The following is a 57,671-nucleotide window of genomic DNA, read 5'->3' on the forward strand; positions in this document are numbered from 1 at the left end:
GCCGTGATGGCCCTGCAGGGCGACTTCCGCATGGTGGCCAGCGGCACGCCGCTGGAAAACCACCTGGGCGAATTGTGGAACCTGTTCCGCTTCATCAACCCCGGCTTGCTGGGGACCCTCGACCAGTTTAATTTGCGCTTCGCCGGTCCCATTGAGAAAGATCAGGACAAGCGGGCGGCGGCCGGCGCGCGCTTGCGCTTGCGCCGCCTGATCGCGCCATTCATCTTGCGCCGTACGAAGACGCAAGTGCTGTCGGAATTGCCATCGCGCACGGAAATTGTGCTGGAAGTGGAATTGTCGCCGCAGGAAACAGCGCTGTACGAATCCTTGCGCCGTGAAGCGCTGGAAAAGCTGGCCATGGTGGAAGGGCCGGCATCAAAGAAAGCCATCCAGATCCTGGCGGAAATCATGAAACTGCGCCGCGCCTGCTGCAATCCGCAACTGGTGGCGCCCGAGCTGGGCCTGGCCAGCAGCAAGCTGGCGGCCTTTGCCCAATTGCTGTCGGGCTTGCTGGAAAACCGCCATAAGGTGCTCGTCTTCAGCCAGTTCGTCGACCATTTGACCCTGATCCGCCAGCACCTGGAGCAGCATGGCGTGCGCTACCAGTATCTCGATGGCAGCACGCCCATGCAGGAGCGCAAGCGCCGGGTCGATGCCTTCCAGGCGGGTGAGGGCGACGTTTTCCTCATCAGCCTGAAGGCGGGCGGCATGGGCATCAATTTGACGGCGGCCGATTACGTGATCCACATGGACCCGTGGTGGAACCCGGCCGTGGAAGACCAGGCGTCGGACCGCGCCCACCGCATGGGGCAATTGCGCCCCGTCACCATTTACCGCCTGGTGGCGAAACACACGATCGAGGAAGGCATCGTCGAATTGCACCAGCACAAGCGCGACCTGGCCGACAGCTTGCTGGAAGGCAGCGATGCGGCCGCGCGCATGTCGGCCAATGACATGCTGGGCATGCTGCAGGAAGGGTTGAAGCAATGAGATTGAAAAAATGAGCGGCGCCACCGCGTTCCATGCGATGATCGTTTTTCCCTGTTGCCCTCCCATGCCATGACCGACTATATCGCCACCAGCGCCGGCCAGCGCGCCACCTTTTTATGCGGCAAATCCTGGACCGCCTACGTCAGCACCTTCCTGATTGCCGTGCTTCTATTCTTTGCCGCCCTGCCGCTGGCCTTCAAGTACAACGCGCGCGCCGCCTTCGTGGTGCTGATCGGTTCGGCCCTGATCGTCGGCTACCGCCTGCTGACCATCCGCAGCTACCAGCTGTACTACGATGAAGCGGGCGTCTGGCTGGCGTCCGGCATCTTGCCTTGGAAAAAGAAACTCGCTGGCGTGAAATGGCGCGACATGGATGAAGCCGTCTATGAAACGAACTTCTGGAGCTGGCTGTTCCAGTCCTATACGGTGCGCGTCAGCCAACGCTACACGCAGGAAACGGAAATCCACGCCACCGGCATGGCGCGCGGCAAGGATGCCGTGGCGGCCCTGAATGCGCGCCATCAGGAGATGCTGCGAGGCAGCGCCATCGTCGTCTAGCGCCCCGCGCTCCCGGCGCAAAAAACTGCGCAGCGGCGGCAATTAATGCTAATCTTTGGGCCGCCCAGGCAAGCAAGGCCAACCTTTCAATAGTTGTTTGTTACTTATATTATCAGTTTATTATTTTCTGATGAGGACAAACAGCAAAATATTCAAGAGATAAACTATGCTGATAAAAAATAAAGTTGCGCTCGCCGCATTGATGATGGCCTTTACCCTGGCACCGGCCAGCGCCGCCAAGAAGCCGCAGAAGCAAGGCAAGGCAACGAGCAGCAGCAGCAAGAAAAAAACCGTCGCCAAGAAAGTGGCCGTCGTCAGCGCCGCCACGGCAGCCACGGTAGCGGCCGTGGCCAGCGAGAACAGCAGCGACCGTTCCATGAATAACCTGAGCGGCCAGTTCCTCACAGCCCTGTGGCGCCTGGATCCGGAAAGCGCGATTTCGGTCGGCAAGTACGATGGCGCAGCCAACCTGAGCATTCCTGACGCGGCCAGCCGCCAGAAGCAACTGGCCTTCATCGAAGAATGGCTGGGCAAGTTCGGCAAGCTGAATGCCGGCAAAATGTCGGACAAGCAACGTACCGACCTGGCCTTGCTGACGAATAAACTGCAAGCGGACCGCTGGTATCTGACCACCTTCCGCGAATTCGAATGGAATCCCGCCCAGTACAACGTGGCCGGCTCCATCGACTTCATCCTGAACACGGAATACGCGGCCCAGCCGCAGCGCCTGCGCACCTTGCTCAAGCGCATCGCCAGCGTGCCGCAATACTATGCGGCCGCGCGCGCCAGCATCGTCAATCCCACGCGCGAACACACGCAGCTGGCCATCGCCCAGAGCGCCGGCGTGCTCAGCGTGCTTGATGATCTGAACAAGACGGCGCAGGGTTCCATCCTGACGCCGGCGGAAAAACAGCTGTACAACGCGCGCATCGCCGCGGCCCGCACGGCCGTGCAAGGCTACGCGGCCTGGCTGACGGAACAGGATGCCGCGCTGGCGCAGAACGGCAACGCGCGCTCCTTCCGCATCGGCAAGGAACTGTATGAGCAGAAATTCGCCTACGATATCCAGGCCAGCGTGAGCGCCGAGCAGATGTACCAGAAAGCCCTGGCCGCGCGCGAAAAGCTGCTCGAGCATATGGATAGCCTGTCCGACGAGCTGTGGGTGAAAACCATGGGCAATACGGCCAAGCCGGCGGACCGCACGGCAAAGATCGGCATGGTGATCGACAAGCTGTCCAGCAACCACGTGGCGGCCGCCGATTTCGTGCCGGAAATCCGCCGCCAGATCCCGCAATTGCAGGAATGGGTGACCAGCCACAACCTGCTGACGATGGATCCGAAAAAGCCCCTGGTCGTGCGTGAAACCCCGGCCTACCAGCGTGGCGTGGCTGGCGCCAGCATCGAGGCGCCCGGCCCGTACCGCCCGCAAGACCGCACCTACTACAATGTGACGCCGCTCGATGGCGAAACACCGGAGCAGGCGGAAAGCAGCTTGCGCGAATACAACCACTGGATCTTGCAGATCCTGAATATCCACGAAGCCATCCCCGGCCACTACACGCAGCTCGTGTACGCCAACAAGTCGCCGTCGCTGGTCAAGTCCATCTTCGGCAACGGTGCCATGATCGAAGGCTGGGCCGTGTATGGCGAACGCATGATGCTCGAATCGGGCTATGGCAATAACGCGCCGGAAATGTGGCTGATGTATTCGAAGTGGAACTTGCGCAGCGTCACCAATACCATCCTCGACTACAGCGTGCACGTGCTGGGCATGACGGAAGCGCAAGCGCTCGACCTGCTGACGCGCCAGGCTTTCCAGACCAAGCGTGAAGCAACAGAGAAATGGCGCCGCGTGCAGCTGAGCTCGGTACAACTGACCAGCTATTTCAGCGGCTACAGCGAAATCATGGACTTGCGCGAACAGCGCAAGCAAGCGCTGGGCAACAAATTCGTACTGAAGGATTTCCATGAGCAATTCCTCAGCTACGGCAGCGCGCCCGTGAAAGTCATCAAGGAACTGATGAATTAACGCGCACGCATCATGACCTTGCAAAGGGCGCTGCGGCGCCCTTTTTGCATGGGTTTGCGCTATCGCAAACCACCGGCTGCCCTGTCCATTAAGCTGACGGGAAGGCAGGCGCCACCGTACTCCTCACTGGCAATTGCCGATTTTCCTGCTAGGCTGGATATCAGGAGCGTCCATGCATATGCCCATCCAGTTCGACACCCTCGATTACGCCAAACGCCTCGCCTCGGCCGGCGTGCCCACCCAGCAGGCGGAAGCGCATGCGACGGCGCTGGGCGAAGTGCTGGGTTCTGCCGTGGTCGTGCATGGCGAACTGGCGGCGCTGGAGCGCAATCTGCTGGGGGAAATCAAGCTGGTGGCGCAAAAGGTCGATACCAGAGTGGATGCGCTGGAACTGAAGTTCGATACCCGAATAGATGCACTGGAGCAAAAATTCGACGCCCGCCTGGAACGCCTGGACTTGCGCCATGGCGCCGACATGAAACACGTGTACTGGATGATGAGCACCCTGATCCTGCTCAACCTGGGCATCCTCAGCAAACTGATGCTGCAGTAAGCACCCACCAACTTTCTTGGCGATAAAAAAGCCGCGGCTCACGAGGGAGGCCAGCGGCTCGTATCGGCACGCGTTGCGGGCCGTCTAGGACGCTTCTTCCGGCGCCTGGGTTGCCTTGACGAAGATGGGCGCCACCAGCAAGCCCAGCTCGAACAGCAGGCACATCGGGATGGCCAGCGAGAACTGGCTGACGACGTCCGGCGGCGTGACGATGGCGGCAATCACGAAGGCGCCAACGATGATGTAGGGACGCACTTCCTTGAGTTTCGCGATGGACACAAGTCCCATGCGCACGAGGATCACCACCACCACGGGCACTTCGAAGGTAGCGCCAAAGGCCAGGCACATCGACATGACGAAATCGAGGTAGTTTTCGATATCGGGAGTCACCGCGATCGACGATGGCGAAAAGTCGCTGATGAAGTGGAAGACGCGGCCAAACACGAAGAAATAGCAGAAGGCCACGCCAGCGATGAACAGCAGCGACGACGAGATGACCAGCGGCGCGATCAGGCGCTTTTCATGCGTGTACAGACCGGGGGCGATGAAGGCCCACATCTGGTACAGCACCCAGGGCAAGGCGACGATGAAGGCGATCACCAGCGTCACTTTCATCGGCACGAGGAACGGCGAAATGACGCCGGTGGCGATCATTTTCGAGCCGGCCGGCAGCGAGGCGATCATCGGCTCCGCAATAAAATCGTAGATTTGCGAAGGGCCGGGCCAGTAGAACAGCACGGCACAGACGACGGCGATGCCGATCGAGGCCTTGACCAGGCGGTTGCGCAGCTCGACCAGATGCGAGATAAAAGTTTCTTCCACCGGAGATTTGCTACTCATGAGTAAAAGGAGGAGGAACTGGCGCGCGGACGGAAGCGCGCCACGCGGGCGGCCGCCGACTGCACGTGCAGCTTGCCGCCATGGCGCTGCTTGTACCAGCCAGGGATGGCGGAATTGCGCACCAGCTTCTTGCGGCGGAATTCGCGCGCCTTGCGGGCCAGGTCATCGTTGGTGGCGCGCAGCATGGCTTCGTGGGCATCGTGATGCCCCTCATACGAGCTGGAATCGCCGCGCCAGGCGTTTTCCACCTCGGCCAGGTTGCCGGAGATCGAGTTTTCCACGCCATGCATGGATTTCTCCACGCTTTGCTTGACGGAATGGGCCGCATCCTGCACTTCCTTCTGCAGGTTTTTCAGCTCTTCCATCTCAATTTCGCGCGACACTTCGGATTTCACCTGGTTCAGATAGCGTTGCGCGCGGCCATACAGGGTACCGGCCATGCGCGCCACTCTCGGCAACTTTTCAGGGCCGATGACTATCAACGCAACCACGCCGATGATGGCGATTTTAGAGAGACCGAGATCGATCATAAGCGGACAAGGGCTGTTACCGGACGAGGCAAGCGCCCCGCCACGCTATCAGAACTTGCTTTTCTCTTTCGTCTCGACGTCGATGGTGCTTTTGTCGGCCACTTGCGATGGCGCAGCAGGAGGGGTGTTGGCTGCCGGAGCGTCATCTTCGCCCTTGACGCCATCCTTGAAGCCTTTGACGGCCTTGCCGATATCACCGCCGATATTGCCCAGTTTCTTGGTGCCGAAGACCAGCATCACAATGACCAGAACGATCACCCAGTGCCAAATACTCAATGAACCCATCACATTCTCCTTGCGGGACGGTGCCCGAATAGCGTCAACCAATGCCGGTAGTATACACGTGAACCCGGCGCACGGCGAAATCAGTGCTGGCCGCGCCAGGGACGGGGGCCGCCGTACACGTGCATGTGCAGGTGATACACCTCTTGCCCGCCGTTCGGGCCGCTGTTGATCATGGTTTTGAAGCCGCCGGCGGGCGTGCCATCGGCGTCATAACTGACGGCGCAGCCAAACTCGGCAGCGAGTTTTGGCGCCAGGCGCAGCAGCTTGCCCAGCATTTCCGTGTGGCTATCGTCACAATCGGACAGACTGGCCACGTGGCGCTTCGGGATCAACAGCAAATGCACGGGGGCGGCCGGGTTGATGTCCTTGAAGGCCAGCAAGTCCTCGTCTTCATACACGATGGTCGAGGGAATTTGTTTTGCAGCAATCTTGCAAAAAATGCAGTTATCCACGCACGCTCCAATCAGGTCAGTGTTTGTCTGTTTCGCCGGCGTCGCGCAGCTCATCCTTGCGTGCCGCCTTTTCTTCCAGGCCGGACAGGCCTTCGCGGCGCGCCAGCTCGTCGAGCACCTGCTGCGGCGTCAGGTCGAACTGCGCCAGCATCACCAGCGAGTGGAACCACAGGTCGGCGCATTCGTACAAGACCTTTGACGAGTCGTTGTCGCGGCGCGCATCCTTGGCGGCCATCACGGTTTCCGTCGCCTCTTCGCCGATTTTTTTCAGGATGGCGTCATCGCCCTTGGCAAACAGGCGCGCGACATACGACGTGGCGGGGTCGCCGCCGTTGGCCAGCTTGCGCGATTCGATCACGGCGGCCAGGCGTTTTAACGTTTCACTCATTTGCTCTTGCTTTCCGCGTAAATCGTCTCGGGGTCTTTCAGGACGGGGTCGGTGACTTGCCATTCGCCCGTTTTTTCGTCGCCTTCGAACTTCTGGAAGAAGCACGAATGGCGGCCCGTATGGCAGGCGATGCCGCCCGCTTGCTCGATTTTCAGCAAGACCACGTCTTCGTCGCAATCGAGGCGGATTTCCAGCACCTTTTGCGTGTGGCCCGATTCTTCGCCCTTGTGCCACAGTTTCTTGCGCGAACGGCTCCAGTACACGGCCTCGCCCAGTTCCACCGTGCGCGCCAGCGCGTCGCGGTTCATCCAGGCGAACATCAGCACGTCATTGCTGCCCGCTTCCTGCGCGATCACGGGCACCAGGCCGTGCTCGTCCCATTTGACCTTTTTCAGCCACTTGGCATTGCTTGCTACGATGGTTCCGTTTTGCATGTTCTTCTATCCTGCCTGTATTTACTGCTGATCTTTACGCCAGGCGCATGGGAATGCCCTGCTGCGCCATGAAACGCTTGGCTTCCTGTACCGTGTGCTGGCCATAGTGGAAGATGCTGGCGGCCAGCACGGCGTCCGCGCGGCCCACCTTGATGCCATCGACCAGATCCTGCAAGCCGCCCACGCCGCCCGAGGCGATGACAGGGATGCTGACGGCGTCGGACACGCCGCGCGTCAGGCCCAGGTCGAAGCCGACCTTGGTGCCATCGCGGTCCATGCTGGTGAGCAAGATTTCGCCGGCGCCCAGGCTTTCCATTTTACGCGCCCACTCGAACGCGTCCAGGCCCGTGGCAGTGCGTCCGCCATGGGTAAACACTTCCCACTTGCCGGGCGACACCTGCTTGGCATCGATGGCGACGACGATGCATTGCGAGCCGTGCTTTTGCGAAGCTTCGTACACCAGTTGGGGATTCGTCACGGCCGAGGTGTTGATGCTGACCTTGTCGGCGCCCGCGTTGAGCAGCCGGCGCACGTCTTCCACCACGCGCACGCCGCCGCCCACGGTCAGCGGAATGAACACTTGCGACGCCACGGCTTCGATGATGTCGAAGATCAGGCCGCGGTTGTCGCTGGACGCGGTAATGTCGAGGAAAGTGATTTCATCGGCGCCCTGCTCGTCATAACGGCGGGCAATTTCCACCGGGTCGCCGGCGTCGCGCAATTCCGTGAAATTGACGCCTTTGACAACGCGGCCATTCGTCACGTCGAGGCAGGGGATGATACGTTTTGCAAGCATGATGGTATCCAGATTGTCGCCAGGCCAGGGCATGCACGCGCACGCCCCGGCCAGGCAGGCTTAAACGGCGGCGTCGGTCAGTTCGTCGGCGCGTTCCTGCGCCTGCGCCAGATCGATCGTGCCTTCATAGATGGAACGGCCGCAGATCACGCCTTCGATGCCTTCGGCCTGGACCGCGCACAGCGCTTCCACGTCGCCGATATTGTGCAGGCCGCCCGAGGCGATGACGGGGATCTTGACGGCTTGCGCCAGCTTGACGGTGGCGTCGATATTGATGCCGCCCATCATGCCGTCGCGGCCGATGTCCGTATAGATGATCGATTCGACGCCGTAGGCTTCGAATTTTTTCGCCAGGTCGATCACTTCGTGGCCCGACATCTTGCTCCAGCCATCCGTTGCCACTTTACCATCCTTGGCATCGAGACCGACGATGATGTGGCCCGGGAAGGCGCTGCAGGCATCGTGCAGGAAACCGGGGCTTTTCACGGCCGCCGTGCCGATGATGATGTAGGTGATGCCGGCGTCGAGGTAGCGCTCGATGGTGTCGAGGTCGCGGATGCCGCCGCCCAGCTGCACGGGGATTTCCTCGATGTCGTTTTCCACGGCGAAATCCTGCACGGCTTTCAGGATGGCCTTGACGGCGCCTTCGTTCTTCGGCTTGCCGGCAAAGGCACCGTTCAAGTCGACCAGGTGCAGCCGGCGCGCGCCTTGCATCAGCCAATGGCGGGCCATGTCGGCCGGGTCTTCGGAAAATACGGTGGCGAGTTCCATATCGCCTTGTTTCAGGCGTACGCAGTGACCGTCTTTCAGGTCGATGGCGGGAATTAGCAGCATGGTCAGTGTGGTATCAGAGTGAGTGAAAAGCGAAGCCGGTAGGCCACGAAGGTGCATCAATAGGGTACGTCAGGGTTGCCAGTGAACAAAGTTCTTGTACAGCTGCAAGCCAGCGGCAGCACTTTTTTCAGGGTGAAACTGTGTCGCGAAAATATTATCACGAGCGACGGCACAAGCGAACGGCGCACCATAGACAGTCTCGCCCACCGTGTGCGCCGCCTCTTGAGGTTGAGCAAAATAGCTGTGCACGAAGTAAAAATACGCGTTGTCGGCAATGCCATCCCACATGACATGGGACGCCGTCTGCCGCACTTGGTTCCAGCCCATTTGCGGCACCTTGAAGCGCGAGCCATCTTCCTGCACCTGGCCGTCGAGCTGAAAGCGCACGACTTTGCCTGGCAACAAGCCCAGACCGGCCGCATTGCCCTCTTCACTGCCGTCGAACAACATTTGCTCGCCGATGCATACGCCCAGCACGGGCTTGCTGTCGGCGGCGCGCAGCAGCGCTTCGAGCACGCCCGATTCGCGCAGGCTGCGCATGCAGTCAGGCATGGCGCCCTGGCCCGGCAAGACGATGCGGTCGGCGCTGTCGATGTCTTCCACCGCGCCGGAAATGCGTACGTCGGCTTCCGGCGCCACGGCGCGCAGCGCTTGCGCTACCGAGCGCAAATTGCCCATGCCGTAATCCACCACCACAATTTTATTCATGTTTGATCCCGGAATCTACAATATAGCGAGAGCGGCGCTTACAGGCTGCCCTTGGTCGATGGAATGATGCCGGCCGCGCGCTCGTCGAGCTCGGCAGCCATGCGCAGCGCGCGGCCAAAGGCCTTGAACACGGTTTCGCATTGATGGTGGGCATTCGTGCCGCGCAGGTTGTCGATATGCAATGTCACGCCCGCATGGTTGACGAAGCCGCGGAAAAATTCCAGGGTCAGGTCGACGTCGAAGCCGGCGATCATGGCGCGCGTAAACGGGATGTGGTATTCGATGCCCGGGCGGCCCGAGAAATCGAGCACCACGCGCGACAGCGCCTCGTCCAGCGGCACATACGCGTGGCCGTAGCGGCGGATGCCCTTCTTGTCGCCGATGGCCTTGGCCACGGCCATGCCCAGGGTGATGCCCACGTCTTCCACCGTATGGTGGTTATCGATATGCACGTCGCCCGTCGCTTCGATATCCAGGTCGATCAAGCCGTGGCGGGCGATCTGGTCCAGCATATGGTCGAGGAAGGGCACGCCCGTATTGAGCTTTTGCTGGCCCGTGCCGTCCAGGTTGAGGGCGACGCGAACTTGCGTCTCATTGGTGTTGCGCGTGATTTCTGCGGTGCGGTTCATGGGAGGCTCTGGCGATAGGCTAAACGAGGGATGCCTTGACGGCATCGTAAAAAAGGGAATTTTCTTCCGGGGTGCTGACGCTGATGCGCAGGCAATTGGCCAGCGCAACATGCATTTTACTCATATTTTTAATTAAAACCCTGCGGGCAAGCAGTTTTGCGCAAACATCGTCGGAATCAGCCACACGAATCAGAAGAAAATTTGCCTTCGAGGGAAACACGGTCACGCCGGGCAGTTCCGCCAGGCGCAGCGCCAGGTCGTCGCGCGCGCTGTTGAGCAGGGCCGCCTGGGCATTGAGCACGTCGAGATGATCGAGCGCGAATTCGGCCGCCGCCTGCGTCAGCACATTCACGTTATACGGCGGGCGCACTTTTTCAAATTGCGCCAGCAGGGCCGGCGCGGCCGACATGTAGCCGAGGCGGATGCCGGCCAGTCCCAGTTTCGACACGGTGCGCATCACCACCAGGTTTTCGAACTCGGGCAAACGGCCCATGAAGCTGTGCTGCGCGAACGGCTCGTACGCTTCGTCGACGACGGCGATGCCCGTGTCGCCCAGGGCCGCCAGGATGCGTTCGATATCGGCAGCGGCAAACAGGTTGCCCGTCGGATTGTTCGGATAGGCGAAGAAGACCAGCGCCGGGCGGTGCTCTTCGATCGCCGCCAGCATGGCGTCCATGTCCAGGCTGAAGTCCGGATTCAACGGCACGCCGACGAAATCCATGCCGGCAAACTGCGCCGAGCGCGCATACATGACGAAGGCGGGCACGGGCGCCAGCAGCACGGCGCGCTTGCCCGGCTCCTGGCGGGCGCATGCCATGGCCAGGATGGAAATGAGTTCATCGGAGCCGTTGCCCAGCATGACGTCAAAGCCGGCGGGCACGCCCAGCTTGGCGCAGATGGCCGCCTGCAGGCTGGCGTACGACGGTGGATAGCGGTTCAGCGCCACGCCGGCCAGGCGCGCGCCCAGCTCCTCGCGCAGATGCTGCGGCAGCGGATACGGGTTTTCCATCGCATCGAGTTTGATGTAACCGCTGGCATCGGCTACCTGGTAGCTTTTGACGGCCCGCACATCGGAGCGCACGGTGTTGCTGATTAACTGATCGAGGAAAGACATGCTGCAAACACTCCTGATGGAATTAAATGGAGACTAAATGACGACGTCTTCCGGCACGGCGGCGCTGCGCGCCTTGCGGGCCGGCGCTTTTTTCACGGCGGGCGGTTTCTTCACGGCGGCCGTTTTTTTGGCCGCTGCCGGTTTCTTCGCTGCCGCCTTGGCGGGCTTGGTCGCGGCCGGCGCGGCCAGTTCCTGCGTCAACGCCGCCAGCCGCTGTTCGATGATGGCGCAGTAGTCGGGGTTCAGTTCAAAGCCGACGAAATCGCGCCCGCAGCGCTTCGCCGCCAGGGCCGTGGTGCCGCTGCCCATGAACAGGTCGAGCACCACGCCGCCGGGCGGGCACGACGCCTTGAGCATGCGCTCGATGATCTCGAGCGGCTTTTGCGTCGGGTGGTCGGCCCGTTCCGGGTGTTCCTTGTGCAGGCGCGACACACTCCACAAGTCTTTCGGGTTGTAGCCCACTTCCAGCCATTTGGCGCCGATGAAGATCGAGCGCGAACGGGCTTTCTTGGTGGCCGCGTCGTAGGCGATGCGCACCGCGTCAAGGTCGAAGTAGTAATCCTTGCGCTTGACGAAGAAGCCGATGGTGTCGTGCACCGATGAAAAGCTGCGCACGCTGCCGCCCATGGACGGCACGCGGCGGTCCCAGATGATTTCATTCATCATCGCCATGCGCTGTTTCAGCATGACGAAGATCTCTGGCGAATAGCGCCAGGTGAGGAAGATATACAGGCTGCCGTTGGCTTTCAGCTTGGGCAGCGCCGCATCGATCCATTCCTCCGTCCAGCGCAGGTAATCGGCCACCGACTGCTGGTCCGAGGCATTGCCGTAATCCTTGCCCAGGTTGTACGGCGGATCCGTCAGGATCAGGTCCACCGAGCCATCGGGAATGCGCGCCAGCCCTGCCAGCGCATCTTCGCAATAGACCCGGTTGACCCAGTCCGGCTGCTCCGCCATATTCGTCATGGCTGCGGCTTCAGACGCAGTTCGGCGCTGCGTGCGTGCGCTTGCAAGCCTTCGCCATACGCCAGCGTGGCGGCGACGCGGCCCAGGGTTTGCGCGCCCGCTTCACTGACGTGAATGATGGACGAGCGCTTCTGGAAATCGTACACGCCCAGCGGCGACGAAAAGCGCGCCGTGCGCGAAGTCGGCAGCACGTGATTGGGACCGCAGCAATAGTCGCCCAGCGATTCGGACGAGAAGCGGCCCAGGAACATGGCGCCCGCATGGCGGATCTGTTCGGCCCACTGCTGCGGGTTTTCCGCCGAGATTTCCAGGTGTTCCGCCGCGATGCTGTTGGCGATCTCGCACGCTTCCTCCATGCTGCGCACCTTGATCAGCGCCCCCCTGTCCTGCAGCGAGGTGCTGATGGTGGCCTGGCGCGGCATCGTCGGCAGCAGCTTGGCGATGCTCTCTTCGACTTGGGCGATGTAATCGGCGTCAGGGCACAGCAGAATCGCCTGCGCCAGTTCGTCGTGCTCGGCCTGCGAAAACAGATCCATCGCGACCCAGTCCGGGTCCGTCGTGCCGTCGCACAGCACCAGGATTTCCGATGGCCCGGCGATCATGTCGATGCCGACGATGCCGAACACGCGGCGCTTGGCGGCGGCCACATAGGCGTTGCCAGGGCCGACGATTTTATCCACGGCGGCAATCGTCTGCGTGCCGTAGGCCAGCGCGCCAACGGCCTGCGCGCCGCCGATGGTGATCACGCGCGTCACGCCGGCAATCGCCGCGGCGGCCAGCACCATCTGGTTTTTCACGCCATCCGGCGTCGGCACCACCATGATGATTTCGCCCACGCCCGCCACGTGCGCGGGAATGGCGTTCATCAGCACGGACGACGGGTAGGCGGCCTTGCCGCCCGGGACGTAGATGCCGACCCGGTCGAGCGGCGTGATCTTCTGGCCCAGCACCGTGCCATCGGGCTCGGTATAGGTAAAACCGCGCAATTCCTCGCGCTGGCGTTCGTGGAACGCGCGGATGCGCTGCGCGGCGATCTGCAGCGCCTCGCGCTGTGCCGACGGCAAGCCGTTCAGGGCCGCCTGCAATTCGGCTTGCGAAATATCAAAGGCCGCCATTTCCGCCGCGCCGCCATGCGGGATGCGGTCGAAACGGTTGGTATATTCCAGTACGGCGGCATCGCCGCGCGTTTTCACATCGGCCAGGATTTTCGCGACCGACATTTCAATCGCTGCATCGGTGCCCGCCTCGAACGCCAGCAGCGTGTCGAGCGATTGTTGGAAACCATCCTGGCTTGAATCGAGCTTGCGTATCTGTATCGGCATAATCGGCTTTCTGCTACTGAATGTGTCTAGGCTTGCGAGGCGCGTTCAAACGCCTCGATAATCGGCTGCAAGCGCTCGCGCTTGAGCTTGAGCGCAGCCTGGTTGACCACCAGGCGCGACGAGATTTCCATGATGTGCTCGACCTCGACGAGGTTATTCGCGCGCAAGGTGCTGCCCGTGCTGACCAGGTCGACGATGGCATCGGACAGGCCGACCAAAGGCGCCAGCTCCATCGAGCCATACAGCTTGATCAGGTCGACGTGCACGCCCTTGGCGGCGAAGTGCTCGCGCGCCGTGTGCACGAACTTGGTGGCCACGCGCAGGCGCGCGCCTTGGTGCACGGCCTTTTCGTAATCAAAACCGGCCTGCACCGCCACCGACATGCGGCAGGCGGCGATATTCAGGTCGATCGGCTGGTACAGGCCTTCGCCGCCGTGTTCGAGCAGGACATCCTTGCCCGCCACGCCGAAATCGGCCGCGCCGTACTGCACGTAGGTCGGCACGTCGCTGGCGCGCACGATGATGACGCGCACGTTCGGATCGTTGGTGGCCAAAATCAGCTTGCGCGAGGTCTCCGGGTTTTCCAGCACCCGGATGCCGGCCGCTTCCAGCAGCGGCATGGTGTCCTCAAAAATGCGGCCTTTCGAGAGCGCCAGTATCAGCTGCGAATTGTCGCCCGTGTTCGATCCGTTCATGCTCGTTCCTTGTTATTTGATGCGTACGATGTTCGCGCCGACGGCGGAGAGCTTCACTTCCATGCGGTCGTAGCCGCGGTCGAGGTGATAGATGCGGTCGATCAGCGTTTCGCCGTCGGCGGCCAGGGCCGCGATCACCAGCGACGCCGAGGCGCGCAGGTCGGTCGCCATCACGGGCGCACCGCGCAGCTGCTTGACGCCGGCGATGATGGCCGTGTTGCCCTCGATGGTGATGTCGGCGCCCAGGCGGTTCATTTCCTGCACGTGCATGAAGCGGTTCTCGAAAATCGTCTCGGTGACGCGGCTGGCGCCATTGGCGATCGTGTTCACGGCCATGAACTGCGCCTGCATGTCAGTCGGGAAGCCCGGGTATTCCGTCGTGCGGAAGCTGACGGGATTCGGACGGGCCGACATTTCGGCGCGGATCCAGTCGGCGCCGAAGGTCATCGTCAGGCCCATGGCGCGCAGCTTGTCGAGCGCCGCGTCGAGGATATCGGTGCGCACATTGCGCAGGGTGATGTCGCCGCCGGTGGCCGCCACGGCGCACAGGAAGGTGCCCGTTTCGATACGGTCGGCGATCACCGCGTGGGAAGCGCCGTGCAAGGCGTCCACGCCCTGGATCACCAGGCGGCTGGTGCCGATGCCGTCGATCTTCGCGCCCATGGCCACCAGCAGGTGCGCCAGGTCGGTCACTTCCGGTTCGCAGGCGGCGTTTTCCAGGATGGTCTCGCCTTCGGCCAGGGTCGCGGCCATCAGCAGGTTCTCGGTGCCGGTGACGGTGATCATGTCGGTGACGATGCGCGCGCCTTTCAGCTTGGCGCACTTGGCGTAGATGTAGCCCGCCTCGATGCGGATCTCGGCGCCCAGCGCTTCCAGGCCCTTGATGTGCTGGTCGACGGGGCGCGAACCGATGGCGCAGCCGCCCGGCAGCGAGACCTTGGCTTCGCCGAAGCGCGCCAGCATGGGGCCCAGCACGAGGATCGAGGCGCGCATGGTTTTCACCAGTTCATACGGCGCTTCCAGGGTGTCGATGGCGCTGCCGTTGAGGACCACGCGGTCGCCGTCCTGCCGCACTTTCAAGCCCGTCTGGCCCAGCAGTTTCAACATGGTGGCCACGTCGTGCAAATGCGGCACGTTGGTCAGGTCCAGGTCGCCCGCGGTCAGCAGACCGGCGCACAGGATGGGCAGGGCGGCGTTTTTCGCGCCGGAGATGGCGATGTCGCCGTTCAGGCGGTTGCCGCCGTTGATGAGGAGCTTGTCCATGTGCTTATCCTTGGAATTCTTCAGGTGTCAGGGTTTTCATCGACAGCGCGTGGATTTCTTCGCGCATGCGGTCGCCCAGCGCCGCGTAGACAATCTGGTGGCGCTGGATCAAACGCTTGCCGGCAAACGCGGGCGAGACGATCACGGCCTGGAAGTGCTGGCCATCGCCCTCCACTTCGAGGTGCGTGCATTCGAGGCCGGCCGACAGATAGCCGTGGATCAGTTCTGGAGTGGTGGTCACGATAAGTCCTTGATATTGAATAATGTAGTGATGGGGTGTGCCGCAATTAGTGGCGTAATCGGTAACCGCTTTTCAGCAGGCGGATCGACGCCAGCGCCAGGATCACGAGGAAGCCGGCGACGATGGACAGGCTGAGCCACGGGCTGACGTCGGACACGCCGAAGAAGCCGTAGCGGAAGCCGTCGATCATGTAGAAGAAGGGGTTCAGGTGCGACACCGTCTGCCAGAATGGCGGCAGCGAATGAATCGAATAGAACACGCCCGACAAGAAGGTGGCCGGCATGATCAGGAAGTTCTGGAAGGCGGCCAGCTGGTCGAATTTCTCGGCCCAGATGCCGGCGATCAGGCCCATGGTGCCCAGCATCGCGGCGCCAAGAAACGCGAAGACGACGATCCACAGCGGCGCGACATACGACAGGTCGGCGAACCAGCAAGTGATGGCAAACACGCCAAAGCCCACGGCCAGGCCGCGCGCGACGGAAGCGAGTACATACGCCGAGAAGATTTCCCAGTGCGACAGGGGCGTCAGCAGCACGAACACCAGGTTGCCCGTGATCTTCGACTGGATCAGCGAGGACGAGGAATTGGCAAACGCGTTTTGCAGCACGCTCATCATCACCAGGCCGGGGATCAAAAAGGCGGTGTAGCTGACGCCGGGACTCGGCTCCACGCGGCCATCGAGCACATGGCCGAATACCAGCAGGTACAGCATCGACGTGAGCACGGGCGCGGCCACGGTTTGCGTCGCCACTTTCCAGAAGCGCAGCGTCTCTTTGTAGACGAGGGTGCGAAATCCTGTCGAAATCATACGGTACCTTTATCCATGATCTGCAAGAAGATATCTTCCAGGTCGGCTTGTTGCAATTGCATTTCATCGATCTCGGTGCCCGCTTCGCGCAGGCGGGCGAGGATTTTTTCGACTTCGCTGTATTCGTTGACGCGCAGGCTGAACTTGTTCGGCGCCTGCTGTTCTTCCGGGTGCAGCACCAGGTGCTGCAGGTCGGCCGGCAAGGCGCCGTGTTTCAGGTGCACCTGCAGCTGCGAGCCGGCGATGCGGCGGATCAGGGCCGACATGGTGTCGAGCGCCACCACCTTGCCCGTCTTCAGCATGGCCACGCGCTGGCACATGGCTTGCGCCTCTTCCAGGTAGTGGGTGGTCAAGACGACCGTGTGGCCGCCTTCGCGGTTCAGGCGCGAGATGAACTTCCACAGGGTCTGGCGCAGTTCCACGTCGACGCCGGCAGTCGGCTCATCGAGCACGATCACGGGCGGCTTGTGCACCAGCGCCTGGGCCACCAGCACGCGGCGCTTCATGCCGCCGGACAGGGCGCGCATATTCGTGTCGGCCTTGCCGGTGAGGTCGAGGTTTTCCATGACCTCGTCGATCCACTTGTCGTTGTTCGGCAGGCCGAAGTAACCGGATTGCAAACGCAGGGTTTCGCGCACGGTGAAGAACGGGTCGAACACCAGTTCCTGCGGCACCACGCCCAGGTTGCGGCGCGCATTGCGGAAGTCCGTGACGACATCGTGGCCGTGGATCTTGACGGTACCCGCGTCGGGGCGTATCAGGCCGGCGATGATGGAAATGAGGGTCGTCTTGCCGGCGCCATTCGGGCCGAGCAGGCCGAAAAATTCGCCTTCCTCGATGGCCAGTGACACGCCGCCCAGCGCCTTGAGCGATTTATAGCTCTTTTCTACATTCGTTATTTGAATTGCGGTCATGTGCTTGTTTCAAGTGTAATGCGTCTGGTGTGATGCGCCAGTTGCCGGAGACATCCAGGCCGGCAGGCCGGTGCAGGGCGCCGCCTTCAGGCGAGGACGGCGCAACAGTCAATTATAGTTGGAAAATTCGTGGAACACTTGGAGATCAATCCGGCGGCGCTGCTGGCCTGCCGGCTTGAAAGCTACTGCTGATGCGGGGAGTGGGACAGGATCAATGATGATGCAGGTCGGACGGGCTGCGTTCGGCGTGGCCGCCGGCGCTGGCGCAGTCGTCGGCGCTCAGGGTGCTCGAGACGAGCGAGCAGACGCCATACAGCTTGGTGAGGTTTTTCAGGTTGTTCGGCAGGTTTTTCAGCTCCAGCACGCCGCCGGCATCCTGCGCGGCGCGTTGCCACGTCAGCATGACGGAGACGGCTGCCGAATCGACGGCCTTGACGTTGCGCAAGTCAAACTTCGTCTGCCCCGAGCGGATGGCGTCCAGACCCTGCTCCAATGCCGAAGTGGCATTGTGCACGGTCAGGGAAGTCAGGGACTGCAAGGTGTCGAGAGAGTCTGGCATGGCGTCGGGCTGCGCTGGTCTGGAGCTGGGTCAGGAGCTATATGATAGCCGATTATTTGGCTTTGGCAGCGGGACGGCTGGCCAGGGCCTTGTTTTTTGCCTGCAAGGTCTTGATCAGGCCATCGATGCCGCCCTTGCTGATCTCGCTGGCGAAGCTGCTTTTGTACGTTTCCACCAGCCACGCGCCCAGCACGTTGATGTCATAGATCTTCCAGCCGGACGGGGTTTTCGCCACGCGGTAGTTCAGGGGCACGGGTTCGCCGCGCGCCATGTTCACCTGCGAGCGCACTTCCACATCCGTATCGGCCGGGTCGGCGCGCAGCGGCTTGAATTCCACGGTTTCGTTCTTGATCTGCGACAGGGCGCCCGAATACGTGTAGATCAGCAGGGTGCGGAATTCGCTGGACAGCTGCTTTTGCTGGTCCGGCGTGGCGTCGCGCCAGAAGCGGCCGGCGGCCAGGGCGGTCATGCGCTGGAAGTCCACGTACGGCAAGATTTTGCTTTCCACCAATTCGGTGACGCGCTTGATATCGCCAGCCTGGATGGCCTTGTCGTTCTTGGCCGTGTCGATCACGTCCTGGCTGATGCGTTTGACCAGGACATCCGGCGCTTCGACAGCGGGCGCGGCCTGGGCGGCGGTGGCAAAGGCGATGGTCGCCATCGCGAGCAGTTGTTTCATCAATTTCATGGTTTACCTTTCATGGTGTTGCTATGCACCGGCTGGCGTCGGTCGCAGCCGTGGTGTTCTTGCGTCCAGTTTACTCTTGCGGCTTGGCTTCGGATGCAACGGTATTGCTACCAGATGTTACGAGGTCGGCCGGGACCACGTCGGCCGCTGCCGTGGCAGGCGGCGTTTCCGCTGGGGCAGGCTGCGGTTTCGCATCGTACTCCGGCTCATAATCGCTGGTGTCGTTTTTTGGCACTTTGCGGTCGCGGCGGTCCGTATCGCCATCGAAAACCTTGCTTTCGCGCGCCTGCAGGAAGCCGTCGCGGATGAATTCATAACGGTCCAGCGCGGCCGCTTCCATCAGGTTGGTCGCGTCGAGCAGCGCGGCGCGCTTGTCGACCACGCGCGTCACCGTGCCGATATTGCGCACATTGACCGGATCCTTGTAGCGCCATGGGTCGCCCGCGATATCGAGCGGCAGGGCCGCCGTGTCGCGCACGGTCGATGGGCCCAGCAGCGGCAGCATCACGTACGGACCAGACTGGACGCCATACCAGCCCAGGGTCTGGCCAAAGTCTTCGCTATGCTTAGGGATGCCCGCCTGCGAGGCGATATCGATCAGGCCAAGGATACCGAAAGTCGAGTTCATGCTGACGCGCACGACGTCTTGCAAGCCCGCTTCACCCTTGCCTTGCAATAAGTTGTTTACGGCGCTCCACACGTCGGACAAGTTGCCGAAGAAGTTGCCCACGCCCGTTTGCACGAACGATGGCGTGACTTTCTTGTAAGCCGTGGCGACCGGTTTCAGGGCCACCTGGTCAACGGTGTCGTTGAACTTGAACATGGCGCGGTTATACCCTTCCAGCGGGTCGCGCGGGTTGGTGCCGGTGGCGCAAGCGCTCACGCTGGCGGCGATGGCCATGGCCAGGCCGATACGTACCAGGCTGCCTTGGGATTGCTTGGTCGACTCGCTCATTTGCTGTCCTTTCCTTCCGCTGCCTTGCTGTAGATGAACTGATTGATCAGGTCTTCCAGCACTGTGGCCGATTGAGTACGGGCGATCTTGTCGCCCTCTGCCAGGTTCGCCAAATCGCCGCCTGCTTCCAGGCCGATATATTGCTCACCCAGCAAACCGGCCGTCAAAATCTTGGCCGAGCTGTCTTTCGGAAATTTGTAGCCATCTTCGATGTCGAGTTTCACCAGCGCCTGGTAGGTCTTGTCGTCAAAGACGATTTCCGAGACCCGGCCCACGACCACGCCGGCACCCTTGACGGGCGCCTGCGGCTTGAGGCCGCCAATATTGTCGAACTTGGCGCTAATGGTATACGTCTTGCTGAAAGACAGCGAGCTCATATTGCCGGCCTTAAGCGCCAGAAACATCAATGCCGCCACACCCAGCAAGACGAACAAGCCGACCCAGACATCCAAAGATTTACGTTGCATAAACAATCCTAAATAATTTTTACTTGCTGCCGCCTGCGCAACATCTTGCCCAGGCCCGCTGTTTGTAGCTGATCGGCAATTACTTGCTAAACATCAACGCCGTCATCATGAAATCGAGCCACCACACCATCAACGATGAAATGACCACCGTGCGCGTGGTGGCGCCGGACACGTCTTCCGGCGTCGGCTGTGCCTGGTAACCCTGGAACAGCGCGATGAAGGTCACGGCAATACCAAACACCAGGCTCTTGATGGTGCCATTGCCCACTTCTTTCCAGACATCCACGCCGCCTTGCATCTGCGACCAGAACGAGCCTTCATCGACGCCGATCAGCACCACGCCGACCAGATAGCTGCCGATGATGCCGACGGCCGTAAAGATGGCGCCCAGGATCGGCATGGCGATCACGCCGGCCCAGAAACGGGGCGCCAGCACGCGCTGGATCGGGTTTACGGCCATCATTTCCATGGCCGACAATTGCTCGCCCGCCTTCATCAGGCCGATTTCCGCCGTCAGCGACGTGCCGGCGCGGCCCGCGAACAGCAGTGCCGTGACGACCGGGCCCAGTTCGCGCGTCAGGGACAACGCCACCAGCAAGCCCAGCGACTGTTCGGCGCCGTACGTGGTCAAGGTGTAATACCCTTGCAAGCCCAGCACCATGCCGACAAACAGGCCGGAGACGGCGGTAATCACCAGAGAGCGGTTACCGATAAAAAACAGTTGCTCAATCACCAGACGCGGACGGCGCCACAGCCCGCCCGACGAGGCGATGATGATAAAAAACGAACGCACGGCAAAGCCGAGGTCTTGTACCGAATTGCGCAACCATGCACCGATCGCCGCCAGGAAACGCGCGATCATCGGCCGCCCCCCGTCTGCAGACCCAGGTCGTCGGCCAGCGACTTGCCCGGATAATGGAACGGTACGGGGCCATCGGCCTCGGCATTGACGAACTGCTTGACGTACGGATGCGTCGACACGGCCATCTCGGCCGGCGTGCCGTGCGCCACGATCTTGCCCGATGACAGAAAATAGACATAATCAGCGATGGCGAAACACTCCTTCACATCGTGCGATACCAGGATAGACGTGGAGCCCAGCGCATCGTTCAGATTGCGGATCAAATTCGCCGTCACGCCCATGGAAATCGGGTCCAGGCCGGCGAACGGCTCGTCATACATGATCAGTTCGGGGTCGAGCGCGATGGCGCGCGCCAGCGCGACGCGGCGGCCCATGCCGCCCGAGATCTCGGCCGGCTTCAATTGCGCCGCATTGCGCAGTCCCACGGCGTGCAGCTTCATCAGTACCAGGGTGCGGATCAGCTCTTCATTCAAGTCCGTATGTTCGCGCAGGGGAAACGCCACGTTCTCGAACGCCGTCAAGTCCGTAAACAGGGCGCCGTGCTGGAACAGCATGCCCATCTTGCGGCGCAGCTGGTATAACTCGTCGGTCCCCAGCGTATGCACGATCTGCCCGTCGACATTCACGGAACCGGAACTGGGACGCAGCTGCCCGCCGATCAGGCGCAATACGGTCGTCTTGCCACTGCCGGAGCCACCCATGACGGCCACAACTTTTCCACGTGGGAAATCCATTTGAAGGCCCGATAAAATCGAACGTTCTCCATAGGCAAAGTGTAAATCACGGATCTCAACAAGATTTGGCACGACGAAGCTCACTATTTTAATGGCGTATTGTAGTGCAGAAACGCCAACCTCTGCTGAGACACCCCTTGGGACAGCCCCGTAAAGGGGAAGAATACAACACTAATGAATCGAAAGTCAGATATTGTAGTGGAAATTCGGCCGCCACATCGCGTCCCTGCCCGATGGCATGCATGGCTGTTGACTTGACAAGTAAAAAGAACAAAGGCCACGTCGCGATCCGCGCCGTGGCCCTGGCAAAAAACGAACAATTGCTCGTTTTTTAGCGCGGCAGCAGGGATGCGCCCATCAGGAACTCATCGACGGCGCGCGCGCACTGGCGCCCTTCGCGGATGGCCCAGACCACCAGCGACTGGCCACGGCGCATGTCGCCTGCCGCAAACACCTTGGCCACCGACGTCTGGTAGCAGCCGGCGCCATCCGTTGTCGCCTTGACATTGCCGCGCGCATCCGTATCGACGCCGAACGCTTCCAGCACTTGTTGCACGGGGGAAACAAATCCCATGGCCAGGAAGACCAGGTCCGCCTTCATCTCGAATTCCGAGTTCGGCACTTCGCTCATCTTGCCGTCTTTCCATTCGACGCGGCAGGCGATCAGCTTTTCCACCTTGCCGCCCTTGCCTTCGAAGCGCTTGGTGGCCACGGCCCAGTCGCGCTCGCAGCCTTCCTCGTGCGAGGACGAGGTGCGCAGCTTGGTCGGCCAGTAAGGCCAGACCAGCGGCTTGTTTTCCTGTTCCGGCGGCTGCGGCATCAGTTCGAACTGGGCCACCGAGGCGGCGCCATGGCGGTTCGAGGTGCCGACGCAGTCGGAACCCGTGTCGCCGCCGCCGATCACCACCACATGCTTGCCCGTCGCCTTGATCTGGTCCTTGAGCTTGTCGCCCGCGTTGACCTTGTTTTGCAACGGCAGGAAATCCATGGCGAAATGCACGCCTTTCAGCTCGCGGCCCGGCACGGGCAGGTCGCGCGGCTGCTCGGCGCCGCCGGCCATGATGACGGCGTCGAATTCTTTTTCCAGGTCTTCCGGGAAAATGGTTTCCTTGGCCCAGTTGTTGACGTGGGCAGGGAAATCCTTGCCGACCAGCACGCTGGTGCGGAAGACCACGCCTTCGGCTTCCATCTGTTTCACGCGCAGGTCGATGTGCGATTTTTCCATCTTGAAGTCAGGGATGCCGTAACGCAGCAAGCCACCGACCCGGTCGCTCTTTTCAAAAACGGTGACGGCATGGCCGGCGCGCGCCAGCTGCTGCGCCGCCGCCAGGCCCGCAGGGCCGGAACCGACGATGGCCACTTTCTTGCCGGTGCTGAATCCCGCCGGCTGCGGCGTGACCCAGCCGTGTTCCCAGCCCATGTCGATGATTTTATGTTCGATCGACTTGATGCCGACCGGATCTTCATGGATGCCCAGGGTACAGGCCGATTCGCACGGCGCCGGGCAGATGCGACCCGTGAATTCCGGGAAGTTATTCGTCGAATGCAAGATGTCGAGCGCTTCGCGGTAGGCGCCGCGGTACACCAGGTCATTCCAGTCAGGAATGATGTTATTCACGGGGCAACCCGTGGTACAGAAGGGAATGCCGCAATCCATGCAGCGCGCGCCTTGCACGGTCGCTTGCGCGTCCGACAGGTGCAGCACGAATTCCTTGTAGTTCTTCAGACGCGCGGCAGGCTCCAGATAGTGTTCGTCCTGGCGCTTGAATTCCATGAAGCCGGTAATTTTACCCACGATGTTTCCTTTGTATTTGCTGGCTGGGAGCGGCTTGGCCGCTCCCTGTCATTGCTCTATGCGATTGATCTTGGCTGGCTCAGGCGGCGACGGCTTGGACTTCCATGGCGGCATCGGCAGCCATCTCAATCAGCGCGCGCTTGTATTCGTTCGGGAAGACTTTCACGAACTTGCCGCGCGCCGCGGCCCAGTCGTCCAGCAGGACACGGGCGCGGGTGCTGCCCGTGTGCTTGAAGTGACGCTCGATCAGGCGCTTGAGGATGACCTCGTCGGCTTCCGGCACGCCGTCGCGGTGCTGCGTATGCCAGGCATCGCGGTCGAGATGCTGTTCCGCTGCGGACACGACCTTGTCCAGGCTGACCATGGCAGTGTTGCACTTGCTGGCAAAGTCGCCGGCCGGGTCATACACATAGGCGATGCCGCCCGACATGCCGGCCGCGAAGTTGCGTCCCGTGTTGCCCAGCACCACCACCGTGCCGCCCGTCATGTATTCGCAGCCATGGTCGCCCAGGCCCTCGACCACCGTGGTGGCGCCCGAGTTGCGCACGGCAAAGCGTTCGCCCGCCACGCCATTGAAGAAGGCTTCGCCGGCGATGGCGCCGTACAGCACCGTGTTGCCGATGATGATGTTATCCACGGCCCAGCCACGGAATTCCGTATTCGGCCGCACGATGATGCGCCCGCCCGACAGGCCCTTGCCCACGTAATCGTTGCCCTCGCCCACCAGGTCGATGGTGATGCCGTGCGCCAGGAAGGCGCAGGCCGACTGGCCCGCCGTGCCTTGCAGTTGGATGTGGATGGTGTCGTCCGGCAAGCCGGCATGGCCGTATTTCTTCGCCACTTCACCGGACAGCATGGTACCCACCGTGCGGTTCAGGTTGCGCACGGGCGAGATGAAGGAGACGCGCTCGCCCTTCTCCAGCGCCGCGCGCGCTTGCGCGATCAGCTTGTGGTCGAGCGCTTTTTCCAGCGCATGGTCCTGGAATTCCACGTGGCGGCAGGCTTGGCCATCCGGCGTTTCCGGCTTGTGGAAGATGGCCGAGAAGTCCAGGCCCTGCGCCTTCCAGTGCGAAATCGCCTTCGACTTGTCCAGCAAGTCCACACGGCCGATCAGTTCGTCATACGTGCGGATGCCCAGCTGCGCCATCAGTTGACGGGCTTCTTCGGCAACGAAGAAGAAGTAATTGACGACATACTCGGGCTTGCCCGAGAACTTGGCGCGCAGCACAGGATCTTGCGTGGCAACGCCTACCGGGCACGTATTCAAGTGGCATTTGCGCATCATGATGCAGCCTTCGACCACCAGCGGCGCCGTGGCGAAGCCGATCTCGTCGGCGCCCAGCAGGGCGGCGATGACCACGTCGCGGCCCGTCTTCATCTGGCCGTCGGCTTGCACGCGGATGCGGCTGCGCAAGCCGTTCAGCACCAGCGTTTGTTGCGTTTCTGCCAGACCCAGCTCCCACGGCGTGCCCGCATGTTTCACGGACGACAATGGAGAAGCGCCCGTGCCGCCGTCGTGGCCGGCGACGACCACGTGGTCGGCTTTCGCCTTGGTCACGCCGGCAGCCACCGTGCCGATGCCCACTTCCGACACCAGTTTCACGGAAATCGAAGCGCGCGGATTGGCGTTCTTCAAGTCATGGATCAGCTGCGCCAGATCTTCGATCGAATAGATGTCGTGGTGCGGCGGCGGCGAAATCAAGCCCACGCCCGGCACGGAAAAGCGCAGGCTGGCAATGTATTCGGACACCTTATGGCCCGGCAACTGGCCGCCTTCGCCCGGTTTCGCGCCCTGCGCCATCTTGATCTGGATCTGGTCGGCCGAGTTCAGGTAGGCGGCCGTGACGCCGAAACGTCCCGACGCCACCTGCTTGATGCGCGAACGCATGGAATCGCCTTCCTGCAGCGGAATGTCGACGACGATCTGCTCGGCGCCTACGACGGAAGCCATGGTGTCGCCCTGGCGGATCGGGATGCCCTTCAATTCCTGCGTGTAGCGGTTCGGATCTTCGCCGCCTTCGCCCGTGTTCGACTTGCCGCCGATGCGGTTCATGGCCACAGCCAGCGTCGCGTGCGCTTCCGTGCTGATCGAGCCGAGCGACATGGCGCCCGTGGCAAAGCGCTTGACGATTTCCTTGGCCGGTTCCACTTCATCGAGCGGGATGGCCTTGGTCGGGTCGAGCTTGAACTCGAACAGGCCGCGCAGGGTCAGGTGACGACGGCTCTGGTCGTTGATGATTTGCGCGTACTCTTTATAGCTGGAGAAATTGTTGCTGCGCGTGGAATGCTGCAGCTTGGCAATCGCGTCCGGCGTCCACATGTGGTCTTCGCCGCGCACGCGGAATGCATATTCGCCACCCGCGTCGAGCTTGTCGGCCAGCACGGGATCGTTGCCGAAGGCCAGCGCGTGCAGGCGCAGCGCTTCTTCCGCCACTTCAAACACGCCGATGCCTTCCACGTTCGAGGCCGTGCCCTTGAAGTATTTGTCGACCAGCGATTTATTCAAGCCGATGGCTTCGAAGATTTGCGCGCCGCAGTACGACATGTACGTCGAAATGCCCATCTTCGACATGACCTTCATCAAGCCTTTGCCCACCGCCTTGGTGTAGTTGTAGATGGCCTTGTCGCCCGACAAGTCGCCTGGCAAGCCGTGCGCCATCTCGACCAGGGTTTCCATGGCCAGATACGGGTGGACGGCTTCCGCGCCGTAGCCGGCGAGCAAAGCGAAGTGGTGGGTTTCGCGGGCCGAGCCCGTTTCCACGACGAGGCCGGTGGAGGCGCGCAAGCCCTTGCTCACCAGGTGCTGATGCACGGTGGAGGTGGCCAGCAGCGCGGGGATCGCCACCTGGTCGGCGCAAATGGCGCGGTCCGAGACGATCAGGATGTTGTGGCCCGACTTGACGGCGTCGACGGCTTCCGCGCACAGCGAGGCCAGGCACGCTTCCACGCCTTCCTTGCCCCAGGCCAGCGGGTAGCAGATGTCCAGTTCGTACGACTTGAACTTGCCGCCCGTGTGGGCGCTGATGTTGCGCAAGCGGGCCATGTCGTCAAAGCCCAGCACGGGCTGCGCCACTTCCAGGCGCATCGGCGGATTGACGTTGTTCGTATCGAGCAAGTTCGGTTTCGGGCCGATGAAGGACACGAGCGACATCACCATCGCTTCGCGGATCGGGTCGATCGGCGGATTCGTCACTTGCGCGAACAGTTGCTTGAAGTAGTTATACAGCGGCTTGAGCTTGTTCGACATGACGGCCAGCGGCGAGTCATTGCCCATCGAGCCCGTCGCCTCTTCGCCGGCCACGGCCATAGGCGCCATGAGGAACTTCAAGTCTTCCTGCGTATAGCCGAACGCCTGCTGACGGTCCAGCAACGATGGCTGCTCTTTTTCGCCCTGGGCACGGTCCTGTTTCGCTTGTCCTTCGGCCAGCTTGATCTCGTCGAGCTTGATACGCACCGAATTGATCCAGGCTTTATATGGCTTGGCGTTGGCGTAGGTGTTCTTCAGTTCCTGGTCGTCGATGATGCGGCCCGCTTCCAAGTCGATCAGGAACATCTTACCAGGCTGCAAGCGCCATTTCTGGATGATCTTCGATTCCGGGATCGGCAGCACGCCCGATTCCGACGCCATCACCACCAGATCGTCGTCCGTGACGATGTAGCGTGCAGGACGCAAACCGTTGCGGTCCAGCGTGCCGCCGATGTGGCGGCCATCCGTGAACGCCATGGCGGCGGGGCCGTCCCACGGTTCCATCATGGCCGCGTGGTATTCATAGAAGGCGCGGCGGTTGTCGTCCATCGTCGTGTGGTTTTCCCACGCTTCCGGAATCATCATCATCATCGCCTGGGCGATCGGGTAGCCGGCCATCAACAGCAGTTCCAGCGCATTATCGAAGCACGCCGTGTCGGACTGGCCTTCATAGATCAGGGGGAACAGTTTTTGCAGATCGTCGCCCAGCACGGCCGACTTCATCACGCCTTCGCGCGCGCGCATCCAGTTGAAGTTGCCTTTGACGGTGTTGATCTCGCCGTTATGCGCGATCAGACGGTACGGGTGGGCCAGCGGCCATTCGGGGAAAGTATTCGTCGAGAAACGCTGGTGCACGAGGGCCAGGGCCGAGATGCAGCGCGCATCCTGCAAGTCCTTGTAATACACGCCCACCTGGTCGGCCAGCAGCAAGCCCTTGTAAACGATGGTGCGCGCCGACATCGACGGCACGAAGAATTCCTTGCCGTGCAGCAGTTTCAAGGCCTGGATGGCGTGGCCCGACGATTTGCGGATCACATACAGTTTGCGCTCGAGCGCGTCGGTGACCATGATGTCCGGGCCGCGGCCGATGAAAATCTGGCGGATGACCGGTTCCTTGGCGCGCACGGTAGGCGACATCGGCATGTCCGTATCGATGGGCACGTTGCGCCAGCCCAGCACGACTTGTCCCTCGATGCGCACGGCGCGTTCGATTTCCTGTTCGCACGCGATGCGCGAGGCGTGTTCCTTCGGCAGGAAGACCATGCCCACGCCGTATTCGCCAGGCGGCGGCAATTCCACGCCCTGCTTGGCCATTTCTTCGCGGTAGTACTGGTCGGGAATCTGGATCAGGATGCCGGCGCCATCACCCATCAGCGCATCCGCGCCCACGGCGCCCCGGTGATCGAGGTTTTTCAGAATCAGCAAACCCTGTTCGACGATCGAATGGGTCTTGTTGCCCTTGATATGGGCGACGAAACCGACGCCGCAGGCATCGTGTTCATTGGCTGGGTCGTACAGGCCTTGCGCTTTCATGGGCTTCTCCGCTGCATATGACTATCGAAAAACTAGAGTAGTGCAACGCAACAAAAAACTCAACCACAAAAATTAGGGTCGGAGTCGAATTAAATTCGATTCCGTCGCCCTAAAAATTTAATAGGGACATAGTCAAAGCAATTTCAATAAAACGTGAGAAAGAAACCATTTTTTGTTTTAAATGCGAATGCTTTTCAATTGGCGCCCACTTCGGCCACGATTTTGCGGGGACGACCCCGCTTGGCCGGCAGCACTTGCCGCTGCATTTTGTGCTCCAGCGCCTGCTTGAAAGCGTCGGCACCCAGCGGCCAGCCCTTCAATACAGCCTCTTCCACCACCTTGACCTGGCTGCGGCCCAGGCCTTGCTCGAACAGGCGCAGATAGGCCGCCTCGCGGTCGAACGGCGTATTGCCGAGCGCCCAGTACAGCGCATGGTCGGTGATGACGGGATCGGGACGCACGCCCGCATGGTGCGCATAGCTGGACCAGCTATAGTCCAGCGCCTGGCCCGCCAAACCCGTTTGCACGGGTACGCATTCGAGGTAGCGGCAGCAAGTGAGGAAGAAATTGTCGGGATCGATGACGGAAGTTTTGTAGCGTCCCTGCCACAGTGCCCCCTCGCGGCCGTATTTCTGGTTGAAATACGGCACGTAATAGCGTCCCAGCCACTGCATCAGCTGCCCCAGACCCGTCGCATCGCTGGGCGTGGCCAGAAAATGTAGCTGATCAGGCAATAAAACGTAGGCATGGATGGCCACCTTGAACATTTTTGCCCCGGTTTTCAGCCAGGAAAGGAATTGCGCGTAGTCGGCCGCATCCTGGAACACGCTCTCGCGGTTGCTGCCGCGCTGGATCACGTAATGGGGTAGTGCTGGAATGATGAGGCGGGGCAAGCGGGCCATGGCAGAATCGGTAAAAAGAAGGCTAAGACCTTGATTTTACACACTTGTGCGCGCAAGGCGCGACTCTGACCCTGTTTTATTTGAAATGCTGGAAAAGGCGGTTGACTCTGTCCCTTAATTTCGCGACAGGGCGTTCATGCGCCTTCGCAAACAGCCTGTGGGTAATTCCAGCGGCCGCCCTTGACGAGGCAGCTGTCGATTTTCCATTCCTGACGCAGCAACAGAACCGCACAGGACAAGCCAACGATCAACAGCAGCCCAAGCAGAACACGCCATTTCATCCGAACCGCCTCTGCTGGTCAGGACAAATTGAAACTGGCCGACAAACTGTAGCCTTCGCCATACGCGCTGCGCAGCGGCAAGTCCTGGCCCAGGCCCGTCTTGGCTTTCTTGCGCAGGCGATACACGAGCATGTCGACCCGGCGGCCCGCATCGGGATCTTCGCCGCCCATGCCGGCCACGATGACGTCGCGCGGCACGGGGCGGGTATTGATGGTGAGCAAGTGCAGGAAGTTGAATTCTTTTTCCGTCAGGGCGATGACTGAACCCATCAGCTCAAGTTGGCGCGCGCTGACCTTCAAGGTCCACTTGCCCGGCTCGGGCACGGGATCTTGCGGGCCGACGCGGCGGTCGAGCGCTTCGATGTGGGCGGCCAGTTCGGGGAATTTGATCGGCTTGGTCAGATAGTGGTCGGCGCCCAGGCGCAAGCCCAGGATGCGGCTGTCGAAAGCGACACGCCCCGTCAGCACCAGCACACCAATTTGCGGATACAGCTGGCGCATGCGGGGAATGACGTTGAAGCCATCCTCATCGGGCAAGCCCAGGTCCAGTACGACCACGCCAACATTACCATGGCTCAACGCCGTCCACATCCCGCCAGCGGAGCTGGTGATATGAACTTCGTGTTCGAGCTCAACGAGAAACTCCGCCATGTCTTCGGCGTAGTCCAGATTGTCTTCGACGATCAGTATTTTCGTCATTGCAACGCCATTCTTCCGTTAGTGAGCTACCGTGGGCAAACCATGCCATTCACTTCTACACCATGATGGACGGCACAATAGGTTTACGTCAAGGAATTATCACGGTTGCCTTCAGCGGAAGCAAGGCTTTTCCTTGTCTAGACAGGAAGCGGCAGCCAAATGCGGAAAAGTGCCCCGCCTTCGGGCAGATTATGCCCCTGCAAACTCCCGCCATGCACGTCCACCACGGCGCGCGCCATGTACAGGCCCAGCCCCGCGCCCGGATGCGTGGCATAGGTTCCACGGCTTCCTTTTTCGAACAACTGCGCCAGTTCGTCTTCCCGCAAGCCAGGCCCCGCATCGCGCACGCACAGGGCCACGCCGCCCTCGGGCACCAGCTTGGCCGACACGGTGATGGCACTGCCAGGCGGGCTGAACTTGACGGCGTTGTCGAGCAGGATTTTCAGGCACAGCGCCATGCCGGGCACGTCGCAGCGCAGCCTGGCCGGCAAGTCCTCGTCCAGTTCCAGCTGCACGCGGTGGCTGGCCGGCACGGTGGCGGCCGCCTGTTGCAGCAGGGCCAGCGGCGCGATGCCGTCGGCGGCCCGCTCGCGGCCGATGGCCGCCATGCGTTCGGGTGACAAATAATCGTCAATCATGGACAACAAACGGTCGACGGCCGTCTGGATTTTCACGTAGCGCTTGCGCGTGGCCTCGTCCGCCTCGGTGGACGTCGAGACGAGGCGCTGGATAGCGCCATCAATCGTGGCCAGCGGCGTGCGGAATTCGTGCGACAGCATCGAGGCGAAGCGCTTCTGCTCCTTTTCCCGTTCCGCTTCCTGCGCCTGGGCGGCGCTGACGTCGCGCAAGGTCCCCACCAGGGTCATGCTGCGTCCGGCCGCCGCAGGCACGATGGTGGAATGGATTTCCAGGGCCAGCTGGTGGCCGTCGGCGTGCGGCAATTCCACTTCGCGCAACAGGGTCAAACGGCTGGCGTCGCCATCGCGCCAGCGCTGCAGCCGGGCCGGCACGTCCGCCGCCAGCTGCGCCGCGTGCGCGCGCAAGGCAGGCAAGTCGTGGCCCGTCAGGCGCTGCGCGGCGGGGCTGATGTAGAGCAATTCCAGGGTCGTGGCGTCGAGCAGGAAGGCCGCGTCGCGCCCGTGCTCGGCCAGCAGGCGGAACTGCGCTTCGCCTGCCCGCGCGCGCAGCAGGGCGCGACGCAACTGGACGAAGCGCAGCGCCATGAGGATGACGCCGGCAAGCAGCAGAAGGAGAAAGGGCAGCATGCGTTATACCTGGCAAGAAAGAATCGCCAAGTATAAGCGTGCGGCAGCGTTAATCTTCCAGCGGGGCGAAAATCTGCTGCAAGTCTTCCTGCGTGAGGGCCATCTTCTGCGATTCGCCTTCGGCCAGGATCGACTGCGCCAGCTCCGATTTCTTTTGCTGCAGCAGCTGGATTTTTTCTTCCAGCGTGCCCTTCGCGATCAGCTTGTAGACGAACACGGGCTTGTCCTGGCCGATGCGCCAGGCGCGGTCCGTGGCCTGGTTTTCCGCCGCGGGATTCCACCACGGATCGTAGTGGATGACCGTGTCGGCCGCCGTCAGGTTCAGGCCGACGCCGCCCGCTTTCAGGCTGATCAGGAAGATCGGCACGGCGCCCTGCTGGAAAGCCGCCACTTGCGCGCCCCGGTCCTTCGTTTCGCCTGTCAGCAAGGCGTAGGGAATGTCGCGCGATTCCAGTTCTTCCTCGATCAATTCCAGCATGCTGGTAAATTGCGAGAACACAAGGATCTTGCGCCCTTCGTCGAGCAAGTCTTCCACCATCTGCATCAGGTCGAGCAGCTTGGCCGAGCCGGCCGACTGCTTCTTCGCCGGCAAGGATTTCACCAGGCGGGGATCGCAGCAGACCTGGCGCAGTTTCAGCAGCGCTTCGAGGATGACGATCTGGCTGCGCGCCACGCCCTTCTTGTCGATTTCTTCGCGCACTTTTTGATCCATCGCCAGACGCACGGTTTCATACAGGTCGCGCTGCGGGCCCGTCAATTCCACCTTGCGCACCATTTCCGTCTTCGGCGGGAGCTCTTTGGCCACATTGTCCTTCGTGCGGCGCAGTAGGAAAGGCTTGATGCGGCGGTTCAGGAGCATGCGGCGCAGCGGGTCGTCCTGGCGCTCGATCGGATGGCGGAATTGCGTATTGAAGGTCTTCTCGTCGCCCAGCAAGCCCGGCAGCAGGAAGTGGAATTGCGACCACAGCTCGCCCAGGTGATTTTCCAGCGGCGTGCCGGACAGGCACAGGCGGTGGCGCGCGCGCAACAGGCCCGCGCTTTGCGCCGCCTTGCTGCGCGTATTCTTGATGTAGTGCGATTCGTCGAGGATGACCAGGTGGAAATCGTGCTCGCGCAGGGTTTCCTCGTCGCGCGGCAACAGGGCGTAGGTGGTCAGCACCAGGTCGCATTGGTCGATCTGGTCAAATTGCTGCGCACGGTCCTTGCCTTGCAGCAGCAGCACTTTCAGGCTGGGCGCAAATTTTGCCGCCTCGTCCTGCCAGTTGCCCATCAGACTCGTCGGTGCAATCACCAGGGCCGGATGCGTCAAACGGCCCGCTTCCTTTTCCACCAGGATATGCGCCAGGGTCTGCACAGTTTTACCTAAGCCCATGTCATCGGCCAGAATCCCCGCCAGGTCATGGTCGCGCAGGAATTGCATCCACGCCAGGCCGTCGGCCTGGTAGTCGCGCAGGGTCGCCTGCAAGCCGGCTGGGGCCGCCACTTTTTGCACGGAACCGAACTGGCTCAGTTTGCGGCCCATGGCGCGCAGCTGCTCGCCGCCCGTCCATTGCATGTCCAGGCCGCGCGCCAGCTCTTCCAGACGCGCCGCATCCAGGGTCGACATGCGCACGGCATGCTTGATCTTGTCGCTGAAATACAGTTCGCCCAGCGTGTTCAGGATGGGGCGCACTCTGCCCCACGGCAAGGCCACGCGCGTACCGTCCGGCAAGGTCGCCAGCATCTGGTCATCGTCCGCATGCGCTTCGATGACTTTCGGGTTGAAATCGTTGGGCGCGTTGCGGATCAGCTGCACCAGCACGGGCAGCAGCGGCACGCGCTCGTGGTTGACGACGATGCCCAGTTCCAGCTCGAACCAGGCGTTGCCGCTGTCCGGGTCCTGGTCGTCGATCTCCGCATACCAGTCGCCCACGTCGCTCACGTCGTAGCGGTACTTGGCCGTCTTTTCCACGATCCAGCCCTGTTTGCGCAAGGCGTCGATGCCGGACTCGGCAAAACGCAGCCATTCCGCCTGGGAAGGCAGTTGCAAGGCACCCTTCAAGCCGCTCAAGGGGGCGGAGCCCGGCTTCTTGAACTGCAGCTCGGCCAACGTCGCCAGCGCGCGCGCTTCATCGACCGTATTTCTCTGGATAATTTCCGTCACGTCGCCCACTTGCCGCACCACGCGCTGCGACGGGTCGAACGCGACGCGCTCGCCATCGTAGTCGTAGGACAGCACGGCGAAGTCGCTCCAGCGCTGCGCGCTGCCATCGGCCAGCATGGCGCTGTCGAGCAGCAAGACCGGCTGCGCCGGCACGTCCTTGCGCAAGCGCTGCGGCAACGGCTGCGGCAGCGGCATCAAATGCTGCAAGCCCTGCGCCAGCAGCAATTGCGACACGCGCACCTTGTCGTTCGCGTTCAGGGGCGGCGCCTGCGCCACCAGCGCCTGCAAGTCGGCCAGGGAAATGTCGGAGCCGCCCTGGTTCAATTCCAGCACGCCGCACGACAGGTTGTCGATGTACCACGGCGGATCGGTGGGCAGCATGTAGTCGATCTGGTCGGCGCCATGGTGCTTCGCGCCTTCCGGCGGGTCCACTTGCCAGCCCAGGCGCATGGTCTTGCCTTCGTCGCGCCAGAACAGGCGCGCGGGACGCACGGGACCTTCCTTCAGCGGATACACGAGACCATTGCCGACGTCGGCCCAGGAATTGGCCCACAACAATTTATCCTGCTCGGCCAGCATTTTCAGCAGGGCTGCGCCCACCTTGCCCTTCGGCTCCGTGGCACTGCCCGTCTGCGAATTCTGCCCGCTGCGCATGGCCACGAAGAAACGCACGAGGTCTTCGTCGGCTGGCGCCAGGAACGTGGGCGGCGCCGACAGCAGAGAAAAGATTTCGCTGATGGGAGAAGCCGCCGCCACGTCGCCATTCGGCCGCAGCCGCGCCTTGTACAGGCACAGGGCCACGTGGCGGCCACCGCTGGTGGGCGCCAGCACGTAGATCAGCCGGTGCTGGTTGAGTTTGGGATCAGGCTCGGCAATGGTCAGCACGGCCTTCGGATGGGCGGCAGCCTCCACCCGCTGCAGCCAGGTGGCGACGGCATACGGCAAAGGCGCTCCCGGCGCACTGGCCGGGGCAACTGGGGTTTCACTGGTTTCGTCGCGGGTAAAATCCATGGGGCGCATTTTTGTGTAAAGGTCGTATCCAAATCGGCAACAGGCAATATTATCCGCCATACAGCCGTTGCTGGCTTGATTCACACACGCTCTTTGAGCAGTTTTAATGCGCGATGCCTAAAAAATAAGTATTTAATACGACACTTGGGACCCGCCGGCAGCAAAAAAGGCCCGTCACGGGCCTTTTTTGCCGCCGTTGGCCCGCTTGTCAGGCCGGCACAGTTTCTTCTTCTGCCACGTTGACGGCTTCGACGAGCGGTGCGGTGCTCGTATCGGCCGGCGTAAAGTTGCGCAAAAACAAGAAGAACTGGCCCATCATCTGCGTCCACAGTTGCAGATTGATATTCAGGTACTCGCGGCTGACGCCACCGGCGACCAGCACATCCATTTCCAGCACGACGAAATCGCCATGCTGGGCCACGCGGGCAAAACGCTTGCTGCGGTGCCATTCGGCCAGCAAGCCGGCCGGCAAGTCGCCGCCCTGCACGCGCAGCGGGCAGCTCAGGGTCAGGTCCGCATACTGGCCAGGCGATGCTTCATTGCCCCACAGCACCTGAAAGCCGATGCCATGGCTGGCGCTGTGCAGGCGCACGACACCGTCGTGTTCGATGCTGGTGACGGCGCAGCCGGCCGCCTTGATGGCCTCGGCCGTTTGTTCCGCATTCAGGGTGGTCAGCAAGCTATTCGTGTTTTCCATCGTCATTCCATTCATTTCAAAAAGTAAAATTACTGGGGAGCCGGCGCGGGCGCGGCCGGTGTTTCTGTTTGACGCGCGTCAAAGCGCCCCTGGTACAGCTGATCACCGTACTGCTGGGCAATCTGTTCGAGTTTCACTCTGCTTTGCGCGGCGAACGGCTGGCGCGCCTTCATGACGTCCAGCACGTCGAGTCCTTCATACGCTTGCAGGATTTCCTGACCGGCCGCATACAGCTGGGCATTCTTGCTTTCGCAGCGTGCCAGGGCGCCCCGCTGGGCCGCCACTTCGCCGTCGAGACGCGCACGCTCCGCTTCGATCTGCTTGCCCGTGGCGGCCAGTTGTTCGCTGGCCTGGCGGTACTGCGCCAGGCTGGCGCTTGCCTCTTGCGCGGCGGCGGCGCTGCGCTGTTGCTGCTCGCCCAGTTTTTCCCGTTGCGCGCGCTCCTGCGCCAGTTGCGACTGGCTGCGCGCCAGTTCCTTTTTCAAACCATCGCTGGCAGGCGCGGCGACGGGCGCCGCCTTGGCGGCAGGCACGCCCTTGGCTTTGAGCAATTCCAGCTCGCCGCGCGTCTGCTGCAATTGCGCCGTGACATTGCGCAACTCGGCCCGCAAGCGCTCTTCCATGCTCTGCCCCTTCTGCGCCTGGGCCGTGCTGGCGGCCAGCAAACTCAGCAGCAGTAAAGGCAGGCGCATTTTGTTGGATATCAACATCATGGCTCCTTAAAAACGCGCGTTCAATTCGATTTGCAGGGTGTCGATCGACAGCGCCGAACCGAACACTTCGCGGCTCGACGTCCAGCGGCCGTTCAGCCAGGTATTCTTGTCGAGCGCATACGCGCCGCCCAGGTAGTAGCCGCGCGCATTCGTGCCGCCCAGGTGGAAGGTGGAATCGTTGTAGGCGTCAGGCAAGGCATCCGGTTCGATGCGCTTGTAGCCGAGCAAAACGTTCCAGTCGCCGCGCGCCGCCGGGCTGGCCTTGCCCAGCGTCGCCTGCAGCATGTAGGCATTGCCGCCGCTCCGGAAATCGGCTTGCGAGACGCCGCCCGTGCCGCCGAAGTTGTTCATGATGCCGCCCTTGGCGCGCGCCCACATGGCGTTCTTGTCGTAAGCCATGTTGCGCACATAATCGCCTTCGATGCGCAAGTCCGTGCCGCCGGCAACCTTGCTATCCCAGCGCGCATTCAGGTTGGCCAGGCGGAATTTCGAGGCCAGGCCCACGAATTGCGGCTGCGGCGTATTCGCCGGGTCCAGCGGGTTCAAAGCGATATTGCGCAGCAGCATCAAGCTATTGCCTTTTTGCATGCTCGATGGACGCGACCAGTCCGTGCTGCAGCCATCGGCGCCCGCGTACAGGGCGCACGGCTGCGAATACTCGCCGCTGATGTTGCGGAAGTTGTAGTAAGCCAGCGCGCCGCGCAACTGATGGTCGCTATTGATCTTCCACGAAGCGCCCACTTGCGCGCCCAGCAGCCACTTGTTTTCGCTGGACATTTTTGCCTGGCTGCGGCTAGGCGCATTGTCGGACGAATACTCGAGCGGAATCAGGCCCAGGGTACCGAACACGGTGACGTCCTTGCTATCGCCGAGGGGTTGCTGCACCTTGGCGGCGATGCCGTCGAAATTGAGTTCGCTGGAAAACAGTTCGTCGCCGGAGACGAACGGGTTATCAAAACGGCCCGCCGTCAGTTTCAGCCAGGAAGCGGGCTGGTAGGACAGCCAGGCCTGGTCCAGCCAGATGTTTTTCTTGCCCAGGCCGCCACCGAGGGTTTGCGTGGTGGACACGGGGCTGTCGTCATTGCCGCTGGCCAGGCGGATGCCCGCTTGCGTGCTGTCGGAAATGTCGGCCAGGATGCCCAGGCGGGCGCGGGCGCGCAGCAAGTGCTTGCGGTCTTCGCGCGTGTTCAGCAGCGCCGGCAGGGCCAGGTTGGTATTCGAATTGACGTCGTAGCCGCTGCCGCTGTTGAGCGAGCGCCAGTCGATCTCGATATTGCTGTTGGCCATGTCGTAATAGCGCGATTCGTAGCGCGCGCGCACATCGCCTTCCAGGCGGATGCGCTTGGTCCAGGCCGGCGTTTCATTCGGCGCCGCCCAGCCGCCCGCCTTCGCTTCGGCCAGCACTTGGCCCTTGATCTCGTCGCGGATCTGCTCGCGCACGGTTTGCGAAATATACGGCACGCGCACGTCGCCCGCCTGTACCTGCGCCAGGGCCGCCGGTGCGGCGGCAGGGCGGGCTTGCGCCGCGGCCAGCGCTTCGCTCTGCGCCTGCGCCAGCAGCGCTTCGCCGGCATCCTTGTTCAGGGCGCCGCTCTGGATCAGGCCGCGGATCAGTTTGACCATGGTGCTGTCGGCCGGTGCCGCGGACTGGGCTTGTGCTGCGCCCGCCGCCACGCTCAGGGCCAGGGCAGCCAGCGCCAGCGGAAGGCGGCGCATGCGCTGTGAGGGAGAAAATAAGGAATTCATCGCTTCTTTCGGTAAATGAGGAATTAGTTCATGCGCTTACGGGCGCCGGCCTTTAATAGATACGCGGGCCGGGAAACGCAGGGATGCCGGTGGCCGCTCATCGGCGCGGAAGTCGCGCACCATGGCCAGCACTTGCTCATCCGTCTGCGCATTGCCCGTGCCTTGCACCAGCTGCACCTTTGTCGTCTTGCCTTCCGTATCGAGCCACAGGTCGACGCGGATGTCGGCAAACGCCAGCTGGCGCGTGCGCGGGTCGCGGGCAAAGGCCAGCTGCAGCGCGTTGGCCACATAGCGGCCATACGATCCCGCGCCGAGACCGCCGCCACCGCCGCCGCCCGTCATGCCGCCGCCGCGTCCGGCCTGGATGCCGAAGGCGTCGCTGCCGGCCTGCGCCGCGCCGTCGATGGTGACAGGGTCGCCCTTGTCCGGCGACGGGCTTTCCGGCGCGTCATCCATGGGTTTGTCGGCCGGCGTCGGTTCCGGCTCCGACACTTCCGGCACCACCTTGTCCGGCGTCGGTTCCGGCAGTTTTTCCGGTTCCGGCGGCGGCGGTGGCGGGGGTGGCAGCATCAGCATCGGCGGCGCCGCCACTTCGCGCTTGGTGGCCGCCGTGTCCGACAGCAAGTACCAGACCAGCGCGGCCAGCGCGCCAGCCAGCAGCACGCCGCCGGCCACGCCGCCCCAGCGGCGCCACCACTGCGCCGCACCCGACGATTCCGAGGCGGCCATCTTCATCATGTCGTCACGCTTCACCTTGCGCTCCTCATGCCGGCTTGCCGGTCACCAGGCCCACCTGGTTCAGGTCGATGCGGCGCAGCAAGTCCAGCACTTCGACCACTTTCGCGTATTGCACGGCGGCATCGCCGCGCACGATTACGGGGAAGTCGGGCGTCAGGGCCTTTTCCGTGCGCAGGCGCTCTTCCAGCTCGGGCAAGGTGACGGGATAGGCATCGAGGAAGACCTGGCCCGCGTTGTCGATGGTGATGGCCTTGGTCTTCGGTTTTTCCAGCGCCATGGCCGAACTGGCCTTGGGCAGGTCGACCTTGATGCCGGGAATGCTGGCGTTGCTGGTCAAGATGAAGATCACCAGCACCACCAGCAGCACGTCGACGAAGGGCGTGATATTGATGCCGCCGCTACGCTTGCGGGGGGTAAACTTGGCGGAGGTGGCCATGGTTATGCGCCCCTCACGCCTGTTGCAGCACGGGACGCATCTGGCGTCCGTCGCCCTGCTCTTCAGCCAGGCGCGTGGCGAACTCATCGACGAAGACGGCCATGTCGGCAACGATGGCGTCCGAACGCGAGGACAGCCAGTTGTAGCCGAACAGGGCGGGAATCGCCACGCCCAGGCCGGCCGCCGTACACAGCAGCGCTGCCGCCATGCCCGGCGCCACCGAGTTGATGTCCACGGCGCCGGCCATGGCCGCCACGACGAACACCAGCATGATGCCGATCACGGTGCCGAACAGGCCGACATACGGCGCGCCTTCGATGGTGGTCGAGAGCCAGATCATGCGTTTCGACATGCGTTCGCTTTCGCGCACCATCACGCCATCCATGGCGGCGCGGATGGCGCCGATGGTCGCGTTCGAGACGGCGTTCAGGTCGTAGCCGCGGTCATGGCGGCGGCGCATTTCGTCGATGGCCACGTCATACAGGCGCCACAGCGAGGAATCCGTCTTCACGGAAGCGCTCAGCTTGCCGTTGCGCGCCAGGTGGTCGAGCGGCGCGCCGGCCGCTTCGTGGAACGACTGCATGAATTGCGCATTGGCGCGCGAGATGGCGCCATAGCTGCGGCCCTTGCCGATCATGATGATCCACGACAAGACCATCATCAGGCCCAGCACGCCGACGACGATCCACGCGTCGAGCGGCATGGCGGCGATGATGAAGCCGAAATGGCTTTTGCCCGCTTGCTGTTCATCGGCGCCAAACACGGCCAGGCGCGATTCGGAACCTTGCGAGACGGCGTCGGCCAGCAGCAGGGCATCGGGACGGGCCGTGCGCGACAGGCGCAGCTCGTCGATGGCACCCGTGAAGTTGTTCAGGGTGGAGGTACCGGAGGCGACCGGCGGCGCATCGGCGCCCACCGAGGCGGCCGTCGTGAAGGCTGGCAGCGCGGTGGCCAGCGACACGGCCGGACGGCCGCCCACGTACAGGGCCACGTTGGCTTTATCGGCTTTCACGGCCAGGTGCGACCATTGCGCGGCCTGGATCGGTTGGCCGGGCTTGCTGCGCTGGCCATTCACCTGCACGAAAGGCACGCCCTGGTCCACGCCGATCAGCAATTCATTGGCGCCATCGCGGCGCGCATACAGCACTTGCTGCGGGCCCAAGTTATCGGGACGCACCCAGGCGGAAAAGGTGAATGGCGCGCCGGCGGCCAGCGCCAGCGAAGGCGAGGCAGGCAGCATCAGCGGTGCCGTACCCAGGCGGGCACCGGCGCCGATGACGGAACCGTCCAGCGCCGGCACGGCCGTCTGGGCATGGTTGCCGTAGGCGGTGCTGTCGCGCGAAGGCACGCCAGGCTCGGTGAAGTGGTACACCAGGCTGTAGTCGGGGTCGAAGGTGCGCTGGCCATTGCCGGAAGCGGGCGCCTTCGGATTGCCGTAGTACATCCACAGCTGCTGCGGCGTGCCCGCCGTCAGGGCCGGCACGTCGACCCAGATCAGGGCGATGCCCAGCAGCGGGTTGAACTGTTCGATCTGGTGGTTCAGCACCGTCTTGTCGTCGCCCGCGACGAAGCGCAGGTCGGCGCCGTTGTCGCTGACGCCTTCGAAGTTGAAATTACCGGAATGCAAGCGCAGCAGCACGGGAATGCGGCCGGGATCGCCGCCCACGGCGCCCGCCTTCGGGCCGGCGTCGACGGTAACGGGTTTGCGGTAAGCCCAGTCGGGCTGCCACCAGGCATGCGCCAGGCCGGGAACGAGCGTGCCCAGGATCGTGAGCAGAAAAAGAAAACGTTGCATGACAGTGATTCTCCGAAGAAAAGTCTAAAAAAGTGCAGTGCTGGTGAGCTGGCCCGTCAGTAGCTGGCCGACAGGTTGAAATTGATGCGGCGCACGTGTTTGTGCGTGCGCGGGCCATCGCGCAGCGGGTAAGCGAAATCGATGCGGCCATTCAGGTAGCGCAGGAACTGGAAGCTGCTGCCCACACCCACGGAGGCCAGGCCGAACAGGTCTTTCTGCTCGATCATCGGATCGCGCAAGCGCAGGCGCGCGCCATCGGCAAAGGCAAACAGGCGCCAGTTTTCCAGGCGGCTGAAATACGTCAGCTGGGGCGTGCGCCATTCGACGGTGCCCGAGACGCCATAGTCGCCCGTCGCCTCGGCGGACAGGTAGCCGCGCACGGAATTGGCGCCGCCGGCGGCCATCTGCTCGCCCGACACGAGCGCCGCATCGGCCAGCTGGCCCGACATGCGCCCGTGCAGCTGCGCGCCGCTGCCCAAGGTATAAGTGGCGTTGGCGTCGCCCTTCAGCACGAGGAAGCTGGGCGACGCCTTGTAGCGCTTGTTGTCGTAGGCGGCGCTGTTGCTGCCATAGCCGAACGCGGCGCGCGTGCCTGCCACCAGCGACAGGCCCAGGCCGTAGGTCGCCGCATCCGTCTGCGCAAAGCCGTTGTAGGCCACGCTGAGCGGCACGTATTTCAAGGGAATGCTGGAACCAGTGCCATTCAGTGTCAGCGCTTCCTGGTTATCCTTGAAATCGATGCCGGCAGAAAAGCTGTGCCACCAGATGCCGCTGTTGGGCACCGTGTAATTGACTTTCATGCCCAGCGCGTGGCCCTTGCCCAGCACGCTGGTGCCGCCCGTGCTGGCCACGTTGCTGTTCGACTGGTAGCCGGTCGCTTCCACGCTCCAGCCCTGCGTGCCGATCGGCGCCACGTACGAGGCGGACCACACCTTGGTCTGGTTCAGGTCGCCCGGCGTACCGAAAAAGCTGATGGTGGCGCTATGTCCCATCTGCCACAGGTTGTCGTGACCGACCGACATGCTGCTGCGCAGCTTCTTGGTATCGGCGCTGTAGTCGTTGTTCAAGCCGATGCTGGCGCGCCACGGGCTGCTGTCGTCCACTTTCAAGTCCACGTCCATGGTGCCGGGCAGGCTGCCTTGCTTGACCAGCGGCATCACCTGGCGCTTGGGACCGCGGTTCAGGGCCGTCAGTTCCACTTGCGCCTGCGTAAAGTCCGGCACCTTGCCTTCCGTCAGGGCCGGCACTTGCTGGCGCACGTCGAGTGGCGAGTTGTATTGCGCGCCGACGACGCGCAAGCGTCCCACCTTCGTTTCGCTCACCTGCAGCACCACCACGCCCTGCTCCACCTGCTGCTCCGGCAAGTCCACGTAGACGGACTGGTAGCCGCGCGCTTGATAGGCAGCAACGAGGGCGTCGCGCGCCCCTTCCACGTCCTTCAGGGTGCGGCCCGGCCCCAGGAAGGGCGTCACCGCCTCTTCGATGGCACGCGCATCGAGCACGGTATTGCCGCGCACCAGATATTCCTCGATCGTCACTTGCCGTTCCGGTGCGGCCACAGGAGCGGCCGCCGGGACCGCGTCCTGCGCGCGCGCCATGCCGGGCAGCGCCAGCATGGCCAGGCACAGCATCGTCAAGGCGCTCGCAGGCGCCGCTGGCGGCACGTCCCTGCCCTTGGTTGTCATTTCACGCATCTTCCATTCACCTTAAAATCAAACGGTTGCCCTGTGTTGCGGCGCTGGGCCGGCGTATTGTTTATTGCTAATGCTGATCTACTGATGCCTAGACAGCCGCCGCGCGCGGCGACTGCCGAATGTCATCAAATGTTCATAAAACTCCGCTCAAGGCTGCAAACCGCGCCGCTCGCTCGGCGTGAGCGCCTGCAGCTGCGGTGCCGTCAACGGCCCCGCTCCCAGCACCTGCACCACGCCGGCCGGCTGGTAGGTCGATGCCTGCGGCTCGCCCCCCTTGAGCTTGCCAACACCGGCTTCATCCGCCTGTTCATTGCCAAAGCCCAGCACCTTCACCGTGAACAGCGATGGCTGCGCCTGGCGCGTGGCGGCCCGTTCGCGCTGCAACACCTCCTGCGCCGCCGTCACGGCTTGCGAGGCGGCCGCGCTGGCATTGCTGAGCGCGCCCACGTTCACGGCGGCGATGGCCGGCATGCCCGTCGACTTGCCCTGCACCTGGATGTTTTCCGCATTCACCACCTGCAAGGCCGCCAGGTTGACGTTGCCCGAGACGCGGATACCCGCCTCGCCCGCGTCGATGGTGCCCAGCGGGGCGATCAGGTCGATGTCGCCGGACGGCACCTCCGGGATCGGGTTCAGGGTGGCGATGCCGGCGCCCGTGTTCGGCGTCGTCGGTGACAAGGTCACCATGCCGATGTCGTCGTAGACCCGGCGCTGCGGCGTAAACACCACGGTGGACTTGGAGCCGCGGCCGGCATTGATGTCGCCATGCGCCGACCAGGCCAGGATATTGCCGCCGAAGGTGGTGAAGATGCGGCTCTGGCCCAGCAGGATGCTGTCCCGGGCATAGATCTGGATTTCGCCGGCGCCCTGCGTCAGCACGCCCGAGCCTTCGCCCGGCACGAAGCCGCCATCGACGCCCACCAGGGTGCGCCCGCCCGGCGTCAGAATGTCGATGTTGCCGCCAAAGTCAGTGTGAATGCCGGCATCGACCAGGTCAAACACCGGGGCGTGGTTGTCGCCCGACAGTGCATATTGCTGGCGGGTCAGGTAGTTGACACCCTTGCGCGGCCGCCTGGTGCTGCCGCCTGAGGCACCGTCCAGATAGTAGGTGGCGCCACTGAACATGGTCAGGTCGCCCGCATAGGTCACGGGCTTGCCCTGCGCATCCTTGGTCGGGAACAGCGTGGCGATGGCTTCGCGGCCGCGCAGGTAGCTGCCTTCGCGCACGCCGCCGGCAGCCGTGTACTCGCGCCCGCCTGCCTTGAGTTCGGCGAAATACACGTTGCGCAGGAAGACACGCTGCTGCTCGGCCGGCAAGGCCGCGAAAAACTTGCGCGCGTCCATGCTGCCGGCATCGAAGGTCAGCCCGGCGCCATTGCGCTGTCCGGCGCCGTAGCGGGTTTCCAGCCAGTTGACCAGGTGCAGTTGGCTCGACAGGCCATATTCGCGCTGCAGGTCGCGCCTGCTGCCTCCGGTGCTGGCCTGGAGAGTCTTGTCGAGCTCGCTTTGGCGCGCTGCCAGGAAGGCGGGCGCGCCCGCCGCGTCGCCGCTGTAGCCGAATTCCGCGCGCAACCAGTCTGCCAGGTCCAGGCGGCCGCCATACACGGCCACCGCCTTGCCCGGCTGGTCGGCCAGCGACTTGCCTGGATCGATCAGGTTGGCAGCGTCGAGATAGCGCGCGGCAAAGGCGTCGTAGTTGGGGCCATGCGCCCCGACCCCGGCCGCCACCGCGATGCTGGCGCCGCTGCTGCGGTCGCCGGATGTGCGATTCGTCACCGCGCCGATACTCTTCAGCTCGGCCTTGTCGGCCATGTCGATATCGCGCCCGGCCGTCACTTCCAGCGTGCCCGGACCGCCCACGTAGAACGTGCCGTAGCGAATGTCGCGGCCGGCACGCACGACCGACACCTCGTCTGGATTGTTGTGCAGTATCAGATTGCCGCGCGCCGAACCAACAAAGTTTTCCGTCGGCCGCAGCGGCAGCGACGGGTTGGCGTACGCTATCTCCGAAGTCCAGCCCAGCAGTCCCTGTGGCGTCGCTTCGACCAGCCCCAGCGCCGTGCCGGAGTTGACGATATCGCGTCCGGCCCGGATATCGACCGGACCGGCGCCCTCGTACCAGGTGCTGTGGCTGGCCGCATTGCCGCCGCCGCGCGTGATGATGGAACCGGTGCGCAGGCCGATGATGTCGCCCGCCAGCGCGTAATAGCGCGCCGGCAACTGATCCTGCACCGCATAGCCCGAGGCGGTGGGCGGCGTCAGCGTGAACAGCGGATAACGCTGCGGTGAAGCGCCCGCTTCGCGCGACGCGAACAGCACGCTGGGCGCCTGTGCCTCCTGGTTGACGTTATGCGTGTACGTGTCGCCATACACGGTCAGGCCACTCACTCCCGCGAAACCGGGATTGAACGGGCTCGGCAGCGCGGTCGGATCGGCGCCCGACGCCGTCACCGAATAGGCACCCGCGTAGATCGAATCGGCGGCCAGCAATTCCAGCTGCCCCGGCGTGCGGCGGGTGAAATGCGCATCGACCGGCGATGGTGCCAGCAGCAGGCCGGTGGCCGGCCGCGCCGGCGCATTGGTGCCGGTGTCGGTATCCCTCGCCCCTTGGGCGGAGTTGCCGACATACAGGCTGCCACTGGCGGCCACGGCGCGCAATTGCGACGGCATCACGAATCGCCCGCCGCTGGAAGCCTGGTTGCCGCTGGCGCGGTCGTCGCTCCAGGCCGTGGACGGCGTCAGGTTGCCGCCCGCGCTGAACAGGTCGATAGCGGTCGACGGCGTCCACAGCGAGAACCAGCTGTAGCCCTCGCCGTCTTGCGCCACGCCCTTCGCGGTGAACGGCGTGCCGTTGTTGAGCTGGGTGACGCGGCCGGCGTCGCCCACGCCGCCCAGCACCAGGTCGCCGCGCGCATCGATGCGCACGCCGGAGTCGCCCGGCACCACCACCGGCCCGCCGCCCGCGATGGACGAGGTGGCGGTGTAGACCTGATAGGCGCGCGACTCCTGGCTGTCGCCCATGTCGAAGCGCAGCTCGATGCCGCCCACCGATCCCGCCTCCATGCGCAAGGCGCCGCGCAGGTTGACGAAGGTGCTGTTAAGGTCGCCACGCGTGCCGGAAAAACGGGTATCCGGCGTGATCTCGCCTGTCGTGTCGGCAAACGAGCGCACTTCGGCCACCGGATTGAGGCCGCCGCCAATGCGCACGTCAAGGTCGCCACCGCCGGTCAGCGTGAGCGCGGAACCGTCGGCCGATACCCGGCCGGTGCTGGCCACCGCCAGATTCAAGCCCTGGCTGCGCATGGCGAATTTGCCGCCTTGGTCGGTACGCGGCGACAGCATGCCGGCGGCCTTGCCTGCCTCGAATACGAGGTTGCCGCCGCCCAGGGTGCCGATGCCGGTAAAGCCGGTCATCACGGGCTGGGTCTCGTACAGGTAGTTCGTGCCGAGACCGCCGGCCACATAACTGCCAAAGTTGATCCACCAGGCGGTGGGCACGCCCTCGCCCTGGGCAACCGCGCTGCCGGTGCCCTGGCGCCACAGCCAGGTGCCGACGGCGCTGCTGTCCTGCTGCGGACGCAAATAGCCCACGTCGTCGGGGCGACGCTCCGTGCTGTAGCCGCCACCCACCAGGTCGCCGGTGACATCGCCCTGGGCGCGCACCAGCACGTTGCCGCCATGCTCGGGATACCAGGCCTGGTACAGGCTTTGCGCGCCACCGTCCACATAAGGCTTGAAGGCGTCGCCATCGGCACCGAGAATGGAACCCTTGCGATCCGCCGCGCGCGGCAGCCGGTAAGCCGCCGCCACGTTGGCCGCCTGGGTACCGGCCGTATACACGCCATACGGCGAACTCTGGTTGAAGTTGCCGCCGGCCAGGAGATCGAGGTCGCCCGTGCCGGTACGCAGCACGCTGAACAACTGTTGCCGCGCAGGCTTGGGCACCATCGGGAAGCTGGCACCTTCGGGCAGCCACGTCACCAGGTCGCCCACGCCCCACTGGTTGTACGCCAGCAGCTCCTCCACGCTGGAAAAGTCGGCGAGATTGATCAGCGTGCCGGCGGGATTGCCAACATACAGTTCCGAGTCGCCCATCCAGTAGAAATTGCCCGCCACGCCCTCGATCGGCGGCGCCGCCACGCTCGGCAGGCTGAGCCCCAGGACCGCGCCGTAGTGGTGGTCGGTCAGCAGCAGACTGCGGTTGTCGCCCATGGAGCGCAGCGCGCGGCTATCGGCCGCCTGCATGTCGGCACCGGCCACCAGGCGCATCGACCACGACTGCGAACCGCTGGCCAGCATCGGCGCCAGCGCCCAGTTGCGGCCCTGGTTGCCGTCGGCATCGCCCGGACGCAGGGCCACCGAGTCGGCGCCGCCAGGCAGCCGCACCCAGGTTTCGCTCGGCACCAGCGCGCCCTTGCGCAGCTGCAGTTCGCCGGCCAGCACCACGCCATTGGCGGGCGTATCGGGGAAGCCGTCGCCATCGTAGTCGGGGCTCGGCGTGTCCCTGACGGCGCCCACCGGGAACGGCAGCGGTACGCCGCCGGGCCAGGTCATGGCCGCCACGGACATCCCCACGGGCAGGCGGGTGCCGGCATCGAGCCGCGTGCCGCTGCCCAGCGTGACAGCCTTCGCCAGCACGGTGCCGGCCGCATACACGATATCGCCGGCGGCATTGCGCACGGCGCCGCCCAGCACCGTACCGGCCGGCAATTCCACCTCGGCCGTCAGGGTGGCTTGCGACGGCAGCGCCGTGCCGGCCCGCAAGCTCATGGCTTTCATCGGCAGGTCGTAGTTCAAGGTGCGGCCGGGCTGGAAGAAGGTATCGTCGGCCAGCGTGACCAGCTGGCCATGCGGCACGATGACGTCGGCGCCGAACGGCACCCGGCCCTTGGCCAGCATCCAGCCCTTGTCGTCCGGCGTGACCGGCAAGGCCTTGCCATCGAAGCCGTCATTGATGCTGCCGAAGACGTTCAGGTTGCCGCCGGCGCGCAGCACCAGCGCACCCGCTTCGCCGGAGCCGGCCACGCCGGTCTTCTGCGTGTGCGGATTGACGCTGGCGTAGCGGTGGCCCGACAGGTCGATGTCGCCATCGACGTGCAGGTCGCCGTCCGGCGTGGCGCTGAGGATGGCCACGCCCGGACGCAGGTGGAAGGCATCCTTGTAGTTGCGCAAGCCGGACAGGCGGCCATTCATCAGCCCGTCGTTGGCCAGGGCGCCCGTCATGAAAGCCACGCTATCGTCGTGCTTGCGGTCCAGGTAGGCCTGGTCGATGACCTGGTAAGGGCGGCCGTCGGCCGTCGTTTCCGTGCCCGGACGGGCATCCGTATACGACCAGAAACCGTTGACCGTGATGGCGCGGGCGCCGTCGATGGCCAGCGGACCGGCCGCATCGATGGCGACGTCGTTGCCGGTGGCGCCACCGAGGCGCCGGGCGCTCAGCTCCAGCGTGCCCAGCGAAGCGATGCGGTCGGCCTTGCCGGCAGTACCGGCGCGCAAGTCCATGCGCGCGCCCGTATCGAGCACCAGCCGGCCGCTGCCGGCATCGATGTCGATCACGGCGCGGTTGGGCGCCTCGATCACCTGGCCGTAGCTGTCGACCCGCAGCACGCTGCCATGGGCGTCGAGCAGCGCGCCGCCGGCCACGCTGACGCCGTCGCGCGCTGCCAGGCGGATGCTGCCCACCTGCTCGCCGCTGGCGTCGACTGTGCCGTTGACGGCCAGACGGCCGCCATCCACCGATACCGTGATTTCACGCGCCTTCAATTCATTCTCCAGCACCAGGTCGCCCTGCTTGAGCTGGAAGCTGCGGCTGCCGAACACGCCGCCCTTGGTCAGGCGCTGGTTCAGTCCCTTGAAATCCTCGATATGCTGGCCGCGCACGTCGAGGCCGCCCGCCGCGAACGGCACGTCGGTGCCGCCCGCGTCGTAGTGGCCGCTGCTGCCGCCGGTGATGCTGCCCAGCAGCGCCACGCTGCCCGCCTGCGCATCGAGCGCGCTGGCGGTGAGCTTGCCGGCGCGGTTGGAGACGGCCGAGAAATCGATGCTGGAAGCGGCCGCCTGGCGCACGTCGCCGTGGCGGCTGTCGAGCACCACGTCGCCGCCCCAGCTGTACTTGGCCACGCCGTTGAAATCGATCTTGCGGCCGGCCAGGTCCAGCCGGGCACCGTCGCCCAGCACGACGTCTTGCTCGGCGGACACGCTGAGCTTGCCGCTTGGCAGCAGCACGGCCGTGTCGAGCGTCACGCTGCGCCCGTCCAGCGCCACTTCGGCGCCCAGTGCGCCGGCCAGGGCGGCCGCGCCCGGGGCCGTTGCGGCCGCTCCCGATGGCTTGGCGACATGGATGTCGCCGCCCGCCTTGATCTTGTTGACGGAGCCGGCGGCGCCGGTGAGCAGCGCCGTGTTCAGCGCCAAATTGCCGCCGCTGCGCAGATAGCCCTTGCTGGCCGTATCCCAGCCGCTTTGCGACTGGTACACCGACAACGATCCCGTATGATTGGCGGTGATGCGCTCGCTGGCGTTGATGGCCACATCGGCAAAGCCGAGGATCAGGCGGTCCATGCTGTGGATGGTGTCGGGCCGGCTGTTCGGGCCATAGCCGAACTCGACCTGGCGGGCGTCGACCTGCAAGCGCCCGCTGCCGCTGCCGGCGCCGCCGGCGGCGACCAGGCCGGGCGCGGTCATGGCACCGTTCCACACCAGCACATCGGTCTTGATGCGCGCCACGGCGTCGCTGCCGCCCGCGCCGTAGATCGCCGGGGTGCTGATCACCAGCCGCTCCAGCGACGATTTTCCCGTGCTCGCGTTGATGGTCGACAATTCGACGTTGTCGTAGAAATTGATGGCGTCGCGCGCCGTCAGCGCCAGGCTTTCCAGCGCCGGCGCACCCACGCCGGCGTCGCCGCGCAGCAGGCGGTCGAGGATGCCCTGGTTCAGGGTCAGTCCGGCCGGCAATGCGTCGCGCGCGGCCATGGCGTCCAGCGACGCTGCGCTGCCCACATTGATGCCGCCCACGGCCAGCACCAGGTTGCGGGTGCCATAGGTGGTGGCGTCGCGCAGGTTGAAGCTCTGGTCGGTGGCGGCGACAATGCTGCCTTCCGAATACAGCGGCGTGCTGCCGCTGCACACGGCGCCCGCCGCGCAGGCGCCGATGTCGATGCGGCCCGGTCCGGATCGCGGATCGGTACTCACGCCGGGCGCCAGCATGTCCAGCCGGCCATTCGACACGGCCAGCACGCTGGACTTGCCCGGTGCATACACGTAGCCGTTGCCCGAATCCCAGGCGGCGGCGCCACGGCCCAGGGTATTGATGCCGCCACCCTGCTCGATGACGATGCCGCCTGCCTTGCTATTGGTCACCAGGAACACTTCGCCTGCCTTGAGCACGGCGCCGTCGCGCACCACGATGTTATCGACGCCGCCCTGGAACTGGGCGATATTGGCTTGCTGGCTGCCGTTGCTGCTGGTGCTGTAGTTGACGGTAGGCAAACCGCCGATGCCCAGGCGCGGGGCGCCGATGGCGTTCAGGGCGTCGACCCGCACCGCCATGCCCTTGAAGTCGACGGTGGGCGCACCGGCGCCGCCGATGATTTCGTAGTTCTTGCCAGCACCGCCCAGCAGCAGCGCGCTGCCGCCGAAACCGTCCTTGCCTGGCGTGTAGTTGGTCGTGCCGGCAAAGCGCAGCGCATCGTCGGTGCTGGCCTTGGACTGCACCAGTTCGATGTGCAGCGCCTTGGCGTCGCGTTCGAGCAGCGGCCGCGGCACGCCGTCGCGCACCGCCTGCGCCAGCGCGAATGCGCCATAGCTCGTTTCATTGTATTGCGAATAGCTGCGCAGCACGTCGGCCGGCGTCAGCACCGCCTGCGATGGCAGCACCGTGCGCCGGTCGGTATTGCTGGTGCCCAGCTGCACGGCGGTAGCAAACGAGCCGTTGCGCATGGCCGTGGCCGACCCGACAGGCAAGCCGCCGGCGGCCAGGCCGTTCAGCTCCACCCGGAACGCGCCGGGCAGCAGCGCAAAGCTCGACGGCAGCAAGGTATAGGTGCCGGCGGCCAGGCCGGGCACGCCGGCGCCGATGGTGATCTGGCGCCCCAGCGCCGGATCGCCGGCGCCATTCTCGGCCACGATGGGCGCATAGCCCGCCTGTGCGCCCGGAACGATGGCGTAGACGGGATTGGTGGCCAGGCCCGGCAGCACGAAGCCGCCTTTGCCGGACGTCTGCACCAGCGGGTTGAGGCGGGCGTCGGTCGAGCCGCCGCGTCCGGCAAGGAAGGCCGCGCCGGTCAGGGTGCCACCGCCTGACAGGTCGAGCACGGCGCCAGCGCGCACATCGACGTGCTCGCCGGTGAGCACGACGGCCGGGTCATTGCCCACGCCCTTGTATGCGACGTCGACGCCGTCCATCATGTAGCTCAGGCCATCGAGCGAGCCGCCGTACGGCATCACCAGGCCGCTGGCGCTGACCGACGTCACGCTGCCAGGCAGCAGATTGGTGTGGCCCGTCACTGCGCCATTCGTATTCTGGCCCAGCGTGATTTTGCCCAGCGGCGCGCGCACCACGCCCCCCTGGTTCACCGTGCCGGCACTCAGCTCCAGCGAGCCGAACACCGAGTAGGGCAGGGCCGGCAACGGCGCGGCAGGGTCGCCACTGCGCTCGATGGTCAGCTTGCGGGCCGGGTCGAACTCGGTCGCCAATTGCCCGAATTCGTTGATCACATTGCGTTTGCCCACCTCCACCTTGCCGGTGGCGCCGCTCACCGGATAGATTTGCGCGCCCGCCAGGGTCAGATTGCCGGGCGTGTACAGCGCGGCCGCCGTGCGCATGCGGATATCGCCGCTTGAGCGCAGCGCCAGCTCGCCAAAGGCATCGCGCTTGACTTCCAGGTCGGCGGCGGCGTTTTGCACGATCACACCGTTGCTGCCGACATTGACGGTATTGGCGAGGTCGATCAGCGCGGCATGCAGCGTCAGGCTGGCGTGGTCGTCCACGTTGGGCACGCCCAGTTTGCCGCTGCCGATGCCGCCGTTGCCGGAGCCGCGCACCGGGTTCGGCATCAGGTGGTCGTCGCTCTGGCTGCGGCTGGTGCCGGCCAGACGGATGTAGGGCGCCGCCAGCTTGACTTGCGCGGTGGTGGCGGCGTCGGCATGCTCGGCCAGGGCCAATGCGCTGGCGGTCAGGCGCAGGCTCTGGCCCAGCGACAGGTCGAGGTTGCCGTCAAAACTGATCAAGCCATTCGACAGCAGGGCCAGATGGTCGAAGCCGCCGGCGGCCACGCGGTCCGCACCCAGCCGGGCCACGCCGTAGCGCAGCGCCGGATCGCTGTCGCCCACCTGCAGGTCGGCGGCCAGGCCACTGTCGCCCTGCAGGCGCGACAGCACCAGCTCGCGCGGCACGCGCACCGCGTCTTCCACGCCCAGGCCCTTCAAGTCGAGCTTGCCGACGATGCCGTAGTTCGGGGCTTCCAGGTTGAGCGCCAGCGTGCCGCCGGCCGCACCGGCGCCACCGGCTGCCGCATGCAGGCTGCCGTCGAGCAACAAGCCGCGGTAGGAACTGAGCGCGATGCTGCCGCCGTCACCGGCCACCTGCACGCTGCCCTGGCCGGGCAGGTCGAGCCGTGCGGCGGCGCCAGACGCTTCCAGGCGTGCGCCGGGGCGCACGATGACAAAGGCGTCGGCCGCCTCGACCTGGGTGGCGTCGAGATTGTGCTTTGCACCGATCTCGATGGTGCCGCCGGCGCCCACATGGCCATACACGCCGCCCTGGGCGTCGGTGGCGGTGGCCGCGCGTCCGGCCACGTCGAGTACCGCGCGCTCGCCGATCCAGATCGACTGGGCATTGGCGCTGCCGTCTGGACGGTTGATCTCGCTACCGGTGACAAGCGTGCCCGGCAACACGGAAATACGGCCGCCGGCCGCGCTCAGCGTGCCTTCCACGGTGATCTGGCCGTTGCCGGTCAGGCTGATGCTCTTGCCGTCATCCACGCGCAGCGTGGCGCCCTGGTCCACCACCAGCGGCGCCTTGGCGTTGCGGGTGCCGGCCGACAGCGCGATATCGGCGCCGGCCCGTTGCTTGAGTACGCCTTTCACGGCATTTTCCTGCCACAGCGGCGCCAGCCACGGTTGCAGGACGGCGGCTGGATCGACGCCGGTAGGCAATTGGCCCGCCAGCGCCAAATCGGCCCGCAGCAAGGGCATGCTGACGTCGATGGTGGCGTCCTGCGCCACTTGCACGCCCTGCTGGCCATTGATGTTGTAGTGCGCAAAGCCGCGCTGGAACAGGTCATTGTCCAGCACCAGCAGCGGCTTGACCGCCAGGTCCGTCGGCGCACGGTTGCCGGCCAGCAAGCGATCGCCCGCCTGCAAGGTCACATCAAACGTGAACGCCGTACCGGCGGCCACCCTGGCGTTGAAAGCGGGCACCGGCATGCCGTTCGGGAAGGCGTCGGCCGGCACCAGGTAGCCGGAACCGAGCTTGCCGCGCACGCCCGTGAGCGTGACGCCGGCCGGCACGGTCATGCCGCTGGTGTAGACGATGCCATTGCTGCCGGTGACGAAGATGAATTCATAGCTGATCGAGGCGGGCGGCACGACCCAGGCGGCCGGCAGGGTGTAGGGACGCGCCGCGCTAAAGTCCGGCAAGTCCAGCAGCGGCTGGCCGGGATGGACCTTCGTGCTGATATAGCTGAAGTCGGTATCTAGCACGGTGCCGGCCTTGATGGTGAAGGCTGCTGCCAAGGTCAGGTGCACGGGGACGGACTGGCCTGCAGGCAACACACCATTGCCGGCCAGCGCGCCGCCACCCAGCACCACGCCGGTGCCGCTGTCGATGGTCAGCGTGCCGCCGCCGTTGACGCCGTAGCCGCGCAGTTCGCCATCGAGCACCAGCGCTTCCGACTTGACGCCGTTGAGATCATTCTGATTCGCGCGCAAGCTGATGTCGCCGCCGCGCCCGCCCTTCAGCTTGCCGTCGGCCAGCACGGCCGCGCCCGAGGACGTGTCGATCGCGCTGCCGGCTGCCAGGTTGACGGTACCACTGCTGACCAGCGCCACCGCGCCGCCGTTGACATACGGCAGGCCGGACGTGTTGCCCGGATCCAGCTTGAGCTGGCTCCACAGGCCGCGCGTGTCGAGCGTCACGCCGGCCGTCACATCGATGCCCACCTTTGCTCCGGCCGCGGGCGTGGCGACCGTTGTATCGACCCAGTTGCTGGTGCCATTGGACAGCTTGCTGACGATGTCGCCCAGCGCAATGCTGCCGCCGCGCGCCGTCAGGCCGGCATTGACCTTGACCTGGGGCGCATGCAGCGCGATTTCGCCGCCAGGCGTGACTTGCACCGCGGCGTCGACCTCAATGGCGCTGCCGGCGTAGGCCTTGATGCCGCCCAGGTGTTGCGCGTTGAGCCAGCCGGCGTCCAGGTAGGTCTTGCCGACCAGGTTTTCGGGCAGCGCGTCTTCGCGCAGGAGATCGCCGGCGCTGGCGCCGCCGGTGCCGATATGGATGGCCTGCAGCAGCGCCGCGGGATTGTCGCGCAGCTGCGCGCTGGCGGCGTCGTACACGGGCGCCAGCTGGCCCAGCACCAGCTGGCCGTTGCGGGCGGCGGCCAGTTGCGACTGACGATAACTGTCGAGGCTGGCATCGCGCGCGTCCTGCTGGCGCTCGCCCTGGAATACGCCCGATTCGATCGCGCCTTCCAGCACGGCCGATGTGGTTCCCACCACCACGCGGCCCGCGTCACGGCCCACGGTATAGCCGTTCTCCAGCCGTTGCTGGGCGCCGATCAGGGGATTGGCGAAATTTTCCGTCGTTTCCGCGCCCCAGCGCTGGTGGTGCGCGGCGTAGCCTTGGTAGACGCCCGTATACAACACATCGCCGGGCGCGGTCGACAGCCTGTACAGCTGGCCATCCTTGCCGCTGAGCCAGCTCTGGCGAATCATGCCCGTCTGGACGTCAAAAGTGCCGCCGGACACGTTGAGCAGAGAGCCCGCCTGGGTCACCAGTTCACCGCCCTGGAAAGCCACCGTGCCGCCCTGTGCCGCCCACTCGCCGATGCCATGGCCGCTGGTGTTCAGATAACCGCTCACTTCGAGCAAGCCGCCGCCCGTGTACCAGCGGTCGGTCGGATAGCCATTCGTGCCAGCCGCCACCCGCACCAGGTCGCGCCGGTCGACCCACAAGTCGGTGCTGTTGAGGGCCTTGCTGTCGCGGTTGCCGGGCGCGTCGCGCTGCTCGTTGCCCTGTGCATTGATCAGCACGTTGTTCGAAGCCATCGCCACGTTGACCCCCACGGCGCCGGAGACGTCGATGCTGGCGCCACGCGCCACTTGCGTGCGGCGCGTGGCCAGCGCATTCACCTGGCCGCCGGTGGCCAGCGTCAGCGAACCGGTATCGAAGGCGATATCGCCGCCGGAGGCAATCTGGATCAGCGACAGGTCGCGGCGGTTGTAGGCGCCGTCGCTGGGCAGCGCCGAATCCTTGATGAGCGCGTCGCGCTGCACGTCCAGCGCGGTGGCGCCGCTGTCATCGAGCAGCACCGTGGTGAGGCTGTCCGGCGCCAGGGTGACGAGGCCTTCGCTGCCGTCGGCCTTCAGGTGCACGGTGCCGCGTGTCGTCACGCTGGTGCTGCTGAGCAGCACGCCGGCCTGCTTCACGTCGCGGCCCGTCAGGGTGACGTCGCCGGTAAGCGCCTGCACCAGGCCGCTATTCGTCACCTTGCCGGCGCCGCTTTGCGCATTGAACTTGACGTCGACCTCGTTGCCACGCGTGCTCGAAGTCTGGTTGGCATCCGTCCCCAGCCCCTTGCGGATGACGAAGCTGTCGCCGGCGGCCAGCGTGACCTGGCCGTTCGGCGCGGACAGGCTGCCGCCGTTATGCACTTCGCGCCCGGCCAGCAGCACATAGCCGCCGCCTTCCGTCACCGTCTGCGGCTTGCGCGTGCTGATCTGCGCGCCGGCCTGCACCACCACGTCGGCCGTGGCGTTGGCGTGCGTGGCCACGCTGCCGTTGAGCACCAGGTCGTTGGCCAGCGTGGGCTTGAAGCCCGAGCCCAGCGTTTCGCTGTAGATGCCCTTGCGGAATTGGCTGTCGCTCATGCCCACGGCGGCGGCCACCAGGCTGCGCGTATCGACCTGGCTGCTGCCCGTAAACACGATGCCATTGCGGTTGACCAGCATTACCGTGCCATCAGCCTTGATCTGGCCGCGGATCTGGCTGGGACGGGCCAGCGGATCGTTGACGCGGTTGAGTACGGACCAGTTCGCCAACTGGTCAAATTGCAGGGTGGTATTCTGGCCGATATTGAACGTTTCCCAGTTCAGGATCGCCTTGTCGGCCGTCTGCTTGACGGTCACCACGGTCTTGCCGTCGGCCTGCGCCTGCACGGGGCCATTCGCGTTGAACCAGCCCGCCGTCAGGCTGTTGCTGTCGACCTTCAAGCCGCCTTCGGCCAAGCCTTCCGGCACCTTCGAGCCGGCGGCAATGGCCGCCTGGCGCGCCGCCTGCTGGGCCGCCTGCTGCACGGCGATGGCGCGCGCCGCCAGTTGCAGATTGTTCAGCGAACTTTGCAGCTGTGCATTGGCTTTTTGCTGCTGCGCCTGCTTATTGTCCGTCCCGATGATGGCCTGGCCATTCGGCAAGCGTCCCGTGGCGGCGGCCGTGCCCTGTTGCGCGCCCTTGCCGGCAAACCAGGCACCGCTGAATGGCTGCTGCGCCTGCGCGCCGCCCGCCTGCAGCAGCACGGCGATGGCCAGCGCCAGCGGTTTCAATCGCACCGGGCGACCAATCCGGTTGCCCGCCATGGCGGAGGAGGATGCGTGTTTCGTGACCGACTTGCTTCGCTGCATGGCGACATTCCCTTTTCATGTTCCGTTGCTGACCGATATCGCGAGGCGGCGCGCGGCACGCACGAGGCGGGCGGCAGGCACTGATTCGCGGCTTCCAGCAGCATTGACAGGGAACAAGGTCCGGGACTGCAAAAGGTCATGAAAATGTCATAATTGGCGAGATGCCATCGGCCTGCATCGCTAGCCAAACAGCACGATGCCGCCCGGCAGCCGCGTCACGCGCGCGCCATACGCATCCTGGATCAGGGCGATCACATCGTCGAGGCGGTCGAGTGAAAAACTCGCTTGCACGCGCGTGTGTTTCAAGGCCTCGCCATTGAGGATCAGCTTGCCGGGACGGTAGCGGTTCACCTCGTCCACCACCTCGGCCAGGGTGCTTTGCTTGAAGACCAGCAGGCGCTGGCGCCACGCGCTGACATCGCTCTTCGCCACCGCGCGCGCGATGCCGAAATGCTCGGGCCGGTAGCGCAGCTGCTGCCCGGCCGCCAGCTCCGCATCGTTGCCGGCCTGCGCCACGCGCAGGCGGCCCGCCAGGCAGGTCACGCACACTTCCTGGCCGAACAAGCGGATATTGAAGCGTGCGCTGCCGGCCGACACCGTGCCGTCGCCCGCCTGCACGCGCACCCTCGCCGCGCCGCGCAAGCCGGCCTGGAATTCCGCCTCGCCCGCCAGCAGCACCAGCGACGCGGCGCCATCCTGCAGCGGCGCCGCATCGAGGCGCGTCTGCGTATTCATCTGCACCAGCACACCGCCATCGAGCGCCACTTCGCGCTGCTCGCCCGTACCGGTGGCGTAGTCGGCAGCGAGGCCCGCCACGGCCGGCCACAGGTCCGTGGGCGGGCGCAGCACCAGCAAGCCCAGTGAGGCGGCGACGGCGCCACCGAGCCAGGCGCGCCGCGCCACGTTCACGGGCGCCTGCGCCCGCTTGACGGCGCGCGCGGCCGGCGCCATGGCGCCCCACACGGCGCGCGCCTCGGCAAACGCGTTGGCATGCTTGCGGCTGCGCGCGCACCAGTGGCGAAACACTTGCGCGTCGCGCTCGCTGACCTGGCCCGAGGCCAGGCGCACCACCCACGCCTGCGCTTCCTGTTCGATGACACCCATGTCGTCTTCCGCTTGTTCAGTCATGATGTTTAGACGTTTTTCCCGCCCCGGGACCGAAGCGCTGGATGAAATCGCGTCCCATGCGTTCGCAGCAATGTTCGAGTCCGGCGCGCAATTCCTTCTCCACCGTGCGGGCGGAAATGCCGAAGCGCTCGGCAATGTCGCGGTGCGGCAACTGGTCGACGCGGGCGGCGATGACGATGGCGCGCCGGCGTTTCGGCAGCTCCTGCAAGGCCCGTTCCAGTTCCTCGAGCTCGGCGCGCGCGCTGAAGGTGCGGGCCGGGTCGGCCAATTCATCGGCCATCTCGTACAGATCGTCGATATCCGGCAGGCTGAGCAGGCGCGCATTGTCGCGGCGTTGATCTTCCGCAATGTTGATGGCGATGCGCATCAGGTAGGCGGATGGATAGCTGATCGCCTCG

At 64.1% G+C, this 57,671-nt stretch carries 44 protein-coding genes (2 of these 44 running past the window's edge); 4 read left to right on the forward strand and 40 right to left on the reverse strand.

The window, feature by feature from the left end:
* From LSO07_RS00470 to LSO07_RS00485, 4 genes are all read left to right on the forward strand, one after another.
* Positions 1–990, forward strand: the 3' portion of a protein-coding gene (locus tag LSO07_RS00470; RefSeq protein WP_151091769.1) for a DEAD/DEAH box helicase. It extends 3,192 nt beyond the left edge of the window; only the last 990 of its 4,182 coding nucleotides appear in the window; its start codon lies off the left edge, out of view; it ends in the stop codon at positions 988–990.
* Positions 991–1,059: 69 nt separating this feature from the next.
* A complete protein-coding gene (locus tag LSO07_RS00475) occupies positions 1,060–1,548 on the forward strand; it encodes a hypothetical protein (protein ID WP_099395782.1) in 489 nt (162 codons plus the stop codon).
* Positions 1,549–1,717: 169 nt separating this feature from the next.
* Positions 1,718–3,577 (forward strand): DUF885 domain-containing protein, encoded by a 1,860-nt coding sequence (locus tag LSO07_RS00480; RefSeq protein ID WP_151093924.1) that lies wholly within the window; start codon positions 1,718–1,720, stop codon positions 3,575–3,577.
* 172 nt (positions 3,578–3,749) lie between these two features.
* Complete coding sequence (locus LSO07_RS00485; protein ID WP_070257795.1) at positions 3,750–4,130, forward strand: hypothetical protein; 381 nt, start codon at positions 3,750–3,752, stop codon at positions 4,128–4,130.
* A gap of 84 nt (positions 4,131–4,214) precedes the next feature.
* Here LSO07_RS00485 and tatC read toward each other — a convergent pair whose 3' ends face one another.
* The 40 genes from tatC to LSO07_RS00685 form a co-directional block, all read right to left on the reverse strand.
* Entirely contained in the window at positions 4,215–4,970 is a 756-nt protein-coding gene (gene tatC, locus LSO07_RS00490) for a twin-arginine translocase subunit TatC (RefSeq protein WP_034780926.1), read from the reverse strand.
* Positions 4,967–5,500, reverse strand: coding sequence for a Sec-independent protein translocase protein TatB (gene tatB, locus LSO07_RS00495; RefSeq protein ID WP_034780928.1), 534 nt, complete (start codon positions 5,498–5,500; stop codon positions 4,967–4,969). Before tatB ends, tatC begins: the two co-directional genes overlap by 4 nt.
* A 48-nt stretch (positions 5,501–5,548) precedes the next feature.
* Complete coding sequence (gene tatA, locus LSO07_RS00500; RefSeq protein ID WP_034780931.1) at positions 5,549–5,785, reverse strand: Sec-independent protein translocase subunit TatA; 237 nt, start codon at positions 5,783–5,785, stop codon at positions 5,549–5,551.
* Positions 5,786–5,865: 80 nt separating this feature from the next.
* On the reverse strand, positions 5,866–6,237 hold the full coding sequence (locus LSO07_RS00505; RefSeq protein ID WP_070257794.1) for a histidine triad nucleotide-binding protein: 372 nt from the start codon (positions 6,235–6,237) through the stop codon (positions 5,866–5,868).
* 16 nt (positions 6,238–6,253) lie between these two features.
* Positions 6,254–6,625, reverse strand: a complete 372-nt coding sequence (locus tag LSO07_RS00510; RefSeq protein ID WP_070257793.1) for a phosphoribosyl-ATP diphosphatase — start codon at positions 6,623–6,625, stop codon at positions 6,254–6,256.
* The gene (hisI, locus tag LSO07_RS00515; protein ID WP_034753847.1) at positions 6,622–7,059 is read right to left on the reverse strand and encodes a phosphoribosyl-AMP cyclohydrolase; all 438 of its coding nucleotides are present in this window, start codon (positions 7,057–7,059) and stop codon (positions 6,622–6,624) included. Before hisI ends, LSO07_RS00510 begins: the two co-directional genes overlap by 4 nt.
* A 34-nt stretch (positions 7,060–7,093) precedes the next feature.
* Positions 7,094–7,855: an imidazole glycerol phosphate synthase subunit HisF gene (gene hisF / locus LSO07_RS00520; RefSeq protein ID WP_034753845.1), complete on the reverse strand. Its 762-nt coding sequence runs from the start codon at positions 7,853–7,855 to the stop codon at positions 7,094–7,096.
* Between the two features lie 60 nt (positions 7,856–7,915).
* Positions 7,916–8,689 (reverse strand): 1-(5-phosphoribosyl)-5-[(5-phosphoribosylamino)methylideneamino]imidazole-4-carboxamide isomerase, encoded by a 774-nt coding sequence (gene hisA / locus LSO07_RS00525; RefSeq protein ID WP_034753842.1) that lies wholly within the window; start codon positions 8,687–8,689, stop codon positions 7,916–7,918.
* A 69-nt stretch (positions 8,690–8,758) separates the two neighbouring features.
* A complete protein-coding gene (gene hisH, locus LSO07_RS00530; RefSeq protein WP_071653704.1) occupies positions 8,759–9,397 on the reverse strand; it encodes an imidazole glycerol phosphate synthase subunit HisH in 639 nt (212 codons plus the stop codon).
* A 38-nt stretch (positions 9,398–9,435) separates the two neighbouring features.
* Positions 9,436–10,026, reverse strand: coding sequence for an imidazoleglycerol-phosphate dehydratase HisB (gene hisB / locus LSO07_RS00535; RefSeq protein WP_010402123.1), 591 nt, complete (start codon positions 10,024–10,026; stop codon positions 9,436–9,438).
* A 19-nt stretch (positions 10,027–10,045) separates the two neighbouring features.
* On the reverse strand, positions 10,046–11,140 hold the full coding sequence (gene hisC / locus LSO07_RS00540) for a histidinol-phosphate transaminase (RefSeq protein ID WP_151091771.1): 1,095 nt from the start codon (positions 11,138–11,140) through the stop codon (positions 10,046–10,048).
* A gap of 33 nt (positions 11,141–11,173) precedes the next feature.
* On the reverse strand, positions 11,174–12,106 hold the full coding sequence (locus LSO07_RS00545; protein WP_404811475.1) for a DNA-methyltransferase: 933 nt from the start codon (positions 12,104–12,106) through the stop codon (positions 11,174–11,176).
* Positions 12,103–13,428 (reverse strand): histidinol dehydrogenase, encoded by a 1,326-nt coding sequence (hisD, locus tag LSO07_RS00550; protein WP_099395786.1) that lies wholly within the window; start codon positions 13,426–13,428, stop codon positions 12,103–12,105. Before hisD ends, LSO07_RS00545 begins: the two co-directional genes overlap by 4 nt.
* 26 nt (positions 13,429–13,454) lie before the next feature.
* The gene (hisG, locus tag LSO07_RS00555) at positions 13,455–14,123 is read right to left on the reverse strand and encodes an ATP phosphoribosyltransferase (RefSeq protein WP_034780945.1); all 669 of its coding nucleotides are present in this window, start codon (positions 14,121–14,123) and stop codon (positions 13,455–13,457) included.
* A 12-nt stretch (positions 14,124–14,135) separates the two neighbouring features.
* Positions 14,136–15,386, reverse strand: a complete 1,251-nt coding sequence (gene murA / locus LSO07_RS00560) for a UDP-N-acetylglucosamine 1-carboxyvinyltransferase (RefSeq protein ID WP_034780946.1) — start codon at positions 15,384–15,386, stop codon at positions 14,136–14,138.
* 4 nt (positions 15,387–15,390) lie between these two features.
* The gene (locus tag LSO07_RS00565; RefSeq protein ID WP_034753824.1) at positions 15,391–15,627 is read right to left on the reverse strand and encodes a BolA family protein; all 237 of its coding nucleotides are present in this window, start codon (positions 15,625–15,627) and stop codon (positions 15,391–15,393) included.
* 46 nt (positions 15,628–15,673) lie between these two features.
* Positions 15,674–16,435: an ABC transporter permease gene (locus tag LSO07_RS00570; RefSeq protein ID WP_034780947.1), complete on the reverse strand. Its 762-nt coding sequence runs from the start codon at positions 16,433–16,435 to the stop codon at positions 15,674–15,676.
* Positions 16,432–17,349 carry an ABC transporter ATP-binding protein gene (locus LSO07_RS00575; protein WP_034780948.1) on the reverse strand — a complete coding sequence of 306 codons (918 nt, stop codon included), beginning with the start codon at positions 17,347–17,349 and terminating at the stop codon, positions 16,432–16,434. Before LSO07_RS00575 ends, LSO07_RS00570 begins: the two co-directional genes overlap by 4 nt.
* 211 nt (positions 17,350–17,560) lie before the next feature.
* Positions 17,561–17,908 carry an STAS domain-containing protein gene (locus LSO07_RS00580; RefSeq protein ID WP_034780949.1) on the reverse strand — a complete coding sequence of 116 codons (348 nt, stop codon included), beginning with the start codon at positions 17,906–17,908 and terminating at the stop codon, positions 17,561–17,563.
* 52 nt (positions 17,909–17,960) lie between these two features.
* Positions 17,961–18,596, reverse strand: coding sequence for an MlaC/ttg2D family ABC transporter substrate-binding protein (locus tag LSO07_RS00585; protein ID WP_151091773.1), 636 nt, complete (start codon positions 18,594–18,596; stop codon positions 17,961–17,963).
* 70 nt (positions 18,597–18,666) lie between these two features.
* Positions 18,667–19,551, reverse strand: a complete 885-nt coding sequence (locus tag LSO07_RS00590) for an MlaA family lipoprotein (protein WP_151091775.1) — start codon at positions 19,549–19,551, stop codon at positions 18,667–18,669.
* Positions 19,548–20,018 (reverse strand): outer membrane lipid asymmetry maintenance protein MlaD, encoded by a 471-nt coding sequence (mlaD, locus tag LSO07_RS00595; protein WP_034753810.1) that lies wholly within the window; start codon positions 20,016–20,018, stop codon positions 19,548–19,550. Before mlaD ends, LSO07_RS00590 begins: the two co-directional genes overlap by 4 nt.
* A gap of 79 nt (positions 20,019–20,097) precedes the next feature.
* On the reverse strand, positions 20,098–20,880 hold the full coding sequence (gene mlaE / locus LSO07_RS00600; protein WP_034780952.1) for a lipid asymmetry maintenance ABC transporter permease subunit MlaE: 783 nt from the start codon (positions 20,878–20,880) through the stop codon (positions 20,098–20,100).
* The gene (locus LSO07_RS00605; protein WP_034781028.1) at positions 20,877–21,686 is read right to left on the reverse strand and encodes an ABC transporter ATP-binding protein; all 810 of its coding nucleotides are present in this window, start codon (positions 21,684–21,686) and stop codon (positions 20,877–20,879) included. Before LSO07_RS00605 ends, mlaE begins: the two co-directional genes overlap by 4 nt.
* Before the next feature lie 259 nt (positions 21,687–21,945).
* Positions 21,946–23,409, reverse strand: coding sequence for a glutamate synthase subunit beta (locus LSO07_RS00610; RefSeq protein ID WP_070257787.1), 1,464 nt, complete (start codon positions 23,407–23,409; stop codon positions 21,946–21,948).
* Positions 23,410–23,488: 79 nt separating this feature from the next.
* Positions 23,489–28,189 carry a glutamate synthase-related protein gene (locus tag LSO07_RS00615; protein ID WP_099390114.1) on the reverse strand — a complete coding sequence of 1,567 codons (4,701 nt, stop codon included), beginning with the start codon at positions 28,187–28,189 and terminating at the stop codon, positions 23,489–23,491.
* A gap of 194 nt (positions 28,190–28,383) precedes the next feature.
* Positions 28,384–29,091: a transposase gene (locus LSO07_RS00620; RefSeq protein ID WP_151091777.1), complete on the reverse strand. Its 708-nt coding sequence runs from the start codon at positions 29,089–29,091 to the stop codon at positions 28,384–28,386.
* A gap of 299 nt (positions 29,092–29,390) precedes the next feature.
* Positions 29,391–30,071: a response regulator transcription factor gene (locus LSO07_RS00625; RefSeq protein ID WP_034780956.1), complete on the reverse strand. Its 681-nt coding sequence runs from the start codon at positions 30,069–30,071 to the stop codon at positions 29,391–29,393.
* 137 nt (positions 30,072–30,208) lie between these two features.
* A complete protein-coding gene (locus LSO07_RS00630; protein ID WP_151091779.1) occupies positions 30,209–31,336 on the reverse strand; it encodes a PAS domain-containing sensor histidine kinase in 1,128 nt (375 codons plus the stop codon).
* A 49-nt stretch (positions 31,337–31,385) separates the two neighbouring features.
* Entirely contained in the window at positions 31,386–34,490 is a 3,105-nt protein-coding gene (locus tag LSO07_RS00635) for a DEAD/DEAH box helicase (RefSeq protein ID WP_151091781.1), read from the reverse strand.
* A 208-nt stretch (positions 34,491–34,698) separates the two neighbouring features.
* On the reverse strand, positions 34,699–35,187 hold the full coding sequence (locus tag LSO07_RS00640; protein ID WP_070280193.1) for a YbjN domain-containing protein: 489 nt from the start codon (positions 35,185–35,187) through the stop codon (positions 34,699–34,701).
* A gap of 29 nt (positions 35,188–35,216) precedes the next feature.
* A complete protein-coding gene (locus LSO07_RS00645) occupies positions 35,217–35,900 on the reverse strand; it encodes a hypothetical protein (RefSeq protein WP_151091783.1) in 684 nt (227 codons plus the stop codon).
* A gap of 6 nt (positions 35,901–35,906) precedes the next feature.
* The gene (locus LSO07_RS00650; protein WP_225317134.1) at positions 35,907–37,616 is read right to left on the reverse strand and encodes a putative porin; all 1,710 of its coding nucleotides are present in this window, start codon (positions 37,614–37,616) and stop codon (positions 35,907–35,909) included.
* A 66-nt stretch (positions 37,617–37,682) separates the two neighbouring features.
* Positions 37,683–38,399: an energy transducer TonB family protein gene (locus LSO07_RS00655; protein WP_225317135.1), complete on the reverse strand. Its 717-nt coding sequence runs from the start codon at positions 38,397–38,399 to the stop codon at positions 37,683–37,685.
* A 10-nt stretch (positions 38,400–38,409) separates the two neighbouring features.
* A complete protein-coding gene (locus LSO07_RS00660; RefSeq protein ID WP_034753784.1) occupies positions 38,410–38,820 on the reverse strand; it encodes an ExbD/TolR family protein in 411 nt (136 codons plus the stop codon).
* A gap of 13 nt (positions 38,821–38,833) precedes the next feature.
* A complete protein-coding gene (locus LSO07_RS00665) occupies positions 38,834–40,615 on the reverse strand; it encodes a DUF2341 domain-containing protein (RefSeq protein ID WP_070260503.1) in 1,782 nt (593 codons plus the stop codon).
* 56 nt (positions 40,616–40,671) lie between these two features.
* Positions 40,672–42,309, reverse strand: coding sequence for a ShlB/FhaC/HecB family hemolysin secretion/activation protein (locus LSO07_RS00670; RefSeq protein WP_191909554.1), 1,638 nt, complete (start codon positions 42,307–42,309; stop codon positions 40,672–40,674).
* 147 nt (positions 42,310–42,456) lie between these two features.
* Positions 42,457–56,145 carry a filamentous haemagglutinin family protein gene (locus LSO07_RS00675; protein ID WP_151091785.1) on the reverse strand — a complete coding sequence of 4,563 codons (13,689 nt, stop codon included), beginning with the start codon at positions 56,143–56,145 and terminating at the stop codon, positions 42,457–42,459.
* 180 nt (positions 56,146–56,325) lie between these two features.
* Positions 56,326–57,273 (reverse strand): FecR family protein, encoded by a 948-nt coding sequence (locus LSO07_RS00680; protein ID WP_099390106.1) that lies wholly within the window; start codon positions 57,271–57,273, stop codon positions 56,326–56,328.
* Positions 57,266–57,671, reverse strand: partial view of an RNA polymerase sigma factor gene (locus tag LSO07_RS00685; protein ID WP_070260704.1) — the 3' portion only. 152 nt of this gene lie beyond the right edge of the window; only the last 406 of its 558 coding nucleotides appear in the window; its start codon lies beyond the right edge, outside the window; it ends in the stop codon at positions 57,266–57,268. Before LSO07_RS00685 ends, LSO07_RS00680 begins: the two co-directional genes overlap by 8 nt.

The sequence above is a fragment of the Janthinobacterium sp. PLB04 genome (assembly GCF_021165895.1).
GTDB classification, from domain to species: Bacteria; Pseudomonadota; Gammaproteobacteria; order Burkholderiales; family Burkholderiaceae_D; genus Janthinobacterium; species Janthinobacterium lividum.

What these genes read in the sequence shown, in the direction of transcription:
- LSO07_RS00475 (WP_099395782.1), top strand. Translation starts at nt 1,060, where the DNA reads ATGACCGACTATATCGCCACCAGCGCCGGCCAGCGCGCCACCTTTTTA.
- LSO07_RS00485 (WP_070257795.1), top strand. Translation starts at nt 3,750, where the DNA reads ATGCATATGCCCATCCAGTTCGACACCCTCGATTACGCCAAACGCCTC.
- tatC (WP_034780926.1), bottom strand. Translation starts at nt 4,970, where the DNA reads ATGAGTAGCAAATCTCCGGTGGAAGAAACTTTTATCTCGCATCTGGTC.
- tatB (WP_034780928.1), bottom strand. Translation starts at nt 5,500, where the DNA reads ATGATCGATCTCGGTCTCTCTAAAATCGCCATCATCGGCGTGGTTGCG.
- tatA (WP_034780931.1), bottom strand. Translation starts at nt 5,785, where the DNA reads ATGGGTTCATTGAGTATTTGGCACTGGGTGATCGTTCTGGTCATTGTG.
- LSO07_RS00510 (WP_070257793.1), bottom strand. Translation starts at nt 6,625, where the DNA reads ATGAGTGAAACGTTAAAACGCCTGGCCGCCGTGATCGAATCGCGCAAG.
- hisI (WP_034753847.1), bottom strand. Translation starts at nt 7,059, where the DNA reads ATGCAAAACGGAACCATCGTAGCAAGCAATGCCAAGTGGCTGAAAAAG.
- hisF (WP_034753845.1), bottom strand. Translation starts at nt 7,855, where the DNA reads ATGCTTGCAAAACGTATCATCCCCTGCCTCGACGTGACGAATGGCCGC.
- hisA (WP_034753842.1), bottom strand. Translation starts at nt 8,689, where the DNA reads ATGCTGCTAATTCCCGCCATCGACCTGAAAGACGGTCACTGCGTACGC.
- hisH (WP_071653704.1), bottom strand. Translation starts at nt 9,397, where the DNA reads ATGAATAAAATTGTGGTGGTGGATTACGGCATGGGCAATTTGCGCTCG.
- hisB (WP_010402123.1), bottom strand. Translation starts at nt 10,026, where the DNA reads ATGAACCGCACCGCAGAAATCACGCGCAACACCAATGAGACGCAAGTT.
- hisC (WP_151091771.1), bottom strand. Translation starts at nt 11,140, where the DNA reads ATGTCTTTCCTCGATCAGTTAATCAGCAACACCGTGCGCTCCGATGTG.
- LSO07_RS00545 (WP_404811475.1), bottom strand. Translation starts at nt 12,106, where the DNA reads ATGACGAATATGGCGGAGCAGCCGGACTGGGTCAACCGGGTCTATTGC.
- hisD (WP_099395786.1), bottom strand. Translation starts at nt 13,428, where the DNA reads ATGCCGATACAGATACGCAAGCTCGATTCAAGCCAGGATGGTTTCCAA.
- hisG (WP_034780945.1), bottom strand. Translation starts at nt 14,123, where the DNA reads ATGAACGGATCGAACACGGGCGACAATTCGCAGCTGATACTGGCGCTC.
- murA (WP_034780946.1), bottom strand. Translation starts at nt 15,386, where the DNA reads ATGGACAAGCTCCTCATCAACGGCGGCAACCGCCTGAACGGCGACATC.
- LSO07_RS00570 (WP_034780947.1), bottom strand. Translation starts at nt 16,435, where the DNA reads ATGATTTCGACAGGATTTCGCACCCTCGTCTACAAAGAGACGCTGCGC.
- LSO07_RS00575 (WP_034780948.1), bottom strand. Translation starts at nt 17,349, where the DNA reads ATGACCGCAATTCAAATAACGAATGTAGAAAAGAGCTATAAATCGCTC.
- LSO07_RS00580 (WP_034780949.1), bottom strand. Translation starts at nt 17,908, where the DNA reads ATGCCAGACTCTCTCGACACCTTGCAGTCCCTGACTTCCCTGACCGTG.
- LSO07_RS00585 (WP_151091773.1), bottom strand. Translation starts at nt 18,596, where the DNA reads ATGAAATTGATGAAACAACTGCTCGCGATGGCGACCATCGCCTTTGCC.
- LSO07_RS00590 (WP_151091775.1), bottom strand. Translation starts at nt 19,551, where the DNA reads ATGAGCGAGTCGACCAAGCAATCCCAAGGCAGCCTGGTACGTATCGGC.
- mlaD (WP_034753810.1), bottom strand. Translation starts at nt 20,018, where the DNA reads ATGCAACGTAAATCTTTGGATGTCTGGGTCGGCTTGTTCGTCTTGCTG.
- mlaE (WP_034780952.1), bottom strand. Translation starts at nt 20,880, where the DNA reads ATGATCGCGCGTTTCCTGGCGGCGATCGGTGCATGGTTGCGCAATTCG.
- LSO07_RS00615 (WP_099390114.1), bottom strand. Translation starts at nt 28,189, where the DNA reads ATGAAAGCGCAAGGCCTGTACGACCCAGCCAATGAACACGATGCCTGC.
- LSO07_RS00620 (WP_151091777.1), bottom strand. Translation starts at nt 29,091, where the DNA reads ATGGCCCGCTTGCCCCGCCTCATCATTCCAGCACTACCCCATTACGTG.
- LSO07_RS00625 (WP_034780956.1), bottom strand. Translation starts at nt 30,071, where the DNA reads ATGACGAAAATACTGATCGTCGAAGACAATCTGGACTACGCCGAAGAC.
- LSO07_RS00630 (WP_151091779.1), bottom strand. Translation starts at nt 31,336, where the DNA reads ATGCTGCCCTTTCTCCTTCTGCTGCTTGCCGGCGTCATCCTCATGGCG.
- LSO07_RS00635 (WP_151091781.1), bottom strand. Translation starts at nt 34,490, where the DNA reads ATGGATTTTACCCGCGACGAAACCAGTGAAACCCCAGTTGCCCCGGCC.
- LSO07_RS00640 (WP_070280193.1), bottom strand. Translation starts at nt 35,187, where the DNA reads ATGGAAAACACGAATAGCTTGCTGACCACCCTGAATGCGGAACAAACG.
- LSO07_RS00645 (WP_151091783.1), bottom strand. Translation starts at nt 35,900, where the DNA reads ATGATGTTGATATCCAACAAAATGCGCCTGCCTTTACTGCTGCTGAGT.
- LSO07_RS00650 (WP_225317134.1), bottom strand. Translation starts at nt 37,616, where the DNA reads ATGCGCCGCCTTCCGCTGGCGCTGGCTGCCCTGGCCCTGAGCGTGGCG.
- LSO07_RS00660 (WP_034753784.1), bottom strand. Translation starts at nt 38,820, where the DNA reads ATGGCCACCTCCGCCAAGTTTACCCCCCGCAAGCGTAGCGGCGGCATC.
- LSO07_RS00665 (WP_070260503.1), bottom strand. Translation starts at nt 40,615, where the DNA reads ATGCAACGTTTTCTTTTTCTGCTCACGATCCTGGGCACGCTCGTTCCC.
- LSO07_RS00670 (WP_191909554.1), bottom strand. Translation starts at nt 42,309, where the DNA reads ATGCGTGAAATGACAACCAAGGGCAGGGACGTGCCGCCAGCGGCGCCT.
- LSO07_RS00675 (WP_151091785.1), bottom strand. Translation starts at nt 56,145, where the DNA reads ATGCAGCGAAGCAAGTCGGTCACGAAACACGCATCCTCCTCCGCCATG.
- LSO07_RS00680 (WP_099390106.1), bottom strand. Translation starts at nt 57,273, where the DNA reads ATGACTGAACAAGCGGAAGACGACATGGGTGTCATCGAACAGGAAGCG.